This is a genomic window from Halopolyspora algeriensis, from assembly GCF_003337235.1.
GTDB classification, from domain to species: Bacteria; Actinomycetota; Actinomycetes; order Mycobacteriales; family Pseudonocardiaceae; genus Haloactinomyces; species Haloactinomyces algeriensis.
On the sequence record NZ_QPJC01000015.1, the window covers coordinates 57,672 to 105,303 of the forward strand.

Consider the following 47,632-nt stretch of genomic DNA (forward strand, 5'->3'; position numbering starts at 1 on the left):
ACTAGACAGGTGTCTACCAAATGTTCACGGTTCTGCCCTGCAGAACTCGAGGCCGTGGAACTGCCACTGTCGGTCCTCCGTGCCATGTGACCGCGCACGGTCGTTGCAGGAGGCCGGCTGATCCGTCTGCCACTGCAACCCGTGCCGACTCAGGTGTCGAGTCCGCCGCGGGTGACGAGTTGGGAGGCGATGACGTTGCGTTGGATTTCGTTGGTGCCTTCGCCGACGATCATCAGGGGTGCGTCCCGGAGGTAGCGTTCGACGTCGAACTCGGTGGAGTAGCCGTGGCCGCCGTGGATGCGCACGGCGTTGAGCGCGATGTCCATGGCGGTCTCGGAGGCGTGCAGCTTGGCCATGCCGGCTTCCATGTCCACCCGGCGGCCGGCGTCGGCCTCGCGGGCGGCGTGCAGGGTCAGTTGTCGGGCGGCGGTGAGCTGGGTGGCCATGTCGGCGAGGTAGTTGCCGACCGACTGGTGCTTCCAGAGGGGTTTGCCGAAGCTTTCGCGCTGCTGGGCGTAGTCCAGAGCGTCCTCCAGCGCCGCCCGGCCCACGCCCAGCGCGCGGGAGGCGACCTGGATGCGGCCGGTTTCCAGTCCCTTCATCATCTGGGCGAAGCCGGCGCCTTCCTGCTCGCCGAGCAGTGCGCTCACCGGTGCGCGGTAGTCGGTGAAGGACAGCTCGCAGCTTTCCACGCCCTTGTAGCCCAGCTTGTCCAGATCGCGGGAGACGCTCAGGCCGGGGCCGTGCTCGGCCAGCAGGATGGACATGCCCTGGTGGGCGGGGGTGGCCTGCGGGTCGGTTTTGCACAGCAGCGCGATCAGCTGTGAGCGCCGCGAGTTGGTGATCCAGGTCTTGGTGCCGGTGACCACGTACTCGTCATCCTCGCGGCGGGCCTGGGTGGTCATGGCCTGCAGGTCGGAGCCACCGCCGGGTTCGGTCAACGCCATCGTGGCCCGGACCTCGCCGGTGGCCATGCGCGGCAGATAGTGACGTTTTTGCTGCTCGGTGCCGAAGTGCCCCAGCAGTTTCGCCACCACGGTGTGCCCGCCCATGGCCCCGGCCAGACTCATCCAGCCACGGGCGAGCTCCTCGGTGATCAGCACGTAGCAGGGCGTCGACACCGGCGTGCCGCCGTACTCCTCGGGAATGGCCAGCCCGAAAATCCCCAGGTTCTTCATCTGCTCGATCAGCGCCTCGGGATAGGTGTTGGCGTGCTCCAGCTCACGCACCACCGGCTTGACCTCGGCATCGACGAAATCGCGCACCGTCTCCACGGCAAGCCGCTCGTCGGAGTCGAGAATATCCACAATGCTCACTGGTATTGCTCCCGTTCTCAGATGATTCCGCAGGTACGGAGCTCGTCGATCACTCGAAGGTCTACGTCGCAGGCCGTATCGTATTTGTACGGCCACTACGAGGTGGCGTGCTCCACGCGGAATCGAACGGCGAGGAGACGTGGTGTCCGGTCTTGGCACGTACCTGCAGGGCCGGAGAACCGCAGCCCTGCTCGACAACGGACATCACGCGTAGGCTTGCCTGCCAAGCACTTGCTTGGTATGTGTGGAAAAGACCACTCGCCGAGCGCTGCGGAAGAGGCGCACCGGTGCCCGGCCGAGCGGCCCGCACTCGACCGCGACCGTCACCCAAAGGAACCATCATGAGCAGCACACCTTCGGATCTCACGGGACGCGTGGTCCTGGTGACCGGCGGAACCAAGGGCATCGGCCACACGATCGCGGAAGCCTTCCTGGCCGCAGGCGCGGAGGTCGCGGTGTGCGGCCGCAACGAGCCGGAGCAACTCCCATCCGCCGCAGATCGCAGTGCGGTGTTCCTCGCCGCCGATGTGCGCGAGGCGGACCAGGCCGCGCGCGTGGTGGAAACGGTTGCCGAACGCTTCGGTCGCCTGGATGTGGCGGTGAACAACGCGGGCGGTTCCCCGGATGCCGACTCGGCGACCGTCTCCCCCCGGTTCGTGGACAAGATCGTGGCTCTGAACCTGTTGGCGCCGTTCTACGTGGCCCAGGCCGCCAACGCGCGGATGCAGCAACAACCGGCCGGTGGCGTGGTGATCAACATCGGCAGTGTCTCCGCGCACGATCCGCAGCCGGGCACCGCCGCCTACTCGGCGGCCAAGGCGGGGCTGCTGATGTTCAGCAAAGCACTCGCGCTGGAATGGGCTCCCCAGGTCCGCGTCAACCACATCACCACCGGCCTGGTTCGCACCGAGGCGGCGGCAGCCGGTTACGGCGAGGACGGCGGCGAAGCGGTCGCATCGCTGATCCCGATGCTCCGCATGGCCACTCCCACCGACGTCGCCAACACCTGCCTCTACCTCGCCTCCGACCTGGCCTCCTACGTCACCGGGGCCGACATCGCGGTACACGGCGGCGGTGAGGTCCCGGCACGCTACACCGTCACCCGCAGCTGAGGATCACGCACCGATCCGATCCACAACGGCCCGGGTGGCTGCCCGCAGACCGCCCTCCACAGCGCCGGACGGCAGCAGCCGGATCGCCTCGTCGGCGAAGGCCGACTCCACCGCGGCCCGCATCCGCGCCGCGGCCCGGTGCTCACCGAGATGCTCGGCCATCAGGGCCGCGGCCAGGATCTGCGCGGCCGGGTTGGCCCGGTCCGTGCCCGCCAAGTCGGGGGCGCTGCCGTGGACCGGCTCGAAATAGGCCGCTGCCCGGCCGACATTGCCCGCCGGGCACATGCCCAACCCACCCACGGTGGCCGCCGCGACGTCACTGAGGACGTCGCCCAGGAAGTTCTCCATCACCAGCACGTCGAAATGCCCGGGTTCGGTGATCAGGTCATGGCCGGCGGCATCGGCGTAACGGTAATCCCGCTCCACATCGGGATACTCGGCGGCGACCTCGTCGAACACCGACCGGAAGAACGCATAGCTGCGCAGCACATTGCTCTTGTCCACACACGTCACGCGCCGGACGCCGTCAGCAGGAGCACCACCGCGCTGCCGTGCCAGCTCGAACGCGAACCGCACGATGCGCTCGATGCCCTGCCGGGTCATCATCAGCTGGTCACTGACGGCCCGATCGTTGCCGACACCGAGGCCGCGCGAGAGGTACAGTCCCTCGGTGTTCTCCCGCACGATGACGTAGTCGATCCCGGCCGCACCGTCGCGCAACGGGGAACCAGCACCGGGCAGTCCCCGCACCGGCCGGACGTTGGCATACGCGTCCAGGCCACTGCGCAGGATCCCGCCGAGCACCCCGGCCTCGGTACCGTCGGGATGGCGCACCTCGGGCAACCCGACCGGCCCTTTGAGCACACCGTCGTATCGGCTACGGATCCGGCTCACCGTGTCCTCGTCCATGGCAGTGCCCGTGCGGCGGTAGGTGTTGGCACCGGCATCCTCGGTGGTCAACCGCAGTTCGAACGATCCCGCCGCCGCTGCTCGCAACACCGCGACAGCACTGTCCACCACCTCCGGGCCGACCCCATCACCCGGGACAAGACCGATGTCGTACGTGCGCGCCGAATTCACCCCGCCAGCCTCTCGCACATGCCCGAACAGGAGCAGGCCGGACCCGCAACGAACACGTATTGACGTCGACATCGAAGTCGAACTCGCCCAGCTCGGCCCCACCGAATATCGGCCGCTGCGAGTCCGCGACACCCTCTTCTGGCGTGTCAGGCCGCCAGGACACGCGTCCGCAAGCGGAGCGGTCACTGAGACGGCCGCGGGCCCAGCAAGTCCCAGCGGTTGCCTGCGACGTCAATGAAGACCGCAACCTGGCCGTACGGCTCCTGGCGTGGCTCAGTGACAAACTCGACCCCGGCTGCGCGCATCCGATCGTAGGACGCCTGAAAGTCGTCGACGCGCAGGAACAGACCTACCCGAGCCGCGAACTGATCGCCTACGACTCGCTCCTGCCGCTCACCGTCAGCTCGTGCAAGCAGTAGTGCCGTCGTGGCGCCAGGCGGTCGCACGACGACCCACCTCTTTTCGCGGCCGTCGTTGGTCAAGGACGGCGAATCCTCAACGAGCTCGAACTCGAGCACGTCGACGAAGAACCGGATCGCGTCGTCGTAGTCGTCGACGATCAGAGCCAATTGCTCAAGGTGCATCACGCCAGACAACCACGATGACCAGCGCGTGCCCAGATGTGCGATCGCTGACCGATCCCGTTGCGGTACGGGTCTGGCTGGCCGAGCTCTCCAGACATGGATTAGTCTCTTCACCGTGATCATTCACGAGCTGCGATTTCCCAGCCCCCGGCCGCGTTGCGGTCGCGTGGGCTTGATCGTGCTCGTCTGACGGTCCACACGCGGCAGTGGCCGGGGGTTCGCCTTCTTCCGTCCACCGCCACCCGTGAAGGACCTCGTGATGACCACGTCCCAGCTCGAACCGAGCGAGATCGCTGCCTGCCTGCTGGTCGACGATCTCACCGATCCGGCCAGCGGCGATCATGCCATGCAGGCCTTGCTGACGAACATCGTCGAGCAGCTCAGCAACCAGTGGGCCATCCCGACCCGCACACTGCGTTCACGCCCGCTGGTCAGCATCGAAGACAACTACGACCGGCTCGGCTACGAACCCGCGGCCGTCACCCGCGACCGCCGCTACACCCGCTACACCAGCGACACCACGATGCTGCGCAGCCACACCTCGGCCGGCGTCCCCCCGGCGCTGCGCGACCTCGCCGGTGAACAACACCCACCGGCTGACGTACTGCTGGTACTGCCCGGGCTGACCTACCGCCGCGACGTCATCGACCGCCTGCACGTCGGCACCCCACACCAACTCGACCTGTGGCGCATTACCCGCGCCCGGCCCATGACCCGGACCGACCTCCACGACATGATCGCGACCCTGGTCGAGGCGACCATTCCGGGAGCGCGCTGGCGCACCGAACCCGCCGAACACCCCTACACCGAGCATGGCCGCCAAGTCGACGTCGAGGCCGACGGCGAGTGGGTCGAACTCGCCGAGTGCGGGCTCGCCGCCGACCACGTCCTGGCCCGTGCCGGGCTCGACCCGAACCGCTGGACGGGCCTCGCCTTGGGCACGGGCCTGGACCGGGCACTCATGCTGCGCAAACAGATCCCCGACATTCGGCTGCTCCGCGCCCAGGACCCCCGCATCGCCGCCCAGATGCTCGACCTGATGCCGTGGCGACCCGTCTCGATGATGCCGCCCGTGCGACGAGACCTCTCGATCGTGGCCGAGACCACCACCGACGCCGAACTGCTCGGCGACCGCGCCCGCGCCGCCCTCGGCGCCGACGCCGATACTCTCGAAAGCCTCACGGTCCGGGCGGTGACTGCCCATGAACAACTCCCCACGCCGGCCCAAGAGCGCCTCGGCACTCAGCCCGGACAGGCGAACCTGCTTGTCCGGGTGATACTCCGCCCCGTCGACAGCACCCTGACCGATCACCAGGCCAATGCCCTCCGCGACCGGATCTACGCCGCCCTGCACGACGGTCCGCGCATGGAATGGGCCACACCAGCCGACGGCGGAGACCAAGCAAGGGCCCAGCCATAGCTCAAATGCGACTGCCACCGGTGTTCACTGAGAAACCCGACCGGAGACTGTTGAACGTGGATGACCGTGCCCCTACGACCGGGCCGGCAGCACGCACAACTCGTTGCCCGACGGATCGGTGTGGACCCGCCACGGCAGCTCGCCCCAGTCGGGGTGGAGCTCGCGGCCGCCGCGCTCGGCGATGCCTGCCGCGACCTCGTCGGGATCGTCGCCGGTCTCGAGCCGGATGTCGAGGTGCAGCCGGTTCTTGGCCGCGCCCTTGGGGGCCGGCTCAGGGCGCAGCTCGAGCAGGGGACCTCGCAGCGACGGGTGGCGCAACGTTCGGGGCGCGATCCCGGGCGCGTCAGTCCAGCCGGTCAGCCAGGACCAGAACTCCCCGTCGCGGTCCGGGTCGGCGGAAGCGAGTGGGAACGCCGCGATCGGGCCGGTGTCGCCGTAGGCTGCCCGGTGCTCCAGCACGCAGCAGGGATTGCCCTCCGGATCGGCGAGCACCACCCAGGGCACATCGCCCTGGCCGATGTCGACGTGTCGTGCGCCCAGCCCGAGCAGCCGGTCGACCTCGCCGGCCTGGTCGGCCCCGCCGAGGAGGTCGAGGTGCAGCCGCGGCGGCTCGGAGGGCGACTCGGAAGCAACCCCCGGGAAGCACAAGTCCAGCACCGGCCCGCCCTCGACGGTGAGCCGGGTCTCGACGATGTCAGGCTCGTCGGTGAGCCGCTCACCACCGACCACCGCCTCCCAGAACCGGCCCAGCCGCTGCGGCTCGACGGCGTCGACAACCACGTTCTCCAGATACATGAGCACACCTTAGGCCTCAACAAGCGATGACGATCACGCGCCCTCACTGCTGTGCGGCCGGCCGTAGCAACCGGAAAACCAACACCCCCGTGATGCAGGCGTACTCTCAGCACCCATGACCGCATCACCCGAGCAGAGTCGGATCGCGCGGCGCGCCGACGCCGAGGAGGTCGCCGCTCTGCTGGATCGCTTCCAAGCGGAGTTCGACGAGTACACTCCGGGCACGAAGGTCCTGGAACCCCGCGTCCGCGAGCACATCACCGGTGATCTCAGCGTCTTCGTGCTGGCCGGGCCCTCCCACGTCGGCGTGGCACAGCTGCGGTTCCGCGAATACCTCCTCACCGGTGCACCGACCTGCTACGTGGAGGAGCTCTACGTCGTGCCCGACCGCCGCGGGCAGGGCCACGGGCGAATGCTGATGGAAACCGCGCTGAACCTGGCCCGCGCACGCGGAGCGACCACGGTGGAGCTGGGCACCGCAGCCAGCGACACGGCAGCGCGCGGACTGTACGAAAGTCTCGGATTCACCAACCTCGAAAGACAGGGACACCCCGAGACGCAAATGCTCTACTACGAGCGCGAGCTGTAAGCGACCCTCCGGGCTGCCCGGTTCCGGGAGCGACACCCGGCCCCATCGACTCGTGGCCGCGCTCGAACACCCCGATGAACAGCGTTCAGCGTCAGGAAGGGGTAGGTGCCCACAGGGCCGTCATGCTTCGGCCAACTCCTCACGAAGCAGGCGTGCCGCGCCGGCCATGGCGCGCATCTTGCCCTCGGCGGAACGGCGCGGCAGGTACTTCATCCCGCAGTCGGTGGCGATGACGATCTGCTCGGGCGGGATCCACTCGAAAGCCCGGCGGGTGCGCTCGGCCACGAGCTCCGGAGTCTCCACCTCCGGTGTGGACAGATCGATGGCCCCGAGCAGGATCGTCTTGTCGGTGAGGTCGGCCAACACGCCGAGGTCCAGACCCGACTGCGCGGTCTCGATGGAGATCTGGTCGACCGAGCAGCCCGCGAGTTCGGGCAGGAACGAGTAGCCCTCCGGACGTTCGTGAATGATCGCGGCGTAACCGAAACAGATGTGCACCGCGGTGGTGCCGGTGATACCGGCCAGCGCGGCGTTCAGCGCGGCCGGACCGTAGGCGCGGGCGGCGTCCGGACGAGCCTGCATGTACGGCTCGTCGATTTGCACCACGTCCGCACCTGCCGCGAACAGGTCGGCGATCTCGGCGTTGACCACCTCGGCGTAGGCCATCGCTGCCGACTCGGCATCGGCGTAGTGGTCGTTCTGCGCCTGCTGGGACATCGTGAACGGCCCCGGCACCGTCATCTTGATCGTCCGGTCGGTGTGCTCCCGCAGGAATCGCACGTCGTCGACCTGGATCGGGTGCGGACGGCGGATCGGACCGGCGATCCGCGGGACCGGGTTGGGGTGCCCACTGCGGTCCAACGCGGTGCCGGGGGTGTCGATGTCGACGCCGCCGAGCGCGGTGGCGACATGGTTGGAGTAGCTCTCCCGGCGGATCTCCCCGTCGGTGAGGATGTCCAGCCCCGCCTCCTCCTGCGCCCGAATCGCCAGCAGTGTGGCGTCGTCCTGGGCCTGGGCGAGGAACTCGGGCGCGACGCGCCACAGCTCCTTCGCCCGAACCCGCGGCGGGAAGCGGTCGGCCAGCTTCGAACGGTCGATCAGCCAATCGGGTTGGGCATAGCTTCCCACCAGCGACGTCGGCAGCAACGGCAACGACGGCATGAGCACTCCTCGGATCGGACGACCGGGGCCGGCGCCCCGCGGCTTCAGGTGGTGATGTCGGGGTACGGCATCGTGACGTGGGACAGGCGCCGGGCGTACTCGGTTTGGAACCCCATCGGCTCGTAGTCACGCTCGAACAGACCGATGAACAGCGTCAGCGTGAGGAAGGGGTGCGCGCCCATGTCGAACAGTGCCGGGTAGTCGTGGGTGGCCAGTGCCTCGCGCTCGGCGTCGTCGAAGCGCAGCCAGGTGCTCGACTCGCCGTCGATGCAGTTGAGGATGCGCCCGGCCTGTTCGCGCTCCCACCATGCGACGGTGCCCCTCGGGTCCTCGCGGTAGCGTTCGACGAGATCCGGATCGCGGTCGATGGTGTAGAGGAACTTGTTCAGCAGGTACTTGCTCACCGCAGACCTCCGTTCGGATACCAGGTGAAGTAGGCCTCCATGGTGTGGAACAGGTCGTAGGTGTCGACGTAGTCGGCTTTCTCGCCTTCGCCCGCCACACCCATCATGAGCATGAAGTCCATGAAGCCGTGGGTGGCGTTGCCGGGCAGGTGCAGGCTTTCCAGGCTGACCTCGCCGAGGCATCCCTCGATGTCGCCGTCGGCGATCCAACGCACGGCCTTGTGGTCGAACTCCGGATCCGGTCCGTGCGGACCGAATTGCCGCGGTCCGCCGAGCTCCAGCGACAGGTGTCCGGTGCCGATCACCGCGACCCGCTGGTTCGACGGCCAGGACTCGATGAGCTGCCGGATCGTGCGTCCCAATTGGACGAACCGTGTGGGTTGCGGCAGCGGCGGGGCGAAGATGTTGGTGTAGATCGGCACGATCGGCAGGTCGTTCTGCGGACGCAGGGTGATGATCGGGCAGGTGATCGAGTGGTCGATCCGCAGCTCGTTGGAGTACGCCAGGTCGAACCCGGCATCCATGCCTTCCCGCAGCACGTAGGCCGACAGGTCCTCCTGGCCGGTGAGCAGCATCGTGGGCAGTCCGAACTCGCGCTGCTCGTTGTAGAAGTTCGCGTCGTAGAACGGCGCCTTGCCGACCAGGAACTGCGGCATGTTGTCGAACCACAGCTGGTGGAAGTGGTCCGAGCCGACCATGACCAGCACATCGGGGTTGGCACGGGTGAGCGTCTCGCGGAACGACTCGATCTTGCGTACCCACTCGTCGGCGAACGGCGGGCGGTCCTCGCCGGTGGCGGTGCTGGCGCGGTAGTAGAAAGGGTGGTGGGTGGACGCGATCACCGCGACCAGTTCAGCCATGACGACCTCCGTCGGCGTCGGCATCGGACGGGTACGGATCGGGCGCGACGGACCGGTTGTTGCGGTCCACCGACAGGAAGATCTCGTTGCCCACCGGATGACGCAGCTCCTCGGAGAGCTGACCGATCAGTCCGGCGGTGCGGGCGAGCAGGGCGAATCCGCGCAGCAGCTCCAGCGGCAGGTCGAGGTCGGCCAGCGCCGCGCCGCACACCCCGGCGCCGTTCAGCGGCAGCGTCTTGCCCAGCACCTGCGGGTGCACCCGACCGATCGCCGCGAACAGCGACAGATGTGGCCCGAACCGGTCCTCCTCGGCGGCGATCCGCAGCAGCCGCGGCGTGCGGGGATCACCCTCCTTGTGCACGTGGTGACCGAGCCCGGGGATGAACGTGCCCGCCTTCCGACGGGTTTGCACGGTCGCCAGGGCGAGCTCGTCCCAGCCGGCGTCGTCGGTGGGCCATTCCCCCTCGATGCCGTCCAACACCTCGTGCAGGAACCGGCCGCAGTCCTCCGTGACACCGAGGAACCGCGAACCACCCCCCAACAGCCCGGCCGCGAGCGCGCCCTGGAGGGAGTCCGGCGCGGACAGGTAGGTCAGCCGGGCGGTGATCGCCGTCGGGGTGAAACCGTGGTCGGCCAGCGCGGCGAGCACCGCCTCGAACACCCGCGTCTCCCCCGGACCGGGGCGACGCTGGGTGGCCAACCAGAACGCGAGCTCACCGAAGGAGACCGTGCCCATCACGTCCTCGGCCAGGTCGTGACCGAGCAGCGTGATCGTCGTCGGTGACGACGCGCCCAGCGCCGTCGGATACTCCGGGTTCTTCGCCTGCTCGCTCACGTGTCCTCCTTCGAGGTGCTCAGCCATTCGCGCAGTTCGGCGCCGTGCTCGTCGAGTTCGGGCGGGGGCAGGCGGTAGCTCGCCGGGGTTTCGGAGAAGTGGATCGGGTGCCGGGTGGTCGGCACCGCCCGGTCGCCCTCGCCGACCTCGACGATCGGGTCGAGCTCGAAACGCTCGGCCATCGCGAACCCGCCGTCGATGGTGTTGATCGGTCCACTGGGGACACCGGCCTCGACGAGCAGCTCGAACCACTCGAGCGCACCCCGCTTGGTGAGCTGCTCGACGAGGATCGGGCGCAGCTCCTCGCGGCGCTCGGTGCGGTCGGCGTTGCGGGCGAAACGCGGATCATCCGCGATCTCGGGGATGCCGAGAACGTCGCAGAGCTTGCGAAACTGGCCGTCGTTGGCCGCGGTGACGATCAGGTCGTTGTCCGCGGTGGGCAGCGGTTCGTACGGGAACACGCTCGGGTGGGCGTTGCCCATCCGGTAGGGCACCGTGCCGCCGGCGGCGTAGGCGGAGCTGTGGTTGACCAGCCCGGTCAGTGCCGAGGACAGCAGGTTCACCTCGATGTGCTGGCCCTGGCCGGTGGCGTCCCGGTGCCGCAGCGCGGCCAGGATGCCGATCGCGGCGTGGTTGCCCGCCATCACGTCGAACACCGAGATCCCCGCCCGGAACGCCGGACCGTCCGGATCGCCGGTGAGGCTCATCAATCCCGAGATCGCCTGAACCATCAGATCGTAGCCGGGCACATCCCGACCCGCGCCCGAACCGAAACCGCTGATCGAGGTGTAGAGGATGCCCGGGTTGTTCGCGCGCACGGATTCGAAGTCCAGCCCGTACTTGCCGAGCCCGCCGGGCTTGAAGTTCTCGATCAGCACATCGGCGCGGTGGGCCAGTTCCCGGGCCGTCTCGACGTCGGCCTCGTCGTGCAGATCCAGCGCGATCGACCGCTTTCCGCGGTTGATCCCGAGGTAGTAGGTCGACACCTCGTCGCGCACCGGCGGCATCCAGGTCCGCGTGTCGTCTCCCTTGGGCCCCTCCACCTTCACGACCTCGGCACCCATGTCCGCCAGCAGCATCGTCGCGTAGGGACCAGCCAGAATCCTGGAGAAGTCCGCGACCAGAACCCCCTCGAGCGGTCCACGACCACCCGGCCTCTCCGGGCCGGCACTCGCACTCATCCGGTATCCCCTCTCTCTGTCCGTAGAACGGACAACTGTTCGTTATCGTGGGGACGGCGCACCGCCCGTCCGGATGCGGCAACCGAGCAGCCGACCCGAACCGAACGACCGAGGCACGCGCGGCGCGGCCTCCCAGCAGGCCGGCGATGCCCGAATCGCCGGTGGGTGGTGACACCCACCGGCACCGCTACGCCTCCGCCTGCTGGATGGCGACTCCGTCTCCCCGGTAGTCGCTGTAGGTGTAGGGGTTCGGAATCAGCTCGGTCTCGGCGATCTCCGGCTCCAGGCTCTGCTGCCAGGCGTCCTCGCCCATTTCCGTGCGGGCGTACTCGGCGGTGGCCGCGACCGCCGTCCGCGCCCGATCGAGATCGGTGGCGGCCAGCTCGTGCCGGAACTTCACCACAGAGCCGTTGACCAGCACGGTGTGCACATCCCCGCGGCCGGCCTGGAACGCAACGTGCCCGTAGGGGTGCAGCATCGGGAACATGACCGGTGACCGGTCGTTCTTGACGAGCACCAGGTCCGCCTTCTTGCCCGGGGTCACCGAGCCGATCGAGTCGTCGAGTCCGAGTGCCCGGGCACCGCCGATCGTCGCCCACTCCACGACGTCCCGCGCCCGGAGCTTGTTGTGCACCACGGTCTCCCCCGCCGACTGCGCCTCCAGATGCTCGCGGGAACGATCGGCGGACAAGGTGGCGCGCATGGCGGAGAAGAGATCGGCGCTCCACCACACACTGGTGTCCATGGACAGCGACACCGGGATGCCGTGCCGACGCAGCTGCCAGGTGGGCGGGTATCCCTGCCCCGCGCTCTGCTCGCTCTCCGTGGACACCGAGGCCGTACCGCCGGAAGCGGCGATCCGCTGGTAGGAATCCCGACTCAGGCTGGCGGCGTGGACGTAGGTGACCTTGGGATCCATGAAGCCGTGCTCCCACATCAGCCGGATCCCGTTGTCGTCGGTCGCGCCCCAGACCCCGGCGTGCGTCGTCACCGGCAGATCGAGCTCGCGTGCCGCTTCGAAAGCCGCTTTCTCCGGGAACTGTTCATCGCCGGTCACGTCGAAGGCCAGCTGCAGCCCCAGCATGTCGTTCCGCGAGGCAAAGTGGCGGTCCACGAAGGATCGGAATTCGGGCGAGTTCGCCCACTCCCACGGCGCTCCGAGCAGATTGCCGTAGGCCAGCACGAACCGGCCGGGCACCGTGCGCAGCGCCTCGACCGCCGCATCGCCGTGCTCGGGGGTCTGCAGCCCGTGCGACCAGTCCACCGTGGTCGTCACACCGGCATCGAGAGCTTCGATACCGGCCAGCAGGTTGCCCGCATAGATGTCCTCGGGCCGGAAGATCTTGCCCCAGTTCAAATAGTAGAAGACGAAGAACTGCGACAACGTCCAGTCAGCACCCAGGCCGCGCAGCGCGGTCTGCCACATGTGCCGATGCGTGTCGACCATGCCCGGCATCAGGATTCCCCCGGCCGCGTCCACGACAACCGCGCTTTCCGGGGCGTCGAGCCGATGGCCCACCCGCTCGATCCGCTCTCCTCGAACGAGGACGTCGCCACCGTCGAGCACGCCGATCGCCGCATCCATGGACAGAACCGTCGCGTTGCGAAACAGGATCGGACGCCCCGGTGTGAAGTCGTCGATCTGCTGCTCAGCGCTCATTTCGCCACCTCGCTGTGGTTGTTCCTCCGAGCCCGAAGCTCCCGGGCTCGGGCCGTCAGGGGCACGACGGCGGCCAACAGTCCGACACCGAGTGCCGCCATGCCCCGCGCGTATCCGGACAGGCTGCTCAGCCCGAGCGCGGCGTCGAGTGACCACATCCCCGGACCGCTGAAGCCGAGAATCGCGGCGAGCGCGCCATAGCAGAACGGCACCTCGCACCCACCCTGCTGCGCCCAGAAGCCGTTGGGCGCAGTGGCGGCCGCGGCGACGGTCATCGTGCCGACGACCACCGCACAACCCGCGGGCGTCACCAGACCGGCCGCGATGGAGACCGCCCCGAGCAGCTCGGCCGCACCGGCCAGCAGCACCAGTCGCCTGCCGGGGACGAAGCCCCACTGCTCGAAGACGACCGCCGTACCGGCAGGTCCCGCGCCGCCGAACCAGCCCAGCAGCTTCTGCGTGCTGTGCCCGAACAGCAAGGCGGCGAGCAGCAGTCGCAGCAGGAGCAATCCCACGCTCATCGCATACCTCTTCGCCATGCGGACTAATGTCCGTCAATCGGACACAGATACGATCGTCGATCTCCGGCGTCGGGTCAAGAGCACGCGATCATCGAAGAACGGAAGGGATGCGTGTGGTGACGTCGCCGGGAACAGGCAACGGGACTCCTGCCCTTGCGCACCGCCCCGCGACGTGCGGGACCGCATGGGGGCATGGCCCGTTGCCCTCGAGCATGCGGCCATCGCGGCGCTCGGTGAATCCGCCGCGTGCTGTACTGCCCTTACGCCGGCGGGGGGACGACTTCGAGGGGGCGGGCGTTGTAGGCGTCCCAGTCGGCGCCGATGGCGCTGGCTGTGCGCAGCAGCAGCGGCAGGTGGTGGTCGAGGAGGGTGTCCATGGAGGTTTCGGCAGCGTGGGCGTTGACGTTGACCGAGGCGACCACCTGACCGTCCCCGTCGCGGATCGGCGCGGCCACCGACCGGATGCCTGCGGCGAGCTGCTCGTCGGTGGCGGCCCATCCCTGGGCGCGTACCTCGCGCAGGGCACTGTCGAGCTCCGCGCGGTCCGGTTGCCAGCGCGTGGTGAGGCCGGACCGGCTCGGCTCGGCCAGCACGCGGTCCAACTCGGCCGGCGACAGGGCCGCGAGCAGCACCTTGCCCAGCGACGTCTGCGCGGCGGGGAACCGGGTGCCGATCGTGACGGCCAAGGTCACCAGCTTGGGCACGGCCACGCGGGCGACGTAGACGATGTCGGATCCGTCGAGCTGGGCGATCGAACAGGATTCGTTCGTCTTCGCGACCAGGTCGCGCAGGTGCGGCCGGGCGATCTCCCACAGGCCGGTGGCGCCGATGTAGGCCATGCCCAGTTCGAGCACCTTCGGGGTGAGCGCAAATCCCTCGTCACTGCTGCGCACGTAGCCGAGCTGCTCCAGGGTGATCAGGATGCGTCGGGCGGTGGGCCGGGCCAGGTTCACGGCGGCGGCGACCTCGGACAGCGACATCGCCGGCCGGCCGGACTCGAAGCAGCGCAGGACATCGAGTCCCCGGGCGAGCGCTTCGATGAACTCGGGATTGTCGTCGCGACGCATACGTGCAGGCTAGCCGCTCGGACACCGGTCCGGCACCGCACCTCCGGCATGGCCACACCGGCACGGCGGACTCAGGGAAGCAGCGGACGCACACCGCTGTGTCCGCCTGCCGAACTATCGTCCGAGTCTCTCCGGTCGGTGCCGAGCGGACCCGCCGAGCCAGGAGCCGTCCTTCCCGCCCGGCCATCGCCTCGCTCCGCGTTGCCGCGGCCTCGACCGATCAGTCCAGCCGGCACTGCGTCAGCAGCTCGTCCGGGCTCGCCTCGGCAGGGCGCGCGACGGTCCCGGACGGCGGGGGCTGCACATCCCGTGCGAGCCAGCGCTCCAGCGCCACGAACGCCGAGCGATGGCACGGCGTCAACGGGCGCAACCGCTTCGGGAACTCGTCCACCAGCCCGTCGACGTGATTGCCTCCCTCGATGCGGTAGTAGCGGTGCAGCGAGCCTCGGCCCTCGTCGCGCACCATGCCGGCGTAGACGTCCGAGTCGGTTCCGATCGGCAGCAGTGCGTCCAGCGTTCCGTGAACGGTGATCAGCGGACGCTTGATGTCACCGGTCAGTGCGATCTTCTCGATGGCCGGGGCGACGATGTCCTTGCGGGCCGCGTAGTCGTAGTCGGCGGAATCACCCCGATAGCCCGGATCGAGCTCCTTGCGGTAGATGCGCTGGGTCAGTCCCCAGTAGACCTTGTGATGATACTGCCACAGGAATTCCGATCCGGGCGCGAAGCCCGCGTCGAGCATCGCGGCGTGCGCCTCGTCGACATCCGGTCCCCCGTCGGCATAGCGCGGGTACGCGCGCAGGGCTTTCGGCAGGTATCCCAGCAGGTTCGGGGACTGCTTCCGCCACAGCGTGCCTTCCCAGTCGACGCCGCCGTCGTAGAGGCCGGGCCGGTTCTCCAGCTGCCACCGAACCAGGTAGCCCCCGTTGGACAGCCCGGTGGCGATGGTGCGCCGCGGCGCGTGGCCGTAGCGCTGGGCGACGACGGCTTTCGCCGCGATCGTCAACTGCGTCATCCGCCGGTTCCATTCGGCGATGGCGTCGCCGGGCTGCTCGCCGTCCCGGTGGAACTGCAGGCCGGTGTTGCCCTTGTCGGTGGCGGCGAACGCGTATCCGCGCGCCAACGCCCAGTCGGCGATGGCGCGGTCATTGGCGTACTGCTGTCGGTTACCGGGGCTGCCACTGACGACCAGTCCCCCGGTGAAATCGTCGGGCAGCCGAATGACGAACTGGGCGTCGTGGTTCCAGCCGTGCGTGTCATTGGTGTGCGAATCGTCCGGGAAGTAGCCGTCGATCTGGATACCGGGCACACCGTGCGGCGTCGGCAACCCGGACGGGGTCAGGCCGGCCCAGTCGGCGGGATCGGTGTGCCCGGAGGAGACGGTGCCTGCCGTGGTCAGCTCCGGCAGGCAGGACTGCTGCTGGTGTGCGGCCCCCGGAACTCGCAGGCGCTCCATCCCCGCACAGTGGCCATCCTGTCCCGCACCGGCCGAAGACCCCGCCGCGGAGGTCAGCAGGCAGGCAGCCAGCAGCGGCACCACCACGGCGGCGCCGCTCCGAGCGCCGGATCCACGACGAAACCCGAACACGGATCGCACAGGTCCTCCTCCAGGCCGATGAGTTGACCACACTGAAGGTAGACATCCGGCACTGCGGGAGGAACGGGACAACTCCACACGAACCACGGCGGCGGTATGGGGACTCGGGACATGGTCCACCAACCCGGCACCACCCGAGCGGATGATGCAACAGGACCGGCACCAGGCCGTTGGCGTCCCCTCAGACGGCCGAGCGCTGCTCCCCGACGAGGGCCAGATCGGCTTCGTGGGTGGCGTGCCAGCTCCGTTGGCAGTCCTCCGAGCAGAAGTCGTCCGACGGTGATGCACCCAGACGTCGACGACACCACACGCACAGAGCCGCAGCGATGCTTTCGGAAAGGCTATCGAGAGGATTGTTCATGACCGACGCACCCCTATCGCGATCCAACGGCCGGGGCGAACTCGACGAGGTCTGCGAGGACGAAGTAGGCGGCGAGAAGGGCCACGCTCGAAGCTACGAACACGACAGCGAAGACGGTTACCATAGCGCCCTCCCTGTTCTCTTGTCCGGACTGCACCGGTCAATCGAGCCTATCCACGCAAAGTGACGAGCCGGCATCTTTTCGGATTCAATTCACTCAGCACTGTGCGACTTGTGTGCAGTGGAATTCGACTCGGACATCGGCGTGTCGATGCGGCGCCCCAGCCGATCGCGCCGGTGAGCATACCGCCATGCAGACCGGCTCGCTGCAACAGCGGGCCGGCCCGATCACGGGCGTTCGCAGCATCGCAGCACCGACCGTGTTCCCCGTCGCGGCGCGCGCATGACCGCTCTTGAGCTCGCCGCAGCATCGAGCGCTCGGCACCACTCGGCCACTGGATTCACTCGGCGCCGGGGGTGTCCTCTCGCCTCTCTTCGGCCTACTCTGGTTGGTGAGCGCGGACAGCACCCTGGCCACTGTGTTCAGACACACCGCGCTCGGCCGGATCGGGGGGATTCCGGTGAAGACTACCGCAGTTCCATCACCGCCGGACGCATGCTCGACTATGCCTGACCGGCTGTCGGTACCTCGGTCGCCATCACTTTCTCGGATACCTCACTTCGACACCGATCTCTTACCCGTGTCAGTCAACGGGGAATCCCTACTCATCCACAAGAAGATCGACCATGAGCAAATACTACACCGACCCCACCACGGGACAGCGCGTCGAGATCAAGAAGACACACAAGTTCCGCAACTTCATCATCCTGCCCGTCGGAGGCCTGCTCGCTCTCATTCTCGTCATCGCTGTTGCCTCCAACGGTGGTGGCGGTGATACCACAACTCCTGCTCCCGGACCAGTGGCCGTGCAGCCCGCCAACCCGGCCGCGCCCGCCCCCGACAGCAATCAACCACTCAACCTCGCCTTCGGCCAGCAGCACACCTGGAGCGGCGGCGAAACCATTCTGATCTCCGAGCCACAGTCCTACACCGAGGACAACCCGTACCTGGGCCCTCCTGAGGGCAAGCGCTACGTCGCTCTCGACGTGACCGTGCGCAACGACGGCACCGACGAATACAACGTCATGGGCACCAAGCTCACCGTCCAACACAACGGACGCGTGGCGCAGCAGAACTACATGGCGGGGGACGCACTGCCGGACGTCGAACTCCCACCGGGTGGCTCCACCACGTTCACCTCGGTCTACGAGATCGGTACCGACCCCGGCGAACTGCAGGTCTCGGTTCAGCCGAGCGCCTTCGCCGCCGACACCGCCTACTTCACCGGCCAGTTCTAAAGCCCCAAGGAAAACTCTGGCCACTGCCGCTGCCTTGGCTCTGGGAGCCTGCACCCAGCCCCAGTAACCGATGGATCCAGCACCGATCGAAGCCCCGCCTCCGGCACAAGATCCGCCGGAGATGCCGCCACCGCCCGACCCGATCAAGGAGGAGTGCGCCAACAATTACCCGGACATCGAGATCTGCACGGCCAACGGTTACCAGGGAGGCCGCGTGATCCTGGAGCCGGCGCCGCCACCGGAAATTCCGGAATGCCCTCGCAACCGGTGCCGACAACAGCGGAATGCCTCGCCTACGTGCTCGCTAGCCATACATGCCGGGCAGAGCACCTCGAAGGCGAGCCAGGAACAATGCCCGCCCGTGAAGGTCAGCCGGCATCGCCGAACGTTCCGCCACGGCCTGCACCGCCTGCGAAGCGCTGCGCGCCCGAACGGGCATCGGAGGCGTAGGAGATCATGCCGTGTTCCCACTCGTTGGCCAGCGCCTCGGTCTCGGACATCCCGTGCTGTTCCAGCAGCGAGAGCCGGTCATGACGCAGGCAGGTCTGCGGGAAAGCGGCGATGTCCTCGGCCAGCTGCTCCGCCGCCTCACGTTCCCGACCCACCGGTACGACGCGGTTCACCAGCCCCATGCGTTGGGCCTCCTGCGCGTCCACGGGACGTCCGGTCAGGACCATGTCCATCGCCTGACTGGTGCCGATCAGTCTGGGCAGCCGGAACGTCCCCCCGTCGACGAGCGGAACGCCCCACCGGCGGCAGAACACGCCGAAGACGGCGTCCTCGGCAGCGACCCGGAGATCGCACCAGGCGGCCAGCTCCAAACCGCCTGCGACCGCATGTCCGGCCACGGCCGCGATCACGGGTTTGCTCAGACGCATCCGACTCGGACCCATGGGTCCGTGCCCGTCCTCGGCGACCCGATTGCCACGTTCGGTGCCGACGGCCTTGAGGTCCGCTCCGGAACAGAAGGTGCCCCCGTCTCCCCACAGCACCGCCACCGACGCCGAGGAATCGGCATCGAACTGCTCGAACGCCTCGAACAGCGCGCTGCCGGTGGGGCCGTCGACGGCATTACGAGCATCCGGCCTCGACAGGATCACCGTGAATACTTCTCCGCGACGCTCCACGCGCACGGCTTGCTCGTCCACGGGATTTCCTCCTTCTCCGGAAAACACCGGGCATGAAGTTCGGTTACCGATGCCGACATCGACCGTCATCGGTGCTCACCGGCATCGTCCGTCCACAGCGGGTCACGCAGCGCGCGCCGCAGAATTTTGCCCACCGGGGACTTCGGGATCGACTCCACCACGTGAATCCGTTTGGGCACCTTGTACCCGGCGAGGCGCTCGCGGACCGTGGCTTGCAGTTCCTCGGTGGAAGCACTTTCCCCCGGGCGGAACGCGGTGAAGGCGGTGACCGCCTCCACCCACGTGGCATCGGGGGCGCTCACCACGGCGCACTCGGCCACGGCCGGGTGCGCACCGAGCGCGTCCTCCACTTCGCGGGGATAGACGTTGTAGCCACCGGTGACGATCATGTCACTGGCCCGGTCGACGAGATACAGGTAGCCGCGTTCGTCGGCACGTGCCATGTCGCGCGTGCGGATCCACCCGTCTGCGGCCATGGTCTCGTGGTTGCGTTCGGGCGCGTTGTGATAGCCGGCCATGGTGAACGGCGCGCGAACCTGAATCTCGCCGATCTCTCCCGGCGGCACCGGGTGGTCGTCCTCGTCGGCGATGCGGATCTCGGCATCGACCGCCGGGTGTCCGCAGGAGCTCAGTAATGCGCCGCCTTCGGCGTGGTCGGCCTTGTCCAGCACCGTCTGGCACAGCGGCGCCTCCGTCTGGCCGTAGTACTGGACGAACTTCGGGCCGAAACGCTCGAGGCCCTGCTCCAGCATCGGGCGCGGCATCGGGCTTGCGCCGTAGATGATGGTGTCCAGGCTGGATGTGTCCGCGCCGTCGAGGGCATCGCCGGACAGCAGCATTCCGAGCATGGTCGGCACCAGGTTGACCGCGGTGACCCGGTGGTGCTCGATCGCCTGCACATAGGACTGCGGCTCGAAACCCGGCAGCACCACCGAGCGGGCCCCGCGCATCCAGTAGGGCAGCAGAAAGGTCCCGCTGGCGTGCATCAACGAGGCCGCGTGCAGCATGGCGTCGTCGCGGCCGGGCGAGATCAGATTCGCCAGGATGTTCGTGGCGATGGCGGCATAACTGGCTTGGGTGTGCTGGACCGCCTTGAGCGTGCCGGTCGTGCCCGAAGTGTAGAGCAGGAGCATCACATCCTCCGGCGCGAGCGGAACGAGCGGGTCGGTCGCGTCGGCACGCTCGCACTCGGCGGTCAGATCGATGTCCTGGGCACGGTCTGCCGGGCCGAGGCAGGCCAACCGCAGCCCGTCCAGTTCGTCGGCCAGGGCCAGTGCCCGCTCGGACAGGTCACCGTCGTGGACGAGCAGCCCCACCTCGGTGTCGGCGAGCATCTTCGCGTGCTCGGACACGGACAGCCTGGCGTTGAGCGGCACGCGGGCGACGCCGGCTTTGAGGCAGCCGAAATCGAGCGGCACCGACCACAGCCCGTTGTTCACGAGCAATCCGACACGCGTGCCCCGGCCGCAGCCGAGACCGAGCAGGACGTTGGCGATCCGGTTGGCCATCACGTCCACGTCGCGGAAGCTGAGTTCACGCTCGCCGACCACGAGCGCCGTTCGATCCCGGTAGCGCTGGGCGCCTCGCCGCACCATGTCGACTGCGAGCATGGGCAGACTGTAGACCCGGCGTCACAGTCCGTCCAGGATGGCGACGAAAGACCCTCCGGACCGCCCCGACCCGCCTGATCGCTGAAGGTTCGCGGGGTGCCCCGAACCTCGCCCCTGAACGGTCGGGGCACGGGACCGACGAACCTCCGTGCGTCCGGCACGCCCGAACGACGCGAAGCCGAAAAGCCGCCGTTGCCTTTGTCGCTGACGTTCTGAGCAGGCCAAATCGTGCATACTCGTACCCCCGGCACAGCATCGCCCGACCCCGGAAAAGCACCGTCACGACAGCCGGACGAGCTCAGTAAGGAGCAGACATGCCTCGACGAGACATCGAATTCGACGCCGAGGGCACCACACTGCGGGGCTGGTTCTACCCTGCGAAGATGAGTTCCACCCGTGCCCCGGTGATCATCATGGCGCACGGGTTTTCCGCGGTGAAGGAGATGTATCTGGACGAGTACGCCGCCGCCTTCGCCGCCGCCGGGCTGAATGCACTGGTGTTCGACAACCGGAACTTCGGTTCCAGCGACGGCGATCCGCGGTATGAAATCGATCCGGTCCAGCAGATCCGCGACTATCGGCACGCCATCACCTATGCCGGCACGTTGCCGGAAGTCGACCCCACGAAGGTCGGGGTGTGGGGCAGCAGCTACTCCGGCGGGCATGTGTTGGCGATCGGTGCCCTCGATCACCGTGTGGGCGCTGTGGTCTCCCAGGTCCCCCTGGTCAGCGGGTATGAGAACTTCCGTTCCCTGGTGCGCTCGGACTTCATCGGCGAGTTCCGCAGGCAGTTCGACAACGACCGAGCCGCTCGGTTCCGGGGCGAGTCCCCGGCGATGGTGCCCGTGGTGGCCGAAGATCCCCAGGCTCCCTCCGCGCTGCCCACTCCCGATTCCTGGCAGTGGTTCATCGAAACGCACAAGAACCGCGCACCCTCCTGGCGCAACGAGGTCACCCTGCGCACGGTCGAAATGCTCTCCGAGTACGAGCCCGGCGTCTATGCCCCGCGGATCAGCCCCACTCCGCTGTTGATGCTCGTCGCCGAAAACGACGTGCTCACTCCCACCGAACTTGCCCTGGCGACCTACCAGACCGCGCGGGAACCGAAGAAGTTGGTGTTCCTGCCCGGCGGGCACTTCGACGCCTACCTCAGGGGCTTCGACAAATCCATGCCACCTGCCCGCGACTGGTTCCTCGACCATCTCCAATCCTGACCACGCCGGCTGCTCCAGGTCCCCTCTGGACCAGGAGATCCGGTCATCGACCGACCCGAATTTCCGGAGCCAGGCAGGCGAGTGCGTCCTTGCGGGCATGCGGACCGAATCACAGCTGCCTGCGGACACCGGCCTCCCGGGTGACACTGGCCGCCTGGTCGACGAGGTCGGTCTGCAGTGCGCGGCGTGCTTCGCCCAACCGCGGGAAAGGCAGCACGGTGCGGTGCTGGGTGTCCTCCAGGATGAGCGCCAGGCCTCCGTAGAACCCCATCAGGAGGATTGCCCCGCCGACCGCGGCCGAGCCGAGCTGCACCGGAACAGAGCCGGTGAACTCGTAAACGCCGTTCAACGTGTATCGGGCCGCTCCCAGCAACACCACCGCTCCCAGTAGCGGCTTCCCCTGCAGCGCCGGTGGGCAGAGCAATGCGAGCACCACGGCAGTCAGCACGTTCAGCGACCCCGTCAGTGGGCTCGTCTGGTCACCGGGTGGAGCCAGCACCGCGATCAGCGCCGTGGCCGGCCACGAGAACGCGATGAGATTGAGCGCGGTCGCCGCGACCGGCTCGCGCCCGAGGAAGGCGAAGATCCCCGAGATCAGCTGCAGCGGGAACACGAACACCGCCAGCAGCAGGGACAGACTCCTCTCGTCGGCGGCGGGGAGCAGGTCGAACTGCTGCAGGCTCAGCATGGCCGAGCCGATGGCAAAAGCGAAGAAGCCCAGCGGCAACGGGCTCGCGATCGGCCGCAGGGTGATCCGGGTCGCCCGCTCGACCTCACCCTCATCCGTACCCGCGGACCTCGTCATATTCATCGCGCTCCACGTACCCGCGCATTGCTGCTGCGAACCTCGGCGACGAGCGCATCACCCGTCAAGAGGCAGAGGCGAGGCGCAGTGTCGGTCCCAGGGGCATGCGCAAAACAGGGCCCATCCCCGGCAGTGCCCCAGCACTCGTCACTCGCCCGAGCCGGCCCTCTTTCCGCTCCGGTCGATGGCTGCCGACTTGACCTCGATTGCAATCGAAGTTCGATACTGAAGCAGCACCGACGGTGAGTTCCGAGCACTTCCCCGGTCGATACAGACGGGCACGGCTTCGCGCGGCGGACCGAACATCATCACCGTGGCGAAGGCCTGCCCGTACCGGACTCGACTCCTGGGGACCACGACACCGAACCACGAACAGGAGTGCGCGATGAACCACGCCATCCGGGCCGAGGGCCTGGTCAAGCGATTCGGCACCACCACCGCCCTCGACGGCGTCGACTTCACGGTGGACGCGGGCACGGTGCTCGGGCTGCTCGGCCCCAACGGGGCGGGAAAGACCACCGCCGTCCGCGTCCTGAGCACGCTGCTGCACCCCGACGCGGGGCACGCCACCGTCGGCGGCTACGACGTGGTCCGCGACGCCCACCGGGTACGTCAGCTGATCGGGTTGACCGGGCAGTACGCCGCCGTCGACGAGAGCCTCACGGGCAGGGAAAACCTCCTGCTCATCGGCCGCCTGCTCGGCTCCTCCCGCGCGCAGTCCCGGCACAGAGCCCGCGAACTGCTCGACCAGTTCGGCCTGACCGACGCCGGAGACCGGGCGGTGAAGACCTACTCGGGCGGCATGCGCCGCCGCCTCGACCTCGCCGCCAGCCTGGTCGCCCACCCCTCGATGCTCTACCTGGACGAGCCCACCACCGGATTGGACCCGCGCGCCCGCACCGAACTGTGGACGCTGATCCGCAGCCTGGTCTCCGGCGGCGTGACGGTGCTGCTGACCACCCAGTACCTGGACGAGGCCGACGCGCTGGCCGACGACATCGTCGTCATCGACCACGGACGGGTCATCGCGAGCGGCACACCGGACGAGCTCAAGGCCAAGCTCGGCTCCCAGACACTGTCGGTGCGCCCCGAGGACGAAACCCACCTACCGCTGGTGGCCTCCGTGGTCGGCGAACTGGCCGACCACGCCCCCGACCTCGACGGGCAGCGGGTGACCGCGCCGGTCACCGACCCGGCCGTGCTGCCTGCCGTCGTGCGCCGCCTCGACGACTCCGGCGTCGTGCTCACCGAGCTGGCACTGCGCAACTCCAGCCTCGACGAGGTGTTCTTGTCCCTGACCGGCCGCCCAGCCGACGAAACCGAACAAACTTCCACCGAACGGATGCTGTCATGACCACCCTCACCGACACCCCACCAGCAGGCCCGGCGCTGCCGGCACGGGTGAGCCCGCTGCAAGGCATGCGCCAAAGCATGACCCTGGCCTGGCGCACCGTGGTGCAAGTCCGACACAACCCCTGGGAACTGGGCGACTTCAGCATCCAGCCGATCATGTTCGTGCTGCTGTTCACGTTCATGTTCGGCGGCGCCATCATGGGCGACTGGCAGTCCTACCTGACCTTCATGCTGCCCGGCATGGTCGTGATGAACATGCTGTTCGTCAGCCTCTACGTCGGCCAAGGGCTCAACACCGACCTGACCAAGGGCGTCTTCGACCGGCTGCGCTCCCTGCCGGTGGCCCGGTGGGCCCCGCTGGCCGGCCGCATCCTGGCCGACCAGGTCAAACAGGCCTGGTCGATCGTGCTCGTCCTCGGCGTCGGGCTGATCCTCGGTTTCCGCATCGGTACCGGTCTGGCCGGCCTGCTCGGCGCGGTCGCGCTGCTGCTCGTCTTCGCACTGGCGTTTTCCTGGGTGGCCGTGGTGGTCGGCCTGCTCGCCCCCGACCCCGAGCGAGTACAGATCTACGGAATGACCGCGCTGTTTCCGCTGACCTTCGTCAGCAACATCTTCGTGCCCGTGCAGACGCTGCCCGGCTGGCTGCAAGGACTCGTCAGCGTCAACCCGGTGTCCATCCTCGCCGACGCCTCTCGCGGGTTGATGGTCACCGGTGCGCAGGCAGGGCCGATCATCGCGACGCTGATCTGGGCGGCGGCGATCACCACCGTCTTCGCTCCCCTGTCGGCGTGGGTGTTCAAACGGCGGGTGTGACCCTGTCCCTTCCCGCCGTGCAACGCTGTGGCGAGCGTGCCCGGCACGTCCCTCGGGGCGCCTATGGCTCCGCGGGACTTTCCGGGCACGAGCGTGCCGTGAACAGGGTCTCACTTCATGCGCAGGCGCTGGTGCATGGCACGTACCTCGTCGACGACGATCTCCGGTTCGTCCAGCGGAACCATGTGGCCACTGTGCTCGGCGACGACGTGACGCCCGTACGGACCGAGTGCTGCGATCCGCCGGTGCAGCTCGGTGCGCAGCAACGTCCACCCCACTCGTTCGAAACGATTCGGCGGCTGCAGCCCCGCGGAGATCACGGTCACCGGGACAGCGGGAAAGCCGCGAGCCGTGGCAAGATCACCGACCCGGATGTGGGTGTCGACGAGACCGGCGTACTCCGCCGCCAGGCCGCGCCACCCGCCGACCGTGCGGTGCGTGAGGGCACCGGCGGCCTGCAGGAACGCTGCAGTGTGCGGCGCGCGGGCATCGGCGACTCGACGTGCGTCCGCACGGGTGAGCATCCGGCCGAACACGCGAGCCATCCCCACCGGGCCGAGAAGCGCGGCCACGCGAAACGCCCAACCGGCAACGCGGCCAACCGGGCGCGCCCAGGCCAACTCACCGATATCCTCATGGGCAGGATCCACCAGCACCGCGCCCGCCACCTCCTGCGGAAACAGCGCCGCATAGGCACGAACATGCAAAGCGCCCAGCGAGTGGCCGAGCAGCAGGTACGGCGGCGGGATCCGTTCGGCAGCCAGCACTTCGCGCAGCACGGTCGCCACCGCCTCCGGGCGGCGATCGCCGCGCACATACGGTGAGAAGGCGAATCCGGGCCGGTCGTAGCGCACCACCCGCGCCACCTGCCGCAACCCGGCGGCGACCTGCTCCCACTCCAGGTGGGAGCCACCGATGCCCGAGGCGATCACGACCGTCGGCTGCCCCTCGCCTTCGGCCACGACGTGGAGGGAGGCGTCACCGACCCGCACCATGTGTCCCGGGCGGTGATGGGCATGCGCCTCCCGCCGTTCGCATCGGCGCTGCCACACCGCCCCGCCCGCCGCGGCGGCCGCGATCCCGGCTGTCCACCACGTCCCGTGCACTGCTGCTCGCCCCTGCTTCCTCGACGTCTGCCGCACCCGAGGCTGCCAGGTCGGTACCGGTTCCGCGGGCCGAACGCGGCACCCCTCCCCGTCTCTTCGAGAAGTTGATGGGATACACGGTCCCGTCTTTTCGAGTTCGAAATTCGGGCGGCATTGCTCTCCTTCGACCACACTCTTCCCCTTTTCAGGGGAACGTGACCGAACAAGTGTGCCGCGCGCATGAGAATGCATCGAAACCACTCATACGGAGCAGCGAACACCTCCGAAAGAATGAGCATTCCTGCGTGCCCGGATCGCTGCACGAGCATACGGAAGAGGACAGCACAGCCTCGCCCGGTCAGGGCGGCGATCGACCGATACGGCAACTCTGCGCGTCGCGCCTGCGGACGATCACGAAAGCCCCTCGCCCGGCGTCATTGCAGCTGATCCATTGTGGATCGCCACAACAGCCGGCGCTCTTGCACGGCTGCGCCACCCACAGCAATCCCCGTGATTCGGCCAGAAGCGCATGCCGGCTCCTGTGGTCGTCATGACTACATCGGACACCGCCGGCAGCCCCAGTATCGCTGCATCCTGGTGATAGCACGATGCGTAACGATCGATCTTGATCAAGATCACCATATAGATGGTATCTGTGTCATCAGTACGTGTGTAAGGCTACGCAGTGTGTGACACCACACCGGAGATGACAGGCCACGACGAGGAGAGCTCACGAAGATGGAGCAGTCATGAACTTCGCAGCCCAGAGGGATTCCTACTTCACGAACACGCACCTCGAACGTATCCGCGAAGAGGTTCGGCACTTCGCGGAAACCGAAGTACGCCCCCGAGTGCCGGACATGGAAGCATCCCGGTCCATCCAATACGAATTATCCCGCCGGATCGCGGAACAGAGATGGCTCGGTGCGACGATCGGCACCGAGTACGGCGGGATGGGTGCGGGCCACCTGGCCAAGACTGTCATCATCGAGGAACTGTCCCGGGTCAGCGGGGCCATGGGAGCCATGGTGCAGGCTTCCCAGCTGGGCGTGGCGAAAATCGTGCACTTCGGCACCGACAAGCAAAAGCAACAGTGGCTGCCTGCCATCAGCGCCGGAGACTGCTTGCCGACCATCGCAGTGACCGAGTCCGAGTCCGGCGGTCATGTTCTCGGTATGGCGGCGACAGCACGCCGCGACGGGGACGATTACCTCCTCAACGGCCACAAGGTGTTCGTCGGCAACAGCCACGTCGGTGATGTGCACGGGGTCGTGGTCCGCACCGGGACGGGAGCCAAGGGGCTGTCGGCGTTCCTCGTGGAGTCGGACCGCCCCGGGTTCTCCCTCGGTGAGCACCAACCCGCGATGGGGCTGCACGGGTTCAGCTTCGGCGAGCTCAAATTCGACGATTGCCGTGTGCCTGCGGAAAACCTGCTCGGCGCCGAAGGGGACGGCCTGGCCGTCGCCTACTCCTCCAGCATCTTGTACGGAAGGCCGAACCTGACCGCGGTGGCCCTGGGAATCCACCAGGCACTGGTGGAGGAAACCGTCGAATTCGTCAGCAAGCGACACCGCTACGGCGAGCCACTGTCCGAACTCCCCACGGTGAAACAGAAGCTGGGCCAGATGCAGTCCCAGCTGATGACCGCCCGGCTGGCCGCCCATCATGCAGCGCACATGCTGGACCAAGGCCTGCCGTGCGACACGGAACTGATGAACGCCAAACTCGTCAATGTGGAATACGCGTTGGATTCGGCACGTACTGCGATGGAAGTGCACGCCGCGTCCGGGCTCGGCACCGACAGCCCGATCGAGCGGTACCTTCGTGATGCATACCACATCTTTGCCCCTGCCGGTACCTCTGACATCCAGCGATTGCGGCTGGCCGAGACGGCATTGGGCACCTCGAAAGGACAGTGGTCCGAGCGGCTCGCCTCCGAGCTGCAGGGCTGAACCTGTCCCTTGAGGACTTCCTGAGCGTGAGGTTCCCAGAGCCTGCCGTATCACGCGGGATCATGATGGTCTCGGCGACGCGAGCATCGTGGTTCGTGCCCGGATTCGGCAGGCCTGGGCGCCTCCAGGCCCGCCGGGTGTGCAATTCACCCCCCCGCGCAGCCGCTCACGACTGTGCGCGTGTCTCGCGCCGGTGAATCAACTCCATCAGCTCTGCTGCCATCGTCTTGATGGTCTCCAGGCCGGGACGGCCCCAGGGCCGTGCTTCGGTGGCAATGGCGCAGATCGTGCCCAGGGATGTCCCGGTCCGGTCGATCAACGGGGCACCCAGATAGGAACGAATGCCGATCTCGTCGACCACGGGATTGCCTGCGAACCGCGGATACTCGCAGACGTCGTCCAAAACGAGCGGGAGACGACGGGCCACCACATGGGGGCAGAAGCCGTGATCCCGTGGCATCCTCCGGCCCGGTTCCGTGGACGCGGTGGCCTGTGCTGTTTCCAGATCTGCTCCGGTCTGTTTCCCGGACGGGGTGTGCAGGCCGGCAAAGTACTGGTGGCTCTCGGTAATGAAGTTGACCATCGCGTAGGGAGTGTCCGCAGCCTGCGCGAGTGTGCTTGCGAACTCGTCGAATTCCTGGTCCGGCTGCGTTCCGATCCCGAGTGCCCGCAGACGTGCCATTCGCTGTGCTGCCTCGGGATCCCCGGGAGTGGTCACGAGACGTTGGCCGGCGTGATCGTGGGCCATGGTCGACTCCTATCTGATCGGTGTGGACAGGGCTCTAGGCGGGGCAAGCCTGTGACGTGCTGAGGACATGTTCGATCAAGGAAATGAGCACACCTGTTGCGGACCTGGTGTCGCGGGCATCGCACAGCAGGACCGGCACGTTCGCCTTGAGGTCGAGGGCATTTCGCACCTCGTCGGGTTCGTAGCGGAAGGAACCGTCGAATTCGTTGACCGCAACCAGAAAAGGGATGCCGCGCTGCTCGAAGAACTCGATTGCGGCGAAGCAGTCCTGCAGTCGGCGGGTATCGGCGATGACGACCGCTCCGAGGGCACCTCGGGACAGCTCGTCCCACATGAACCAGAAGCGATTCTGTCCGGGAGTGCCGAACAGGTACAGCACCAGATTGTGGAGGCTGAAGGTGATGCGACCGAAGTCCATGGCCACCGTGGTGGTGGCCTTGTTCTCCACACCTTCCAGGCTGTCCGTGCCGACGCTGGCAGAGGTGAGAGCTTCCTCGGTGGTCAAGGGTTCGATTTCACTCGTCGAGCCGACGAACGTCGTTTTGCCCGCACCGAAGCCGCCGGCGATGAGGATCTTGAACTGAGTGGGGAAGTCATCAGAGCCGTTGGCGGAGACCATCGAGCACTTTCTCCAGTAGGTCTGTGGAATGGGCGGTCGCGCTGGGAGCTCTGGTGGTCACCGCTCCGGAGTCGATGAGATCGGACAGCAGGACCTTGGTGATGGCCACGGGCTGCCGCAGATGCGCCGCGACCTCGGCGACCGAGGTGGGAAAATGGCACAGCTGAAGGGCCCGGGCGTGTTCTCCCCCCAACCGCTCGGGGGGCACCCGACCCGTGGTACGCACCATGGAGATGAGCTGGAGCGCAGTGGTGGGATGGGTGCGTCCGTTGGTCACGGTGTACGGGCGCATCCACGTCCCGCTGCCCTCACCGTCGGGAACAGTCATGCTCGGCCGCTCCCGGAACCGGAAGCGGCGGTGTCGTGCCGTGCGGGGGTGGCCAGGTAGCTGGGGACCTTCTTGCTGAGCTGTCCCATCTCGTAACTCAGCACCCCCGCATTGACATCGCGGTCGGCCAGAACGGCCAGGACGGTGCCGGCACCGGCGGCCGTGACGAGCAGGACGAGATCGTCGAGCTCCGCATTCACCTGGCGGATGCCGTCCCCGCCGCCGAAGCTGCTTCCGACCCGTTGCGCGAGGGAACACATGCTGCTGGCCAGGGCGGCCAGTCTGTCCGCATCATCGGCGGCCAAACCGTGGAAGTGCTTCGGTATTCCGTCCGAGGACAGCAACAAGGCGCTGCGCGTGTGGGGAACCGCCTCAACCAGGCGGCTGAGAAGCCAAGTCAGATCCGACGTCTGGGTCTGGTTCGGCGACACATCGGCCATCGCTCTACTCTCCTTGCTGCTCGTCAGTTGGTGTGATCCTCTGGCCAGCCTGGCTCATCACTGTCGTGACTGAGCCCTTTCCGGAAGGCGGCCATGAGTGTGGGGTTGTGGTCGGGGATCGGGTTGGTGCCGGTTCGTTCGCGTAGTTCGGGCCGCATGTGGGGTGATGTGCGGTGCCGTTTCGGCAGGGGTGGACGCTCGTCCTTCCCCGCGGCAGGAGCGCTGGTGGCGCCATGAGTCGAGGACGCAACCGGCGAGGCCGGTGCGGCCGGGGGGTGAGCTGGTGCGGCCGGGGGGTGAGCCGGTGCAGCCGGTGCAGCCGAGGGTTGAGCCGGTGCGACCGAAGGTTGAGCCGACGAGGCCGGTGCGTGAGGGGCGTGCGGAAACTGTCCGACCTTCGGTCCGTCCGGCTCCGGCTGAGACTGCGGTCTCCTGCTCGCAGGACTCTGCGGGAAAGCGGACTCCGCCGCCACATCGGAACCCACCGCATCCACATTGTCCTGTGGTTCCTGCTGTACGGGTCGGCTGACGTGAGAAGGCTCGGCCTCGTCCGAGGTATCGCCGAGCAGAGTGTGGGGAATCACCACGGCAGCGTCGATACCGCCGAAGATGTTGGTCTGCAGGCGCACGCTGATGCCGTGCCGATGGGCGAGTTCCCGGACCACCGAGAGCCCGATCCGGCCGTCTTCGAACAACTCACCGAGGTCGAGCCGGCTGGAATCACCGAGCAGGCGATTGATCCGCTCCAGGTCCTCGGCCTGCATGCCGAGCCCACGGTCCTGCACCTCGATGGCCAGGCCGGCGGTGACGTTCTGAGCACGCAGCATGACCGGGGCGTCCGGCGGGGAGAAACTGGTGGCATTCTCCAGGAGTTCGGCCAGCAGGTGGATGAATTCGGCCACGGCATGCCCGTGGAGAGTACCCTCCACCGGGTGGACAACTTTGACCCGCGCATAGTGCTCGATCTCGGCAACGGCCGAACGTAGCACGGCATACATGCTCACCGGATTGTCCGACTGGCGCTGCGGCGGATCGCCGCCCAACACGGCGAGATTCTCCGCCTGGCGACGGACGCGGGTGGCGAGGTGGTCCACAGTGAACAAACCCTTGAGCAGGTCCGGATCCTCCACCTCGTGCTCCAGCTCATCCACCTTCACGATCGCCCGCTGGATCAGCGACTGCAGGCGGCCGGCAAGGTTGACGAACACCCTCCGCTGCTGCCCGTAGGCATCGCCGAACGCCGTACGGGAGGACCCCTCGGTCGGTGTGGCGGGAACTGCGTTGTCGTACTCCCGCCGAAGAGCACGTACGACGGCGTCAGCACGGCCGAGTGTGACGATCAGGATCGCCACGCACCCGACAATCCAGCCCGCGAGCACGGTGATGACTGTCCACAGCGAGCTGTATGTCACCACGAGCACTGCCGCAGCCGCAGACAACAGCCCCACGGCGGCCATCGGCAGCACAGCGATCCGCAAGAGCCGGAATCGTAGACCGCCGAGCACGTCCGTGCTGTGCGCAGGTTCGTCGTCGCCGACAGCCCCGGCGTGGGGTGAGAGGGGTTCAAACATCAGCGTCCTCGGCGTGAGGTGATCCATGGAGAACAGGTGTCACGCACGGTTGAGAGCCAGTGGAGCCACCGACCGACACATGATCCACATCCTATGGTCCCAGCACAACCCACCATGCTCGGATACCATGATGAACCGCTGCGGTCACTTCTCGTACGTGATCTTTCCGACGAAGATCGTACCGCAGTGGTCCGTGGGCATCCGGCGCCATCGGCTACCACCCCGATGCGGGGAGCTTTCAGTGTTGCCGGACGGCTCGGCATCCTGCCGACAGCGCCACGTCTCCTACGCCGAGATCGAAACCCGACGGCCTGACAGACGTCGGCTTTCGCAGAAAACGCCGGACTCGCAGGGAGCCGACCAAGCACCTACCGGGGCACTCGATCGGCTCCCCCGACCGCGTCTTTGTCGACCCGTTCTACGCGGGAATCAGCCCGCTGACATCGGCCAGCAGCTCGACGGAGCGCAGCCAGGCATCCCGGTCGGGCGCCATCGAGGCGACCATCAGCTCGTCGGCCTGGGCGCGCTTGGCGAAACCGTCCAAGTAGTCCTTCGCCTCGGCCGGGGTTCCCACGGCGGAGTAGGTCATCATCTGCTGGACCTGCTGCCCGGCCGGGGATTCGAGAGCCATGTCGGCTTCTTCCCGCGTGAAACTCCGGCCGGTGAGCTGCCGGAGCCTGCCGCGCTTGGCGGCCTGGAACTGCTCCTGAGCCTGCTCCGTGGTGTCGGCCGCGATGATGTTGACACCGGCGATGACGTAGGGCTCCTGCAGTTGCTCGGACGGGGTGAACTGGCGCCGGTAGAGCGCCACTGCGTCCTCCAGCGCATTCGGCGCGAAGTGCGACGCGAACGAGTACGGAAGCCCGAGCGCGGCGGCCAGCTTGGCCCCGAACAACGACGAGCCCAGGATGTACAGCGGCACACCGGTGCCCTTGCCCGGGGTGGCCTCCACACCCGGGACCCGGGTCGCATCCCCCAGATAACCCTGCAGTTCCTGCACATCCTGCGGGAAGCTGTCCGCGGCCGCCGCATCACGGCGCAGCGCCCGCGTGGTCTTCTGATCACTACCGGGCGCGCGGCCGAGGCCGAGATCGATGCGTCCCGGAAACAGCGTTTCCAGGGTGCCGAACTGTTCGGCGATGGTCAGCGGGGCATGATTCGGCAGCATGACGCCACCGGCCCCGAGGCGGATCGAGTGGGTGTGCGCGGCGACGTGCCCGATGAGCACGCTCGTCGCCGAGGACGCGATGCGCGGCATGTTGTGATGCTCGGCGTACCAGATCCGCCGATACCCCCACTGCTCGGCTCGCTGAGCCAGCTGCACGCTCGCCTGCAGGCTCTCGCTCGCCGTTTCTCCTTGACCGATGTGGGCGAGGTCAAGAATGGACAGGGGAACATCCATGAACGTCGAACCCTTCCTCGCGGGCGAGACAGCCGGCGCCCTCACGATTGCTACAACCATCGAGTCAACGTGCGTTCCCTGCCCCGCTATTCCCGGCACTCCCCGGATCACCGAAGGCTATGAGAAACACCACGGGGCACGGCCACTCGACCAACTCCCGGCAGCCCACCCCAAGTACTTGCTCGACGGCGCCGAGCCGAGCGAGGACGTGGCCACGCTGCTGACCAGCCGGCACCGGCGGCTGGTCGAGATGCACACCGGCCACCGGCCGATGCGGGCCCAGCCGCGCGAACCGGCGCGGATCTCTCTCGACGCAGTCCGGCAGTGACCGCAGTCACGAGCGTGTCCATCGGCCAGCAGCGTCGACCACGACTCGTGCTCAATCGATCAGACGCTTGCGCATGTACCGCACCGCGATCAGCCACATGCCGACGGCGAAGAGGATCAGGACACCGACGTGCAGCACGTCGAGGAGAGGCTCGAATCCGAACGCGGCATGACGGACCAGTTGGACACAGTGATACAGAGGGTTGATCACCGCGGCCGCGCCGGCCCAACCCGGAAGCTGATCGACCGGGAAGAACGTGCCCGCCACCAGAAACAGCGGTGTGATCACGGCACTGATGATGTAGTTGAAGGAGTCGATCGAGGGCACCACGGCCGAGCACCAGATGCCGAACAACCCGAATCCCAGCCCGGTGAGGAAACCGACCAGCGGGACCACCAGCATGCCGGGCGCGGGGTCCAGGCCGAAGAACATCGCCACCACCAGCGGCGCGCACCCGTAGACGCCGGCCTTGGTGGCGATCCAGCCGGCCTCGGCGGTGACCAGCTCGTGCACGTCGACGGGAGCGGCCAGCATCGCGTCGTAGGTGGCCTGGAACTTGCGTCGGACGAAGGTCTGGAACATGCCGGAAAAGGCGCTGGTGAACAGCACGGAGGTGGCCACCACGCCGGTGCCGAGGAACTCGATGTACGGGATGCCGTTCATCACCGCGATCAGCGAGCCCAGTCCGAAGCCGAAGGCCAGCAGGTAGATGACCGGCTCGACCACGGCCGCGAAGGTCGTGGAAACCCAGTACCGGCGAAACAGGGTGGTCTCGCGTTTCCACACCCCGGTGAAGGCCGCCAGCTCGAACCACCTCGGACTTCCCGCGAAGGGTTCCGTCGTCTGCGTCGTCATTCCACCGTCTCCCCGGTCAAGGACACGAACACGTCTTCCAGATTGCTGGCACGCCGAGCACCGGCGCCGAGCAGGGCCGCGGTCGACTCCGGCATGTGCTCGGCCCGCAGCACGGACACCGACGGCCCGGTGCGGCGGGTCGGCAGGCCGCCCTCCACCGCGATGGTTTCCACCTCGCCGAGCCGGTCCGGTGAGCCGTAGTACTCGACGGCCTCCCGCCCCACGTGGGCGTCGCGAAGCCCCGCCGGGGTGCCACGCGCGATGATCCGCCCGCGCGACATCACGGCCACCTCGTCGGCGAGCCGTTCGGCTTCTTCGATGTAGTGCGTGGACATCAACACGCTCACGCCCTCGTGTCGCAGCGCATCGACGAGCGACCACAGTTCCTGACGCACCTGCGGGTCGAGCCCCACGGTGGGCTCGTCCAGCAGCACGAAACGGGGTGAGTGCACCAGGCTGCGGGCCACCAGCAGGCGGCGACGCATCCCCCCGGACAGCTCATCGGTTTTGGTGTCGGCCCGGTCGACCAGGTGGGCCATCCGAAGGGCCCGGTCCACGGCGTCTCGCCGCCGCGCACGCGGCACCCGGTACAGGTGGGCGAAAACCTCGAGGTTCTGGCGAGCGGTGAGTTCGACATCGAGGTTGTCCAGCTGCGGGACCACCCCCATCTCGGCGCGGGCGTGCTTCGAGTGCGCAGGCACGGGATGGCCGAGCACCTCGATACTGCCGGCATCGAGGTGCGCCTGCCCGGTGATCATCCGCATCGTGGTGGACTTGCCCGCCCCGTTGGGCCCCAACAGCCCCAGGCAGATGCCCTGCGGCACGATCAGGTCAACGTGATCGACCGCGGTGATGTCACCGAACCGCTTCACGACCCCGCGCAGAGCAAGCGCCGTCCCGGCCCCCTCCTCGCCGGCGGCCTGCTGTTCCTGCAACCGTGCGGTCATCGCGGTCTCCCCCGGGTGACTGACAAGGAATGCGGGCATTTCCCCGCCCAACAGTACGTCGCTTCCCCGACATGTCACGCGAATATTGGCCGGGCCGCTCACCTGCGTTCGTGGCCGACCACGGCAGGCTGCCACTGATCAGCAGAGGCGTGGCCGTTGCAGGCTCCAAGGAGGCGGTATTCAGCAGGCGTTCTGCTCACGCTCACGTTCCCGCAAGCGTGCTCCGGGCGAGTATCGAGTGCGCCCACGAGCGCACGGCATGCGCTCCGGTGAGTCATCATCAACGGCATGCGATTGCTCCTGCTCGCCGACACGCACCTGCCGAAACGCGCAAAGGCGCTGCCGGAAGAGGTGTGGCGCGCGGTGGAATCCGCCGACGTCGTCGTCCACGCCGGGGACTGGGTGGACGTCGAACTGCTCGACCAGCTACAGGCCCGCAGTGCCCGGCTCATCGGTGTGTTCGGCAACAACGACGGGCCGCCGCTGCGCGAACGGCTTCCCGACATCGCGCGGGCCGAGCTCGACGGCCTCCGGCTGGCGGTGATCCACGAGACCGGAGCGGCCAAGGGGCGGGAGAACCGCTGCCTGCGGTGGTTCCCGGACACCGACGTGCTCGTGTTCGGACACAGCCACATCCCCTGGGACACCGCCACGCCGGATGGCCTGCGCCTGCTCAACCCCGGCTCCCCCACCGACCGCCGCCGGCAGCCGTACTGCACCTACATGACAGCCGAGGTCTCCGGCGGCCACCTCGGCGACGTCGTCCTGCACCGGCTGCCACCGCGGCGATGACAACAACCCGTGCGCAGAGCCGAGGTCCGGCTCGCCGACACGCTACCTGCAAAAACACGCGAAGGCGCTGCCGGAGGAAGTGTGGCGCGCGGTGGAAACCGCCGGACTTCCCGACCTGAAAAACCAGTGCTCCCGCACGCCTCGCGGTGGGACCGGGCGGATCTCGATGGGACCGACTGTCGGTGGTCGGTGTCACAGTGAGGCCGTACGGCACTCGTGAAGGGGAATTTCCATGATCACCACAGATTTCATGCCGGGCGCACCGTGCTGGATCGACCTGGGTGCACCCGATGTCGCCGCAGCGACCACCTTCTACCGTGCGGTGTTCGGCTGGGAGTTCGAGTCGTTCGATGCGGAAGCAGACCAGTACGGCCTGCTGCGGTCGAACGGCAAGACCGTCGCCGGAATCGGCCCACTCACCGAGGAAGGGGCTCGCTCGGCGTGGATGGTGTACTTCAACACCGCCGACGCCGACGCCGCGGCCCGCGCCACACAGCAGGCCGGCGGCACGGTGCGCCTCGAGCCGTTCGACGCCGACGGCCAGGCGCGGATGGCGCAGCTCACCGACCCGCTGGGGGCCCAGTTCGCCGTGTGGCAACCGCGCAACACCCCGGGCCTGGAGGCAGTCGACGAGCCCGGAGCACTGATCTGGACCGAGCTCTACACCACCGACGCCGCAGCCGCCAAGGAGTTCTACGGATCCCTGCTCGGCTGGACGACGCAGGACATGTCGATGCCGGGCGGTGGAGGAACATATTCGATCATCGCACCCGCAGGCGGAGGTGAGGACCGCACGCAAGGCGGCATCATGGAGATGGGCGCGGAGTTCATGCCCGACGGCAGGCCGTGGTGGCATCCGGTGTTCGCGACCACCGACTGCGACGCCACGGTCGCCCGGGTCACCGACCATGGTGGCAGTGTGCAGATGGGCCCGGAAGACGCTGAAGGCGTCGGCCGGTTGGCCGTGTGCTTCGACCGGGCCGGCGCGGACTTCGTGGTGCTCACGCCACGACCCAGTTGAGACGCGATCACCCTCGAGGAGGCCGTCCCGTGGACCTGTATCGCGGCGCGCTCGATGCGGACACGGGCCAAGCACTCGAGGTTGCCGTGGCGCACGCGTTCGTGCGCCTGGCAGGACAGGGTGAGTCGGGCCCGGTTCTCCGGGTGTATCGCCCCACGGCCCCGGTCGTGGCCTTCGGTCGGCGGGACACCCTGCGGCCCGGGTTCGACGCGGCGGTCGAGATCGTCAACAAGGCCGGATTCACGCCGGTCGTGCGCGCCCCGGGAGGTCGAGCCGTCGCCTACACCGAGAACTCCCTCGTCGTCGACCACATCGGCACCGCCCCCGATTCACTGTCCGGGAAGGACGACCGGTTCAGCGGCTACGCGGACCTGTGGGGCGAGGTTCTGCGCGAACAAGGCGTGGACGCGCACACAGGCTCCGTACCGGGCGAGTACTGCCCGGGAGCCTACAGCGTGAACGCACGAGGCCGGGTGAAACTCGTCGGCAGCGCACAACGGATTCTCCGCCGCGCGTGGTTGTTCAGCGCAGTGGCCGTATTCGATGGTGCCGACGTGCTACGGCCACTGCTCGCCGAAGTCTACGACGCGCTCGAACTGCCGTTCGACGGCGACTCGGTCGGCTCGATACGCACCGAAGCACCCGGGCTGACCCTCGCCTCCCTCGAAGAGGCGGTCCTCGACGCCTACGACCACCACTTCGGCCTGACCTCGGCCGACCTCGACGAGAACGTCCTCGCGACCGCACGGCAGCTGCTCGACGACCATCGGCTCCAGAGATCTCCAGCGGAAGGTCCGAGTCCCACACATCCCTGCCGACAGTGACACCCGACGAGGCGCGTCGAGTTCCGGGCCGGTGATGTGGCCGTGAGCGATTGAAACACCACCTCCGCCACCATCACACCCTCCAGGTCACCGAACGGCTTGTCGCCCACGCGGCGAGTCTCGGTGCCGTCGAGCCCGGCGAGCGCGCGGTGGTGTTCGGCGCCGGACCGATCGGCATCGGTGCGCGGTTCGCTGTGTTACACCGCGAGGGACTACGCCGACGTCATCGACCTGATGGCCCGAGACCACTACGACACCACCGGATGGGTCGATCACATTCCGCTGGACGAGGTCGTCACGTCCGGCTTCCACGCCCTGCACGAGGGCACGCGCATGAAAGTGCTGGTCGATCCGACGTGAAGCGGAGGTGACGCCCCTGCCCGCGCACCCCTTGGCGCCCGGTGAGATGTGGGACACACTGGGGGCGACGAGAAGGAGTCGCCCCAGTGCACCAGGAGAGTCTCGAAACGGCGCTACCGGCGGGGGAGGATCCCCGCCGGTACGCGCATGTGCTGGCGCGGATGCACGACGCGGCACTCGCCGGTGAGCGGCCACCCGCGCGGCCACGTCCGGTGATCGACGCGTCCTGGCGACGGATGCTGTCCCGGGGCATAGATCCCGAGCGGGGCCGTGGCGGGCAACCGCTGCCGCCGGAGGAGCTGGAGGCGCGTCGACGCGGCTCGGCCCTCGCCGACGTGCTCCCGCTGCTGCGCGGCAGGCTGGCCGGCGTCGCCGAGCAGACCGCGCACATCATGGTCATCACCGACGCCGAGGGCCGCGTGCTGTGGCGAGACGGCAGCAGCAGCGTCCGCCGCAACGCCGACGCGCTCGGCTTCGTCGAGGGCATGAGCTGGAACGAGGACATCGTCGGCACCAACGCGATCGGCACCGCACTGGTCACCCACCGCCCCGTGCAGGTCTACTCCGCCGAGCACTACGTCCGCTCCCACCACGCCTGGACGTGCGCGTGCGCGCCGATGCACGATCCGAGGAGCGGGCAGCTGCTCGGGGCAGTGGACCTGTCCGGGCCCGCCGCGACCGTCAACGCCACCACCCTCGCGCTCGTGGACACCGTCGCCCAACTCGCCGAGTCGCAGCTGCACGCCGTACACGCCTCGGACCTCGAGCGGCTGCGCCAGACCGCGGCCCCCATCCTGTCCAAGGTGGCCGGGCGGGCCGTGGTGACCGACCCGCACGGGTGGGTCGCCGCGTCGTCCGGGATCACCCCGGTCGACCGTGTGACGCTGCCCACCGAGTGCGACGCCGGCCGGACGCGGCTGCCCACGTTCGGCGACTGCGTGATCGAACCCGTGCCCGGCGGCTGGCTGGTGCGGCTGCTCGACGACGAGGCGACCACCGAATCCACCCGCTCCCGCACGCGGGTGCGACTCGACCTGCGGTCGTCGCGCCAGGCCCGCGTCGAGGTCACCTTGCCCTCCGGCGACTGGAGCCGCCCGCTGAGCCCGCGGCACGCGGAGCTGCTGTTCCTGCTCGCCACCCACCCGGAAGGGCGAACGGCGGCGCAGTTGGCCACCGACGTGTTCGACGACCCCGCGCGCACCGTGACGGTCCGCGCCGAAATGTCCCGACTGCGCCGACACCTCGGCGGTCTGCTCGACCGGCGGCCGTACCGGTTCGGCGACGGCGTCGACGTCGACGTGCTCCGTCCCCCGGAACCGGAATCGCTGCTGCCGCACTCCACCTCCCCTGCCGTGCGCAGCGCTAACGGCCACGGCTGACCAGCAGGCACCGGTCGAGTGCGGCCGAGTTGCGGCGCCGGGCGGGCAGAACCGATCTCGCCGATGCAACCCCTTGCAACCCGTGCGGACGCCGGCCACGTCTGGCCTTATGGCGTGTATCACGTGATCGCGACCACGGCGCCGGTGGCGCGGCGATCACAGGACGCAAACGCTCGTGCAGGAGGTAGTCCGTGCGCCAGACCGTGGAAACCACCCCGAAGCAAGCCCCCGCCGCGCAGTGGGTGTCCGAGTTCTCCGAGGCCGTCGCCGCCCGCGACGCCGACCGCGTCTCAGCGCTGTTCGCCGAGGACGGCTACTGGCGCGACCTCATCGCGCTCACCTGGAACATCACGACGATGGAGGGACGCCGGGAGATCGCCGCCATGCTGCGCGCGACGCTGGAGAACACGGCCCCCGGCAACTTCACCGTCCTCGAGGAGCCCACGCAGACCGACGGCGTCACCGAGGTCTGGTTGTCGTTCGAAACCAAGGTCGGCCGCGGCACCGCCCACCTGCGCCTCGTCGACGGCCGCGCGTGGACGTTCCTGACCACGCTGGACGAGCTCAAGGGCTACGAGGAGCCGATGCGCCACCGGCGCCCCAAGGGCGCCGAGCACGGAGCCGACCCCAACCGGGTCTCCTGGGGAGAACGACGCGACGCCGAACTGCGCGAACTCGGACACAGCCGCCAGCCCGAGGTCGTCATCGTCGGCGGCGGCCAGGGCGGCATCGCGCTCGGTGCGCGGCTGCGCCAGCTCGGCGTGCCGACGATCATCGTCGAGCGCAACGAGCGCCCCGGGGACTCCTGGCGCAACCGCTACAAGTCGCTGGCCCTGCACGACCCCGTCTGGTACGACCACCTGCCCTACCTCAAGTTCCCGGACAACTGGCCGGTGTTCGCGCCGAAGGACAAGATCGGCGACTGGCTGGAGATGTACACCACGGTCATGGAGCTCAACTACTGGAGCTCGACCACCGCGCTCAGCGCGAAGTACGACGAGGACAACGCGCAGTGGGAACTGGTCGTCGACCGTGCCGGTGAACAACTCACGCTGCGGCCGAACCAGCTGGTGATGGCGCTGGGCGTGTCCGGCAAACCCAACGTGCCGACCTTCCCCGGCCACGAACGGTTTCGCGGCGAGCAGCACCACTCCTCGCAACATCCCGGCCCTGACGCCTACACAGGCAAGAAAGCGGTGGTCATCGGCTCCAACAACTCCGCCCACGACATCTGCGCCGCGCTGTGGGAGCACGGAACCGACGTGACGATGGTCCAGCGTTCCTCCACCCACGTGGTGCGCTCGGAATCGCTGCTCGAGCACAGCCTGGCGCCGCTGTACTCCGAGGAGGCGGTGGAATCCGGCATCGACACCCGCACCGCGGACCTGACGTTCGCCTCGATTCCGTACCGGATCATGAACCAATTCCAGAAACCGGGATTCGACGTCATTCGCGAGCAGGACGCCGAGTTCTACCGGCGGCTGGAGAAGGCCGGATTCCAGCTCGACTTCGGCGCCGACGACTCCGGGCTGTTCCTGAAGTACCTGCGTCGCGGTTCGGGTTACTACATCGACGTCGGAGCCTCCGAGCTCATCGCCGACGGCGACATCAAGCTGGCCCGCGGCGAGGTGTCCGAGCTGACCGAGACCGAGGTCGTGCTCGACGACGGCACCCGGCTCGAGGCCGACCTCGTCGTCTACGCCACCGGGTTCGGCTCGATGAACGGCCTCGCCGCCGACATCGTCGGCCAGGAGGTCGCCGACAAGGTCGGCAAGGTCTGGGGACTCGGCTCCGACACCGCCAAGGACCCCGGGCCCTGGGAGGGCGAGGAGCGCAACATGTGGAAGCCCACCCAGCAGGAGAGCCTGTGGTTCCACGGCGGCAACCTGCACCAGTCCCGGCACTACTCGCTCTACCTGGCGCTGCAGCTCAAGGCCCGCGCCGAGGGCATCCCGACCCCGGTGTACGGGCTGCAGGAGGTCCACCACACCTCCTGACGCCCGGCCCGATCCGGGAGGTGTTCGGGGCGGGAAGTGCTCGGGCGTGCGTCGTGAGGTGTCGAGGACCGTGATCGCCCGCTCCGGTCCGGGCGTACGATGGTGACCACCTCCGGGACGTGTCCCGGAGGTGGTGCGCGCCCGCGCTCGGCACCGTGTTTTTCGGAGGTGGTCCCTACTACGCTCCGACCCGTCGGACCCGGCGGAGAAGGACTGCGGTGCGTGAGCCGATCGTGCGATTGGTCTACGAACGCACCAGCCCGCCCGGAGATGATCGAGGACACCGCCGAACTGGTCACCGCCGCGGGCGGCACCGGCATCGCCGTGCCGACCGATCACCTGGCCCCGGATCGGGTCCAGGCACTGGCGGATCGCATCGATGCCGAGCAGGGTCGGCTGGATGTGCTGGTCAACGACATCTGGGGCGGCGAGTATCTGATCGACTGGCACGGCACATCACTGTCGTCCGGCGGATTGGCCCGCGAGTACGCTGTCACCGATCTCGACGGCTCGGCGCCCGACAGCTGGCGCTACCTCGCCGAGGTGCAGGACACCGGAAAACCCGCCGACGTGACCGGCTATCGACAGCAAGCCGGCAATGCGAATCCCGGACACCACCCACCGAGCGCAAGGTGTCGATCGCCGCAACTACGGTGACCGGCTCCGCCCGATCGCGCCGCGGCGGTTCAGCGGTCGGGTCGACGCACACCACTGATGACAGCGCCGCTGCGCGGGCGAGCCGGGATGCGTCGCAGTGAGATCGTCAGGTCCTGCTCCGGGACCTCGTAGTCCAGCCGCGCCAGCCGCGGCACCAGGGCCTGCAGCAGCGCTTTGGTGACATCCTCGCCCGGGCACCGGTGCCCGGTGCTCGGATCGCCACCACCCTGCGGGATCAGCTCGTCGCGGCCGGGCGGCCGGTCGAGGAAGCGCCGCGGGTCGAAGGTATAGGGCTCGCTCCACTGATCGGCATCGTGGTGCTGTCCGTACACGTCGAGCAGCACGAGCGCGCCGGCGGGGATCGGCTCACCACGCCACGTCAGGTCCGTGACCGCTCGAGCCCCGAGGAACGGCGCGAACGGATAGAAGCGGCGGACCTCGTCGACGAACGCCTCCGCGTAGGCGGGATCGTCGGCGCGCAGCCGCTCCCGGTGTTGTGGCCAGCGATGCAGCGCGTGGGCGGCGAACGTGACGAACCAGCAGACCGCGACCGTGGGGCGCAGGACGTTGAGCAGTTCCACCGCGGCAGTGCGCGGGCTCAACAGTGCACCGTCGGCGTCGCGGTGCCACGTCACCACGTCGACCGCCGAGCCCGCCGGCACGGTGGTGGTGCCGTCGCGGACCTCCTGCACCAGGTGTGCCAGCCAGGCTTCCCGGCGTCCGCGCGCCCGCCGGGCCCGCCAGTGACGCGGGCCCAGGGTGGCGAAACCGTCGACCAGGGCCACCAGGTCACGAGCCACCGGCGCCACGTCGGCCTCGTCCAGCGGGACACCGGCCCACCGGCACACTCCCTGGGCCAGCACCCGGCTCGCCTCGTCGAACAGCACGACTTGCGGACGCTGCTCCCAGGAGGCGACCGCCTCGTCCCACGCCGCGACGACGTGATCCACCAGCGCGGCGATACCGGCGGGCTCCGTCAGCAGGGACATGAGCATGGCCTTGCGCACGCGGTGATCGTGCTCGTCGAGGGTGTGCACCGCCCCGTGGCCGAACAGCGTGCCCAGCACCGGCTCCGGGATGGCCGGGTGCCTGCGCACGTGGCTCTCGTCGTAGAAAAACCGCACCGCCTCCGGGCCACGCACACCCACCGCATGTTGGCCCATCACCCGGGCACGAACCACCCCGCCTGCCGCGCGGCGCCGGCGTCCGGGCAACCAGGCATAGCCCTCGGCCAGCATGGACAGAGTCCTGTCGAGAACGGGAACGCGCCGTGGATCCATGCGCCCCGCATTGCCCCGGCCCGCTTCTGGTTAAACACCTTTCGAGGTTCTCTCACACCGTGGTGGCCCTTGCGAGCAACGAGAAACACCCCGTATCGCCACAGCCCGCTCGGCTTCCCAGCACCTGATGCCCCACCGTGCGGGTCAGCTCGACGGCCGCTCGTCGAGGACGAACATGGTCTGGGTGCCGAGGACCTCGGGCATCGCCTGCAGTTGTTCGAGTATCACGTCTCGCATCACCCGCGCGTCCCGGGCGCGCACGAGCAGCATGGCATCGTACTCGCCTGCGATCATCGCTGCCTGTTCGACCCCGGGCACGTTCGCGAGTCCCTCGGCGAATCCGTGCCACGACCGCTGCCGGAGTTTCACGGCGATGTAGGCGGCGATGGTGAAACCCAACCGTTCCGGGTGGACCACGGCTTGGAAGCCGACGATCACGCCCTCGTCCTGGAGCCGCTGGAGGCGCGTGTACGCGTTCGTCCGGGAGATGTGCAGGTCTTCGGCGAGCTTGCGCATCGACATCCGCCCATCGGCCTGCAACAGTTCCACGATCAGGCGGTCCGTGTCGTCGAGCCGGGCGGCCATGTGTCCGGCGCCGGGAACCTCATTACCCCAATTTTTTGACAATTGGTCCTCTCCTTGTACCAAGGGGAAGCCGGTTGTCTCGATATTCGAGCTGAACCTGGACGATTGATGCGATACTAACCGAACATTCGGTTATGACCGCGACTGAGTTGAATCCGCAGCAGCTGCTGCCGGGCGAGGCGCCGGTCCGGCTGGTCGACGAGTCCGGCACCCCGGTGCAGGCCGAGGGGTTCGAGCTGCCCGCCTCCGGTGTGCTGCGCGAGTTGCACCGGAGCATGGTGCTCGGGCGACGGTTCGATCGCCAGGCCACCGCGTTGACCAAGCAGGGCCGCCTGGCCGTGTACCCGTCCTCGGCGGGCCAGGAGGCGTGCCAGGTCGGCGCCGTGCAGGCGCTGGGCGCCGGTGACTGGTTGTTTCCCACCTACCGCGACAGCGTCGCGCTGGTGACGCACGGCGTGCCTCCGGTGGAAGTGCTGGAGCTGCTGCGCGGCGGCTGGCACTGCGGGTACGACCCGTACCGGTATCGCGCGGGACCGCAGTGCACCCCGCTTGCCACCAACGCGCTGCATGCCGTCGGACTGGCACACGCCGCCCGCCTGCGCGGCGAGGATGCCGCGGCACTGGTGTTCGTCGGCGATGGGGCGACCAGCGAGGGCGACGCGCACGAGGCGTTCAACTTCGCCGCGGTCTGGGGCGCGCCGGTGGTGTTTTTCGTGCAGAACAACCAGTGGGCGATCAGCGTGCCGCTGGACAAGCAGAGCAAGGCGCCGACCCTGGCGCACAAGGCCATCGGTTACGGCATGCCCGGCCACCACGTGGACGGCAACGACGCCGCGGCGGTGTACGCCGTGACCGCGCGGGCGCTGTCCGAAGCCCGCGCCGGAAACGGACCCTCCCTTGTGGAGGGACTGACCTATCGCATGGACGCGCACACCAACGCCGACGACGCGACTCGCTATCGCCTCGGCGACGAGGTGGACCTCTGGCGCGAGCGCGACCCACTGGACCGTCTCGCCGCGCTGCTGCGCGAGTCCGGCCTGCTCGATGATGCCTCCGCCCATGCGGTCGACGAGGAGGCCGAAGGCCTCGCCGCGGACGTGCGCGCCCAACTCGGCACCGACGTGCACCTGAACCCGGACGAGTTGTTCGCGCACGTCCACGCCGAACCGACCCGGCTGCGGGAGCAGGCCGACCTGCTCGCCGAGGAACTGCCTGCCGAGCAGGAGGAGATCTGACGTGGGACAGGTGACCATGGCGCAGGCGCTGAACACCGCGCTGCGCGATTCGCTGCGTGCCGACCCGAACGTGCTCGTCTTCGGGGAGGACGTGGGCGCGCTGGGCGGGGTCTTCAGGATCACCGAGGGCCTGGCCGCCGAGTTCGGTGAGCAGCGTTGCTTCGACTCCCCCCTGGCCGAGGCCGGGATCGTCGGCACCGCGGTCGGCATGGCCATGTACGGCTTCCGGCCCGTGGTCGAGATGCAGTTCGACGCGTTCGCCTACCCCGCCTTCGAGCAGATCACCTCGCACGCGGCGAAACTGCGCAACCGCACGCGCGGCGCGGTCGAACTCCCGATGGTGATCCGGATTCCCTACGGCGGCGGGATCGGCGGCGTGGAGCACCACAGCGATTCCTCCGAGGCCTACTACACCCACACGCCCGGCCTGACCGTGGTGAGCCCGGCCACCCCCGCCGACGCCTACTCGATGCTGCAGGAAGCGATCACCGCTGCCGACCCGGTGGTGTTTTTGGAACCGAAGCGGCGGTACTGGACCAAGGCCGAGGTCGAGCTGCCCGCGGCCACCGAACCGATGCACCGCGCCGTGATCCGCCGGGCGGGCACGGACGTGACCCTGCTGGCCTACGGGCCGATGGTGGCCACCGCCATGGAGGCTGCGGAGGCGGCGCGCACCGAGGAGGGCCGGGATGTCGAGGTCGTCGACCTGCGCTCGCTGAGCCCGTTGGACGAGGACACCGTCTGCGCCTCCGTACGCAAGACCGGCCGCGCCGTCATCGTGCACGAAGCCCCCGTGTTCGGCGGCTACGGCGCGGAGGTCGCCGCGACCATCAACCGGCGATGCTTCCACTACCTGGAAGCTCCCGTGGCCCGGGTCGGCGGCTTCGACATCCCCTACCCCTCGCCGAAGCTGGAGGAACACCACTTGCCACACACCGGGCGGATTCTGGACGCGATCGCGGAGCTGCAGTGGGAGGAGGACCGGTGAGCGCGCACGAGTTCCGGCTGCCCGACCTCGGCGAGGGGCTCACCGAGGCGGAGATCGTGCGATGGCTGGTCGAGACCGGCCAGACCGTCGAGGTGGACCAGCCGGTGGTCGAGGTGGAAACCGCGAAGGCTTCCGTGGAGGTTCCCACACCGCACGGTGGCACGATCACCGCGCTGCACGGCGCTGCCGGGGAGGTCATCGCGGTGGGCGCACCGCTGCTCTCCGTCGAGGACGGCGGCGACGAGACCGCGGAGGCGGCGTTCGACGAACCCGGTGTAGCGGCGCCGGAATCCGGCTCGGGAAACGTGCTCGTCGGCTACGGCACCGGCAACGACCGGAAACGGCACAGCCGCCGCCGGCGGCAGACCCCGGTCGCGACGCAGGAACCCGAGCGGGCACAGCCATCCCGGCCGGCGGTGATCTCGCCGGTGGTGCGCAAGCTGGCCCGTGACAACGGCATCGATCCGGCCACGCTCACCGGTTCGGGCAAGGACGGCCTCATCCTGCGCTCGGACGTGCAGGCGGCGATCGGCGCGGCCACAGCACCGACCACGTTCACCCCGGACCGCAGCGAGCCCGAACGCATCCCCCTGACCGGTGTTCGCGGAGCGATCGCCGAGCAGCTTTCCCGCTCCCGGCGGGAAATTCCCGAAGCCACCGTCTGGGTGGATGTCGACGCCACCGAGCTGTTGCGCGTCCGCGCGGAGATCAACGCGGCCGACGCGCAGCAACCCGTGAGCGTGCTCGCCCTGCTGGCCCGGTTCTGCGTACTCGGCCTGCAGCGCTACCCCGCGCTGAACTCCACCGTGGACACCGATCGTTCCGAGGTGCTCGTGCACCCGGCCGTGCACCTCGGTGTCGCCGCGCAGACCCCGCGCGGACTGCTCGTGCCGGTGATTCGCGACGCAGGCAGGCACAGCAGCCGGCATCTGGCGGCGGAACTGAACAGGACGACCACGGCCGCACGCGAGGGGACGCTGTCACCGTCGGATCTGACCGGCGGCACGTTCACGGTCAACAACTACGGCGTGTTCGGTGTGGACGGATCCGCAGCGATCATCAATCATCCGGAGGCCGCCATCCTGGGCATGGGCCGGATCACGGACCGGCCGTGGGCGGTCGACGGTGAGCTCGCCCTCCGCAAGATCACCCAGCTCACCCTCGCCTTCGACCACCGGGTGTGCGACGGCGAAACCGCCGGTGGCTTCCTGCGCTTCGTCGCCGACTGCGTCGAGCGGCCGACGGCGCTGCTGGGCGATCTGTGACCGGGAGCTTCCGGGCACCGGCGATCGCGAGCAGGCCGCCCGTGATTGGTTGGTGCGGTTGTTGAGGTGGTGGTGTTGGTTGGGGGTTGTGTTGCCGGTGGCGGTTGGGGGCCGCCACCGGCGTTCCCG

Annotated in this window: 44 protein-coding genes and 2 pseudogenes; 19 read left to right on the forward strand and 27 right to left on the reverse strand. The window is 68.2% G+C overall.

Translation table 11 applies throughout. The annotated features are described in order from the left end of the window. Positions 1-149: 149 nt before the first annotated feature. Positions 150-1,316, reverse strand: a complete 1,167-nt coding sequence (locus tag DFQ14_RS19020) for an acyl-CoA dehydrogenase family protein (RefSeq protein ID WP_114454686.1) — start codon at positions 1,314-1,316, stop codon at positions 150-152. Between the two features lie 341 nt (positions 1,317-1,657). Here DFQ14_RS19020 and DFQ14_RS19025 point away from each other — a divergent pair, with 341 nt between their 5' ends. After that, positions 1,658-2,428, forward strand: coding sequence for an SDR family oxidoreductase (locus DFQ14_RS19025; RefSeq protein ID WP_114454687.1), 771 nt, complete (start codon positions 1,658-1,660; stop codon positions 2,426-2,428). A gap of 3 nt (positions 2,429-2,431) precedes the next feature. Here the strand turns inward: DFQ14_RS19025 and DFQ14_RS19030 are convergent, their stop codons facing one another. Beyond that, positions 2,432-3,508, reverse strand: coding sequence for an isocitrate/isopropylmalate dehydrogenase family protein (locus tag DFQ14_RS19030; RefSeq protein ID WP_246195642.1), 1,077 nt, complete (start codon positions 3,506-3,508; stop codon positions 2,432-2,434). Between the two features lie 182 nt (positions 3,509-3,690). Further along, on the reverse strand, positions 3,691-4,092 hold the full coding sequence (locus DFQ14_RS19035) for a VOC family protein (protein WP_114454737.1): 402 nt from the start codon (positions 4,090-4,092) through the stop codon (positions 3,691-3,693). A gap of 259 nt (positions 4,093-4,351) precedes the next feature. On the opposite strand from DFQ14_RS19035, the gene srmL reads away from it, so the two are divergent. Beyond that, positions 4,352-5,512 carry a PheS-related mystery ligase SrmL gene (srmL, locus tag DFQ14_RS19040; protein WP_114454689.1) on the forward strand — a complete coding sequence of 387 codons (1,161 nt, stop codon included), beginning with the start codon at positions 4,352-4,354 and terminating at the stop codon, positions 5,510-5,512. A 72-nt stretch (positions 5,513-5,584) separates the two neighbouring features. Here srmL and DFQ14_RS19045 read toward each other — a convergent pair whose 3' ends face one another. Then, positions 5,585-6,307, reverse strand: a complete 723-nt coding sequence (locus tag DFQ14_RS19045; RefSeq protein WP_114454690.1) for a VOC family protein — start codon at positions 6,305-6,307, stop codon at positions 5,585-5,587. Between the two features lie 115 nt (positions 6,308-6,422). Between DFQ14_RS19045 and DFQ14_RS19050 the strand changes: the two genes are divergently transcribed. Continuing rightward, the gene (locus DFQ14_RS19050) at positions 6,423-6,896 is read left to right on the forward strand and encodes a GNAT family N-acetyltransferase (RefSeq protein ID WP_114454691.1); all 474 of its coding nucleotides are present in this window, start codon (positions 6,423-6,425) and stop codon (positions 6,894-6,896) included. A gap of 120 nt (positions 6,897-7,016) precedes the next feature. On the opposite strand, the gene DFQ14_RS19055 is transcribed toward DFQ14_RS19050, so the two are convergent. The 9 genes from DFQ14_RS19055 to DFQ14_RS19095 form a co-directional block, all read right to left on the reverse strand. Beyond that, complete coding sequence (locus DFQ14_RS19055) at positions 7,017-8,057, reverse strand: uroporphyrinogen decarboxylase family protein (protein WP_114454692.1); 1,041 nt, start codon at positions 8,055-8,057, stop codon at positions 7,017-7,019. 44 nt (positions 8,058-8,101) lie between these two features. Then, a complete protein-coding gene (locus DFQ14_RS19060) occupies positions 8,102-8,461 on the reverse strand; it encodes a hypothetical protein (protein ID WP_114454693.1) in 360 nt (119 codons plus the stop codon). Further along, positions 8,458-9,321, reverse strand: a complete 864-nt coding sequence (locus DFQ14_RS19065; protein ID WP_114454694.1) for a DODA-type extradiol aromatic ring-opening family dioxygenase — start codon at positions 9,319-9,321, stop codon at positions 8,458-8,460. The genes DFQ14_RS19060 and DFQ14_RS19065 overlap by 4 nt, the downstream gene beginning before the upstream one ends. After that, the gene (locus DFQ14_RS19070; RefSeq protein WP_114454695.1) at positions 9,314-10,183 is read right to left on the reverse strand and encodes a citryl-CoA lyase; all 870 of its coding nucleotides are present in this window, start codon (positions 10,181-10,183) and stop codon (positions 9,314-9,316) included. Before DFQ14_RS19070 ends, DFQ14_RS19065 begins: the two co-directional genes overlap by 8 nt. Beyond that, entirely contained in the window at positions 10,153-11,337 is a 1,185-nt protein-coding gene (locus DFQ14_RS19075) for a CaiB/BaiF CoA transferase family protein (RefSeq protein WP_114454696.1), read from the reverse strand. Before DFQ14_RS19075 ends, DFQ14_RS19070 begins: the two co-directional genes overlap by 31 nt. A gap of 187 nt (positions 11,338-11,524) precedes the next feature. After that, positions 11,525-12,997 (reverse strand): amidohydrolase family protein, encoded by a 1,473-nt coding sequence (locus DFQ14_RS19080; protein WP_114454697.1) that lies wholly within the window; start codon positions 12,995-12,997, stop codon positions 11,525-11,527. Further along, positions 12,994-13,536, reverse strand: a complete 543-nt coding sequence (locus DFQ14_RS19085; protein WP_246195640.1) for a DoxX family protein — start codon at positions 13,534-13,536, stop codon at positions 12,994-12,996. Before DFQ14_RS19085 ends, DFQ14_RS19080 begins: the two co-directional genes overlap by 4 nt. 242 nt (positions 13,537-13,778) lie before the next feature. Then, positions 13,779-14,585 carry an IclR family transcriptional regulator domain-containing protein gene (locus tag DFQ14_RS19090; RefSeq protein ID WP_114454699.1) on the reverse strand — a complete coding sequence of 269 codons (807 nt, stop codon included), beginning with the start codon at positions 14,583-14,585 and terminating at the stop codon, positions 13,779-13,781. Positions 14,586-14,805: 220 nt separating this feature from the next. Next, positions 14,806-16,173: a 3-hydroxybutyrate oligomer hydrolase family protein gene (locus DFQ14_RS19095; protein WP_420810199.1), complete on the reverse strand. Its 1,368-nt coding sequence runs from the start codon at positions 16,171-16,173 to the stop codon at positions 14,806-14,808. 1,117 nt (positions 16,174-17,290) lie between these two features. On the opposite strand from DFQ14_RS19095, the gene DFQ14_RS19105 reads away from it, so the two are divergent. Beyond that, positions 17,291-17,902: a DUF4352 domain-containing protein gene (locus DFQ14_RS19105; protein WP_114454701.1), complete on the forward strand. Its 612-nt coding sequence runs from the start codon at positions 17,291-17,293 to the stop codon at positions 17,900-17,902. A gap of 368 nt (positions 17,903-18,270) precedes the next feature. Here DFQ14_RS19105 and DFQ14_RS19110 read toward each other — a convergent pair whose 3' ends face one another. Both DFQ14_RS19110 and DFQ14_RS19115 read right to left on the reverse strand, forming a co-directional pair. Further along, entirely contained in the window at positions 18,271-19,050 is a 780-nt protein-coding gene (locus DFQ14_RS19110) for a crotonase/enoyl-CoA hydratase family protein (protein WP_114454702.1), read from the reverse strand. 65 nt (positions 19,051-19,115) lie between these two features. Further along, positions 19,116-20,660 (reverse strand): class I adenylate-forming enzyme family protein, encoded by a 1,545-nt coding sequence (locus DFQ14_RS19115; protein WP_114454703.1) that lies wholly within the window; start codon positions 20,658-20,660, stop codon positions 19,116-19,118. Between the two features lie 314 nt (positions 20,661-20,974). Here DFQ14_RS19115 and DFQ14_RS19120 point away from each other — a divergent pair, with 314 nt between their 5' ends. Beyond that, on the forward strand, positions 20,975-21,874 hold the full coding sequence (locus DFQ14_RS19120; RefSeq protein WP_114454704.1) for an alpha/beta hydrolase: 900 nt from the start codon (positions 20,975-20,977) through the stop codon (positions 21,872-21,874). Between the two features lie 109 nt (positions 21,875-21,983). On the opposite strand, the gene DFQ14_RS19125 is transcribed toward DFQ14_RS19120, so the two are convergent. Next, positions 21,984-22,679, reverse strand: coding sequence for an acetate uptake transporter family protein (locus DFQ14_RS19125; protein WP_158546726.1), 696 nt, complete (start codon positions 22,677-22,679; stop codon positions 21,984-21,986). 385 nt (positions 22,680-23,064) lie between these two features. Between DFQ14_RS19125 and DFQ14_RS19130 the strand changes: the two genes are divergently transcribed. Both DFQ14_RS19130 and DFQ14_RS19135 read left to right on the forward strand, forming a co-directional pair. Next, positions 23,065-24,033 carry an ATP-binding cassette domain-containing protein gene (locus DFQ14_RS19130; RefSeq protein WP_114454706.1) on the forward strand — a complete coding sequence of 323 codons (969 nt, stop codon included), beginning with the start codon at positions 23,065-23,067 and terminating at the stop codon, positions 24,031-24,033. Further along, the gene (locus tag DFQ14_RS19135) at positions 24,030-24,845 is read left to right on the forward strand and encodes an ABC transporter permease (protein ID WP_114454707.1); all 816 of its coding nucleotides are present in this window, start codon (positions 24,030-24,032) and stop codon (positions 24,843-24,845) included. Before DFQ14_RS19130 ends, DFQ14_RS19135 begins: the two co-directional genes overlap by 4 nt. A 110-nt stretch (positions 24,846-24,955) precedes the next feature. Here DFQ14_RS19135 and DFQ14_RS19140 read toward each other — a convergent pair whose 3' ends face one another. Beyond that, positions 24,956-25,951: an alpha/beta fold hydrolase gene (locus DFQ14_RS19140; protein WP_158546727.1), complete on the reverse strand. Its 996-nt coding sequence runs from the start codon at positions 25,949-25,951 to the stop codon at positions 24,956-24,958. Between the two features lie 728 nt (positions 25,952-26,679). Between DFQ14_RS19140 and DFQ14_RS19145 the strand changes: the two genes are divergently transcribed. Beyond that, positions 26,680-27,882: an acyl-CoA dehydrogenase family protein gene (locus DFQ14_RS19145; protein ID WP_114454709.1), complete on the forward strand. Its 1,203-nt coding sequence runs from the start codon at positions 26,680-26,682 to the stop codon at positions 27,880-27,882. 166 nt (positions 27,883-28,048) lie between these two features. Here the strand turns inward: DFQ14_RS19145 and DFQ14_RS19150 are convergent, their stop codons facing one another. The 6 genes from DFQ14_RS19150 to DFQ14_RS19175 form a co-directional block, all read right to left on the reverse strand. After that, entirely contained in the window at positions 28,049-28,630 is a 582-nt protein-coding gene (locus DFQ14_RS19150) for a GAF domain-containing protein (RefSeq protein ID WP_114454710.1), read from the reverse strand. Between the two features lie 34 nt (positions 28,631-28,664). Continuing rightward, the gene (locus DFQ14_RS19155) at positions 28,665-29,249 is read right to left on the reverse strand and encodes a GTP-binding protein (protein ID WP_114454711.1); all 585 of its coding nucleotides are present in this window, start codon (positions 29,247-29,249) and stop codon (positions 28,665-28,667) included. Continuing rightward, positions 29,227-29,577, reverse strand: a complete 351-nt coding sequence (locus tag DFQ14_RS19160; protein ID WP_114454712.1) for a DUF742 domain-containing protein — start codon at positions 29,575-29,577, stop codon at positions 29,227-29,229. The genes DFQ14_RS19155 and DFQ14_RS19160 overlap by 23 nt, the downstream gene beginning before the upstream one ends. Beyond that, a complete protein-coding gene (locus DFQ14_RS19165; RefSeq protein ID WP_114454713.1) occupies positions 29,574-30,017 on the reverse strand; it encodes a roadblock/LC7 domain-containing protein in 444 nt (147 codons plus the stop codon). The genes DFQ14_RS19160 and DFQ14_RS19165 overlap by 4 nt, the downstream gene beginning before the upstream one ends. A gap of 23 nt (positions 30,018-30,040) precedes the next feature. Further along, positions 30,041-31,495, reverse strand: coding sequence for a sensor histidine kinase (locus DFQ14_RS19170; protein ID WP_246195639.1), 1,455 nt, complete (start codon positions 31,493-31,495; stop codon positions 30,041-30,043). A 511-nt stretch (positions 31,496-32,006) separates the two neighbouring features. Further along, positions 32,007-32,990, reverse strand: a complete 984-nt coding sequence (locus DFQ14_RS19175) for an LLM class flavin-dependent oxidoreductase (RefSeq protein ID WP_114454715.1) — start codon at positions 32,988-32,990, stop codon at positions 32,007-32,009. Between DFQ14_RS19175 and DFQ14_RS22580 the strand changes: the two genes are divergently transcribed. Next, the gene (locus DFQ14_RS22580) at positions 32,989-33,318 is read left to right on the forward strand and encodes a hypothetical protein (protein ID WP_114454716.1); all 330 of its coding nucleotides are present in this window, start codon (positions 32,989-32,991) and stop codon (positions 33,316-33,318) included. The genes DFQ14_RS19175 and DFQ14_RS22580 overlap by 2 nt on opposite strands. Positions 33,319-33,369: 51 nt before the next feature. On the opposite strand, the gene DFQ14_RS19185 is transcribed toward DFQ14_RS22580, so the two are convergent. Continuing rightward, positions 33,370-34,173 (reverse strand): ABC transporter permease, encoded by an 804-nt coding sequence (locus tag DFQ14_RS19185; protein WP_114454717.1) that lies wholly within the window; start codon positions 34,171-34,173, stop codon positions 33,370-33,372. Then, positions 34,170-35,120, reverse strand: coding sequence for an ABC transporter ATP-binding protein (locus tag DFQ14_RS19190; protein WP_114454718.1), 951 nt, complete (start codon positions 35,118-35,120; stop codon positions 34,170-34,172). The genes DFQ14_RS19185 and DFQ14_RS19190 overlap by 4 nt, the downstream gene beginning before the upstream one ends. A gap of 288 nt (positions 35,121-35,408) precedes the next feature. On the opposite strand from DFQ14_RS19190, the gene DFQ14_RS19195 reads away from it, so the two are divergent. The 7 genes and pseudogenes from DFQ14_RS19195 to DFQ14_RS19225 all read left to right on the forward strand — a co-directional run. Beyond that, positions 35,409-35,912, forward strand: coding sequence for a metallophosphoesterase family protein (locus DFQ14_RS19195; protein ID WP_114454719.1), 504 nt, complete (start codon positions 35,409-35,411; stop codon positions 35,910-35,912). Between the two features lie 232 nt (positions 35,913-36,144). Then, positions 36,145-36,933, forward strand: coding sequence for a VOC family protein (locus DFQ14_RS19200; RefSeq protein ID WP_114454720.1), 789 nt, complete (start codon positions 36,145-36,147; stop codon positions 36,931-36,933). Positions 36,934-36,962: 29 nt separating this feature from the next. Beyond that, a complete protein-coding gene (locus DFQ14_RS19205; RefSeq protein WP_114454721.1) occupies positions 36,963-37,757 on the forward strand; it encodes a lipoate--protein ligase family protein in 795 nt (264 codons plus the stop codon). Positions 37,758-37,940: 183 nt separating this feature from the next. After that, positions 37,941-38,117, forward strand: a pseudogene (locus tag DFQ14_RS19210) (2,3-butanediol dehydrogenase); the annotation flags it as partial. Between the two features lie 86 nt (positions 38,118-38,203). Then, positions 38,204-39,496 (forward strand): helix-turn-helix domain-containing protein, encoded by a 1,293-nt coding sequence (locus DFQ14_RS19215; RefSeq protein ID WP_170206350.1) that lies wholly within the window; start codon positions 38,204-38,206, stop codon positions 39,494-39,496. 191 nt (positions 39,497-39,687) lie between these two features. Beyond that, positions 39,688-41,493: an NAD(P)/FAD-dependent oxidoreductase gene (locus tag DFQ14_RS19220; RefSeq protein WP_114454723.1), complete on the forward strand. Its 1,806-nt coding sequence runs from the start codon at positions 39,688-39,690 to the stop codon at positions 41,491-41,493. A gap of 168 nt (positions 41,494-41,661) precedes the next feature. After that, positions 41,662-42,078 (forward strand): annotated as a pseudogene (locus DFQ14_RS19225) (hypothetical protein); the annotation flags it as partial. 101 nt (positions 42,079-42,179) lie between these two features. On the opposite strand, the gene DFQ14_RS19230 reads toward DFQ14_RS19225, so the two are convergent. Both DFQ14_RS19230 and DFQ14_RS19235 read right to left on the reverse strand, forming a co-directional pair. After that, entirely contained in the window at positions 42,180-43,430 is a 1,251-nt protein-coding gene (locus DFQ14_RS19230; protein WP_114454724.1) for a cytochrome P450, read from the reverse strand. A gap of 144 nt (positions 43,431-43,574) precedes the next feature. Beyond that, positions 43,575-44,015, reverse strand: coding sequence for an Lrp/AsnC family transcriptional regulator (locus tag DFQ14_RS19235; protein WP_114454725.1), 441 nt, complete (start codon positions 44,013-44,015; stop codon positions 43,575-43,577). A 134-nt stretch (positions 44,016-44,149) separates the two neighbouring features. Between DFQ14_RS19235 and DFQ14_RS19240 the strand changes: the two genes are divergently transcribed. Genes DFQ14_RS19240 through DFQ14_RS19250 form a run of 3 tightly spaced genes read left to right on the forward strand, consistent with a single transcriptional unit; the run spans position 44,150 to position 47,503 of the window. Next, the gene (locus DFQ14_RS19240) at positions 44,150-45,250 is read left to right on the forward strand and encodes a thiamine pyrophosphate-dependent dehydrogenase E1 component subunit alpha (RefSeq protein WP_114454726.1); all 1,101 of its coding nucleotides are present in this window, start codon (positions 44,150-44,152) and stop codon (positions 45,248-45,250) included. A gap of 16 nt (positions 45,251-45,266) precedes the next feature. Further along, on the forward strand, positions 45,267-46,238 hold the full coding sequence (locus DFQ14_RS19245; RefSeq protein ID WP_114454740.1) for an alpha-ketoacid dehydrogenase subunit beta: 972 nt from the start codon (positions 45,267-45,269) through the stop codon (positions 46,236-46,238). After that, the gene (locus DFQ14_RS19250; protein WP_246195638.1) at positions 46,235-47,503 is read left to right on the forward strand and encodes a dihydrolipoamide acetyltransferase family protein; all 1,269 of its coding nucleotides are present in this window, start codon (positions 46,235-46,237) and stop codon (positions 47,501-47,503) included. The genes DFQ14_RS19245 and DFQ14_RS19250 overlap by 4 nt, the downstream gene beginning before the upstream one ends. Positions 47,504-47,632: the final 129 nt, after the last annotated feature.

Excerpts from the sequence above, each read along its gene's own strand:
- DFQ14_RS19200 (WP_114454720.1), top strand. The coding sequence starts at position 36,145 with ATGATCACCACAGATTTCATGCCGGGCGCACCGTGCTGGATCGACCTG.
- DFQ14_RS19075 (WP_114454696.1), bottom strand. The coding sequence starts at position 11,337 with ATGAGTGCGAGTGCCGGCCCGGAGAGGCCGGGTGGTCGTGGACCGCTC.
- DFQ14_RS19240 (WP_114454726.1), top strand. The coding sequence starts at position 44,150 with ATGACCGCGACTGAGTTGAATCCGCAGCAGCTGCTGCCGGGCGAGGCG.
- DFQ14_RS19080 (WP_114454697.1), bottom strand. The coding sequence starts at position 12,997 with ATGAGCGCTGAGCAGCAGATCGACGACTTCACACCGGGGCGTCCGATC.
- DFQ14_RS19160 (WP_114454712.1), bottom strand. The coding sequence starts at position 29,577 with ATGACTGTTCCCGACGGTGAGGGCAGCGGGACGTGGATGCGCCCGTAC.
- DFQ14_RS19045 (WP_114454690.1), bottom strand. The coding sequence starts at position 6,307 with ATGTATCTGGAGAACGTGGTTGTCGACGCCGTCGAGCCGCAGCGGCTG.
- DFQ14_RS19115 (WP_114454703.1), bottom strand. The coding sequence starts at position 20,660 with ATGCTCGCAGTCGACATGGTGCGGCGAGGCGCCCAGCGCTACCGGGAT.
- srmL (WP_114454689.1), top strand. The coding sequence starts at position 4,352 with ATGACCACGTCCCAGCTCGAACCGAGCGAGATCGCTGCCTGCCTGCTG.
- DFQ14_RS19175 (WP_114454715.1), bottom strand. The coding sequence starts at position 32,990 with ATGGATGTTCCCCTGTCCATTCTTGACCTCGCCCACATCGGTCAAGGA.
- DFQ14_RS19035 (WP_114454737.1), bottom strand. The coding sequence starts at position 4,092 with ATGCACCTTGAGCAATTGGCTCTGATCGTCGACGACTACGACGACGCG.
- DFQ14_RS19230 (WP_114454724.1), bottom strand. The coding sequence starts at position 43,430 with ATGGATCCACGGCGCGTTCCCGTTCTCGACAGGACTCTGTCCATGCTG.
- DFQ14_RS19185 (WP_114454717.1), bottom strand. The coding sequence starts at position 34,173 with ATGACGACGCAGACGACGGAACCCTTCGCGGGAAGTCCGAGGTGGTTC.
- DFQ14_RS19195 (WP_114454719.1), top strand. The coding sequence starts at position 35,409 with ATGCGATTGCTCCTGCTCGCCGACACGCACCTGCCGAAACGCGCAAAG.
- DFQ14_RS19050 (WP_114454691.1), top strand. The coding sequence starts at position 6,423 with ATGACCGCATCACCCGAGCAGAGTCGGATCGCGCGGCGCGCCGACGCC.
- DFQ14_RS19130 (WP_114454706.1), top strand. The coding sequence starts at position 23,065 with ATGAACCACGCCATCCGGGCCGAGGGCCTGGTCAAGCGATTCGGCACC.
- DFQ14_RS19245 (WP_114454740.1), top strand. The coding sequence starts at position 45,267 with ATGGCGCAGGCGCTGAACACCGCGCTGCGCGATTCGCTGCGTGCCGAC.
- DFQ14_RS19190 (WP_114454718.1), bottom strand. The coding sequence starts at position 35,120 with ATGACCGCACGGTTGCAGGAACAGCAGGCCGCCGGCGAGGAGGGGGCC.
- DFQ14_RS19085 (WP_246195640.1), bottom strand. The coding sequence starts at position 13,536 with ATGGCGAAGAGGTATGCGATGAGCGTGGGATTGCTCCTGCTGCGACTG.
- DFQ14_RS19165 (WP_114454713.1), bottom strand. The coding sequence starts at position 30,017 with ATGGCCGATGTGTCGCCGAACCAGACCCAGACGTCGGATCTGACTTGG.
- DFQ14_RS19105 (WP_114454701.1), top strand. The coding sequence starts at position 17,291 with ATGAGCAAATACTACACCGACCCCACCACGGGACAGCGCGTCGAGATC.
- DFQ14_RS19065 (WP_114454694.1), bottom strand. The coding sequence starts at position 9,321 with ATGGCTGAACTGGTCGCGGTGATCGCGTCCACCCACCACCCTTTCTAC.
- DFQ14_RS19090 (WP_114454699.1), bottom strand. The coding sequence starts at position 14,585 with ATGCGTCGCGACGACAATCCCGAGTTCATCGAAGCGCTCGCCCGGGGA.
- DFQ14_RS19125 (WP_158546726.1), bottom strand. The coding sequence starts at position 22,679 with ATGACGAGGTCCGCGGGTACGGATGAGGGTGAGGTCGAGCGGGCGACC.
- DFQ14_RS19235 (WP_114454725.1), bottom strand. The coding sequence starts at position 44,015 with ATGGCCGCCCGGCTCGACGACACGGACCGCCTGATCGTGGAACTGTTG.
- DFQ14_RS19055 (WP_114454692.1), bottom strand. The coding sequence starts at position 8,057 with ATGCCGTCGTTGCCGTTGCTGCCGACGTCGCTGGTGGGAAGCTATGCC.
- DFQ14_RS19120 (WP_114454704.1), top strand. The coding sequence starts at position 20,975 with ATGCCTCGACGAGACATCGAATTCGACGCCGAGGGCACCACACTGCGG.
- DFQ14_RS19135 (WP_114454707.1), top strand. The coding sequence starts at position 24,030 with ATGACCACCCTCACCGACACCCCACCAGCAGGCCCGGCGCTGCCGGCA.
- DFQ14_RS22580 (WP_114454716.1), top strand. The coding sequence starts at position 32,989 with ATGAACGTCGAACCCTTCCTCGCGGGCGAGACAGCCGGCGCCCTCACG.
- DFQ14_RS19150 (WP_114454710.1), bottom strand. The coding sequence starts at position 28,630 with ATGGCCCACGATCACGCCGGCCAACGTCTCGTGACCACTCCCGGGGAT.
- DFQ14_RS19070 (WP_114454695.1), bottom strand. The coding sequence starts at position 10,183 with ATGGCTGAGCACCTCGAAGGAGGACACGTGAGCGAGCAGGCGAAGAAC.
- DFQ14_RS19025 (WP_114454687.1), top strand. The coding sequence starts at position 1,658 with ATGAGCAGCACACCTTCGGATCTCACGGGACGCGTGGTCCTGGTGACC.
- DFQ14_RS19155 (WP_114454711.1), bottom strand. The coding sequence starts at position 29,249 with ATGGTCTCCGCCAACGGCTCTGATGACTTCCCCACTCAGTTCAAGATC.
- DFQ14_RS19145 (WP_114454709.1), top strand. The coding sequence starts at position 26,680 with ATGAACTTCGCAGCCCAGAGGGATTCCTACTTCACGAACACGCACCTC.